48 protein-coding genes and 1 tRNA gene (2 of these 49 running past the window's edge) are annotated in these 57671 nt (G+C 50.2%); 21 read left to right on the plus strand and 28 right to left on the minus strand.

The genetic code is table 11. The features are described 5' to 3' along the window. Nucleotides 1-782: the 5' portion of an alanine transaminase gene (alaC, locus tag GZ59_RS15055; protein WP_039292901.1), read on the minus strand. Its footprint begins 460 nt before the window's first position; only the first 782 of its 1242 coding nucleotides appear in the window; its start codon is at nucleotides 780-782; its stop codon lies off the left edge, out of view. A 365-nt stretch (nucleotides 783-1147) separates the two neighbouring features. Here alaC and dgcA point away from each other — a divergent pair, with 365 nt between their 5' ends. Together dgcA and GZ59_RS15065 are read left to right on the plus strand one after the other, a co-directional pair. Further along, nucleotides 1148-2128, plus strand: a complete 981-nt coding sequence (gene dgcA, locus GZ59_RS15060; protein ID WP_039292904.1) for an N-acetyl-D-Glu racemase DgcA — start codon at nucleotides 1148-1150, stop codon at nucleotides 2126-2128. 42 nt (nucleotides 2129-2170) lie between these two features. Further along, nucleotides 2171-3031: a D-amino-acid transaminase gene (locus GZ59_RS15065; protein WP_039292907.1), complete on the plus strand. Its 861-nt coding sequence runs from the start codon at nucleotides 2171-2173 to the stop codon at nucleotides 3029-3031. Between the two features lie 80 nt (nucleotides 3032-3111). On the opposite strand, the gene GZ59_RS15070 is transcribed toward GZ59_RS15065, so the two are convergent. Then, complete coding sequence (locus tag GZ59_RS15070; RefSeq protein ID WP_011094642.1) at nucleotides 3112-5559, minus strand: DUF3772 domain-containing protein; 2448 nt, start codon at nucleotides 5557-5559, stop codon at nucleotides 3112-3114. A 397-nt stretch (nucleotides 5560-5956) separates the two neighbouring features. Here GZ59_RS15070 and GZ59_RS15075 point away from each other — a divergent pair. Continuing rightward, a tRNA-Arg gene (locus tag GZ59_RS15075) sits at nucleotides 5957-6033 on the plus strand. 198 nt (nucleotides 6034-6231) lie between these two features. Here GZ59_RS15075 and GZ59_RS15080 read toward each other — a convergent pair. The 5 genes from GZ59_RS15080 to GZ59_RS15100 form a co-directional block, all read right to left on the minus strand. Further along, nucleotides 6232-7335: a PDDEXK family nuclease gene (locus GZ59_RS15080; protein WP_011094643.1), complete on the minus strand. Its 1104-nt coding sequence runs from the start codon at nucleotides 7333-7335 to the stop codon at nucleotides 6232-6234. Between the two features lie 10 nt (nucleotides 7336-7345). Beyond that, nucleotides 7346-9001: a restriction endonuclease subunit S gene (locus GZ59_RS15085; RefSeq protein ID WP_011094644.1), complete on the minus strand. Its 1656-nt coding sequence runs from the start codon at nucleotides 8999-9001 to the stop codon at nucleotides 7346-7348. After that, nucleotides 9001-10473, minus strand: coding sequence for a type I restriction-modification system subunit M (locus tag GZ59_RS15090; RefSeq protein WP_011094645.1), 1473 nt, complete (start codon nucleotides 10471-10473; stop codon nucleotides 9001-9003). The genes GZ59_RS15085 and GZ59_RS15090 overlap by 1 nt, the downstream gene beginning before the upstream one ends. A 72-nt stretch (nucleotides 10474-10545) precedes the next feature. Continuing rightward, nucleotides 10546-12972: an EcoAI/FtnUII family type I restriction enzme subunit R gene (gene hsdR / locus GZ59_RS15095; RefSeq protein ID WP_039292912.1), complete on the minus strand. Its 2427-nt coding sequence runs from the start codon at nucleotides 12970-12972 to the stop codon at nucleotides 10546-10548. Between the two features lie 136 nt (nucleotides 12973-13108). Further along, nucleotides 13109-13411, minus strand: a complete 303-nt coding sequence (locus GZ59_RS15100; protein ID WP_011094647.1) for a hypothetical protein — start codon at nucleotides 13409-13411, stop codon at nucleotides 13109-13111. Nucleotides 13412-13992: 581 nt separating this feature from the next. On the opposite strand from GZ59_RS15100, the gene GZ59_RS15105 reads away from it, so the two are divergent. After that, nucleotides 13993-14970, plus strand: coding sequence for a DUF1852 domain-containing protein (locus GZ59_RS15105; protein ID WP_011094649.1), 978 nt, complete (start codon nucleotides 13993-13995; stop codon nucleotides 14968-14970). 27 nt (nucleotides 14971-14997) lie between these two features. Next, nucleotides 14998-16029: a methionine synthase gene (locus GZ59_RS15110; RefSeq protein WP_011094650.1), complete on the plus strand. Its 1032-nt coding sequence runs from the start codon at nucleotides 14998-15000 to the stop codon at nucleotides 16027-16029. A gap of 133 nt (nucleotides 16030-16162) precedes the next feature. On the opposite strand, the gene GZ59_RS15115 is transcribed toward GZ59_RS15110, so the two are convergent. The 4 genes from GZ59_RS15115 to GZ59_RS15130 form a co-directional block, all read right to left on the minus strand. Further along, nucleotides 16163-16384: an acyl carrier protein gene (locus GZ59_RS15115; RefSeq protein ID WP_010300175.1), complete on the minus strand. Its 222-nt coding sequence runs from the start codon at nucleotides 16382-16384 to the stop codon at nucleotides 16163-16165. A 17-nt stretch (nucleotides 16385-16401) separates the two neighbouring features. Beyond that, nucleotides 16402-17835 (minus strand): AMP-binding protein, encoded by a 1434-nt coding sequence (locus GZ59_RS15120; RefSeq protein WP_011094651.1) that lies wholly within the window; start codon nucleotides 17833-17835, stop codon nucleotides 16402-16404. After that, complete coding sequence (locus GZ59_RS15125; protein ID WP_011094652.1) at nucleotides 17832-18950, minus strand: membrane-bound O-acyltransferase family protein; 1119 nt, start codon at nucleotides 18948-18950, stop codon at nucleotides 17832-17834. The genes GZ59_RS15120 and GZ59_RS15125 overlap by 4 nt, the downstream gene beginning before the upstream one ends. 129 nt (nucleotides 18951-19079) lie before the next feature. Beyond that, nucleotides 19080-20216, minus strand: coding sequence for a D-alanyl-lipoteichoic acid biosynthesis protein DltD (locus tag GZ59_RS15130; RefSeq protein ID WP_011094653.1), 1137 nt, complete (start codon nucleotides 20214-20216; stop codon nucleotides 19080-19082). A 935-nt stretch (nucleotides 20217-21151) separates the two neighbouring features. Between GZ59_RS15130 and GZ59_RS15135 the strand changes: the two genes are divergently transcribed. Then, nucleotides 21152-21352 carry a hypothetical protein gene (locus tag GZ59_RS15135; protein WP_011094655.1) on the plus strand — a complete coding sequence of 67 codons (201 nt, stop codon included), beginning with the start codon at nucleotides 21152-21154 and terminating at the stop codon, nucleotides 21350-21352. A gap of 147 nt (nucleotides 21353-21499) precedes the next feature. On the opposite strand, the gene GZ59_RS15140 is transcribed toward GZ59_RS15135, so the two are convergent. Further along, entirely contained in the window at nucleotides 21500-21877 is a 378-nt protein-coding gene (locus GZ59_RS15140; RefSeq protein WP_235213960.1) for a hypothetical protein, read from the minus strand. Between the two features lie 160 nt (nucleotides 21878-22037). Next, nucleotides 22038-22931: a LysR family transcriptional regulator gene (locus tag GZ59_RS15145; RefSeq protein ID WP_011094657.1), complete on the minus strand. Its 894-nt coding sequence runs from the start codon at nucleotides 22929-22931 to the stop codon at nucleotides 22038-22040. Nucleotides 22932-23233: 302 nt separating this feature from the next. Between GZ59_RS15145 and GZ59_RS15150 the strand changes: the two genes are divergently transcribed. Next, nucleotides 23234-23635, plus strand: a complete 402-nt coding sequence (locus tag GZ59_RS15150; protein ID WP_011094658.1) for a (R)-mandelonitrile lyase — start codon at nucleotides 23234-23236, stop codon at nucleotides 23633-23635. Nucleotides 23636-23709: 74 nt separating this feature from the next. Here the strand turns inward: GZ59_RS15150 and GZ59_RS15155 are convergent, their stop codons facing one another. Continuing rightward, nucleotides 23710-24033, minus strand: coding sequence for a PTS sugar transporter subunit IIA (locus GZ59_RS15155; protein ID WP_011094659.1), 324 nt, complete (start codon nucleotides 24031-24033; stop codon nucleotides 23710-23712). A 498-nt stretch (nucleotides 24034-24531) separates the two neighbouring features. Between GZ59_RS15155 and GZ59_RS15160 the strand changes: the two genes are divergently transcribed. From GZ59_RS15160 to GZ59_RS15170, 3 genes are all read left to right on the plus strand, one after another. Then, nucleotides 24532-25548 (plus strand): iron ABC transporter substrate-binding protein, encoded by a 1017-nt coding sequence (locus tag GZ59_RS15160; RefSeq protein WP_011094660.1) that lies wholly within the window; start codon nucleotides 24532-24534, stop codon nucleotides 25546-25548. A 140-nt stretch (nucleotides 25549-25688) separates the two neighbouring features. Beyond that, entirely contained in the window at nucleotides 25689-27266 is a 1578-nt protein-coding gene (locus GZ59_RS15165; protein WP_011094661.1) for an ABC transporter permease, read from the plus strand. Nucleotides 27267-27268: 2 nt separating this feature from the next. Further along, nucleotides 27269-28309: an ABC transporter ATP-binding protein gene (locus GZ59_RS15170; protein WP_011094662.1), complete on the plus strand. Its 1041-nt coding sequence runs from the start codon at nucleotides 27269-27271 to the stop codon at nucleotides 28307-28309. A gap of 29 nt (nucleotides 28310-28338) precedes the next feature. Here the strand turns inward: GZ59_RS15170 and arnF are convergent, their stop codons facing one another. The 8 genes from arnF to GZ59_RS15210 form a co-directional block, all read right to left on the minus strand. After that, the gene (arnF, locus tag GZ59_RS15175; protein WP_011094663.1) at nucleotides 28339-28731 is read right to left on the minus strand and encodes a 4-amino-4-deoxy-L-arabinose-phosphoundecaprenol flippase subunit ArnF; all 393 of its coding nucleotides are present in this window, start codon (nucleotides 28729-28731) and stop codon (nucleotides 28339-28341) included. Beyond that, nucleotides 28731-29072 (minus strand): 4-amino-4-deoxy-L-arabinose-phosphoundecaprenol flippase subunit ArnE, encoded by a 342-nt coding sequence (gene arnE / locus GZ59_RS15180; RefSeq protein WP_011094664.1) that lies wholly within the window; start codon nucleotides 29070-29072, stop codon nucleotides 28731-28733. Before arnE ends, arnF begins: the two co-directional genes overlap by 1 nt. Next, nucleotides 29069-30739 carry a lipid IV(A) 4-amino-4-deoxy-L-arabinosyltransferase gene (arnT, locus tag GZ59_RS15185; RefSeq protein WP_011094665.1) on the minus strand — a complete coding sequence of 557 codons (1671 nt, stop codon included), beginning with the start codon at nucleotides 30737-30739 and terminating at the stop codon, nucleotides 29069-29071. The genes arnE and arnT overlap by 4 nt, the downstream gene beginning before the upstream one ends. 17 nt (nucleotides 30740-30756) lie before the next feature. After that, a complete protein-coding gene (arnD, locus tag GZ59_RS15190; protein WP_011094666.1) occupies nucleotides 30757-31650 on the minus strand; it encodes a 4-deoxy-4-formamido-L-arabinose-phosphoundecaprenol deformylase in 894 nt (297 codons plus the stop codon). Beyond that, the gene (arnA, locus tag GZ59_RS15195) at nucleotides 31647-33668 is read right to left on the minus strand and encodes a bifunctional UDP-4-amino-4-deoxy-L-arabinose formyltransferase/UDP-glucuronic acid oxidase ArnA (protein WP_011094667.1); all 2022 of its coding nucleotides are present in this window, start codon (nucleotides 33666-33668) and stop codon (nucleotides 31647-31649) included. Before arnA ends, arnD begins: the two co-directional genes overlap by 4 nt. Next, entirely contained in the window at nucleotides 33665-34648 is a 984-nt protein-coding gene (arnC, locus tag GZ59_RS15200) for an undecaprenyl-phosphate 4-deoxy-4-formamido-L-arabinose transferase (RefSeq protein WP_011094668.1), read from the minus strand. Before arnC ends, arnA begins: the two co-directional genes overlap by 4 nt. After that, nucleotides 34641-35789 carry a UDP-4-amino-4-deoxy-L-arabinose aminotransferase gene (gene arnB, locus GZ59_RS15205; RefSeq protein WP_039295154.1) on the minus strand — a complete coding sequence of 383 codons (1149 nt, stop codon included), beginning with the start codon at nucleotides 35787-35789 and terminating at the stop codon, nucleotides 34641-34643. Before arnB ends, arnC begins: the two co-directional genes overlap by 8 nt. A gap of 226 nt (nucleotides 35790-36015) precedes the next feature. Further along, nucleotides 36016-37182 carry a nucleotide sugar dehydrogenase gene (locus tag GZ59_RS15210; protein ID WP_039292919.1) on the minus strand — a complete coding sequence of 389 codons (1167 nt, stop codon included), beginning with the start codon at nucleotides 37180-37182 and terminating at the stop codon, nucleotides 36016-36018. Nucleotides 37183-37702: 520 nt separating this feature from the next. On the opposite strand from GZ59_RS15210, the gene GZ59_RS15215 reads away from it, so the two are divergent. The 3 genes from GZ59_RS15215 to ybcJ all read left to right on the plus strand — a co-directional run bounded on the left by GZ59_RS15215 (nucleotide 37703) and on the right by ybcJ (nucleotide 40466). Beyond that, nucleotides 37703-39250: a sensor domain-containing diguanylate cyclase gene (locus GZ59_RS15215; protein ID WP_039292922.1), complete on the plus strand. Its 1548-nt coding sequence runs from the start codon at nucleotides 37703-37705 to the stop codon at nucleotides 39248-39250. Between the two features lie 107 nt (nucleotides 39251-39357). Continuing rightward, nucleotides 39358-40221, plus strand: a complete 864-nt coding sequence (gene folD / locus GZ59_RS15220) for a bifunctional methylenetetrahydrofolate dehydrogenase/methenyltetrahydrofolate cyclohydrolase FolD (protein ID WP_039292925.1) — start codon at nucleotides 39358-39360, stop codon at nucleotides 40219-40221. A 32-nt stretch (nucleotides 40222-40253) separates the two neighbouring features. Then, nucleotides 40254-40466 carry a ribosome-associated protein YbcJ gene (gene ybcJ / locus GZ59_RS15225; RefSeq protein ID WP_039292928.1) on the plus strand — a complete coding sequence of 71 codons (213 nt, stop codon included), beginning with the start codon at nucleotides 40254-40256 and terminating at the stop codon, nucleotides 40464-40466. Nucleotides 40467-40565: 99 nt separating this feature from the next. Here the strand turns inward: ybcJ and cysS are convergent, their stop codons facing one another. Both cysS and GZ59_RS15235 read right to left on the minus strand, forming a co-directional pair. Further along, entirely contained in the window at nucleotides 40566-41951 is a 1386-nt protein-coding gene (cysS, locus tag GZ59_RS15230) for a cysteine--tRNA ligase (protein WP_039292931.1), read from the minus strand. A gap of 300 nt (nucleotides 41952-42251) precedes the next feature. After that, nucleotides 42252-42674 carry a DoxX family protein gene (locus GZ59_RS15235; protein WP_039292936.1) on the minus strand — a complete coding sequence of 141 codons (423 nt, stop codon included), beginning with the start codon at nucleotides 42672-42674 and terminating at the stop codon, nucleotides 42252-42254. 421 nt (nucleotides 42675-43095) lie between these two features. Here GZ59_RS15235 and ppiB point away from each other — a divergent pair, with 421 nt between their 5' ends. The 6 genes from ppiB to GZ59_RS15265 all read left to right on the plus strand — a co-directional run bounded on the left by ppiB (nucleotide 43096) and on the right by GZ59_RS15265 (nucleotide 49410). After that, on the plus strand, nucleotides 43096-43590 hold the full coding sequence (ppiB, locus tag GZ59_RS15240; protein ID WP_011094676.1) for a peptidylprolyl isomerase B: 495 nt from the start codon (nucleotides 43096-43098) through the stop codon (nucleotides 43588-43590). A gap of 10 nt (nucleotides 43591-43600) precedes the next feature. Continuing rightward, nucleotides 43601-44323 carry a UDP-2,3-diacylglucosamine diphosphatase gene (lpxH, locus tag GZ59_RS15245; RefSeq protein ID WP_039292939.1) on the plus strand — a complete coding sequence of 241 codons (723 nt, stop codon included), beginning with the start codon at nucleotides 43601-43603 and terminating at the stop codon, nucleotides 44321-44323. Nucleotides 44324-44511: 188 nt separating this feature from the next. Then, nucleotides 44512-45021 carry a 5-(carboxyamino)imidazole ribonucleotide mutase gene (gene purE, locus GZ59_RS15250; protein ID WP_039292942.1) on the plus strand — a complete coding sequence of 170 codons (510 nt, stop codon included), beginning with the start codon at nucleotides 44512-44514 and terminating at the stop codon, nucleotides 45019-45021. Next, the gene (purK, locus tag GZ59_RS15255; RefSeq protein ID WP_039292944.1) at nucleotides 45018-46088 is read left to right on the plus strand and encodes a 5-(carboxyamino)imidazole ribonucleotide synthase; all 1071 of its coding nucleotides are present in this window, start codon (nucleotides 45018-45020) and stop codon (nucleotides 46086-46088) included. The genes purE and purK overlap by 4 nt, the downstream gene beginning before the upstream one ends. A 470-nt stretch (nucleotides 46089-46558) precedes the next feature. Beyond that, nucleotides 46559-47848, plus strand: coding sequence for an HAAAP family serine/threonine permease (locus GZ59_RS15260; RefSeq protein WP_039292945.1), 1290 nt, complete (start codon nucleotides 46559-46561; stop codon nucleotides 47846-47848). Nucleotides 47849-48042: 194 nt separating this feature from the next. Further along, nucleotides 48043-49410 (plus strand): L-serine ammonia-lyase, encoded by a 1368-nt coding sequence (locus GZ59_RS15265; protein WP_011094681.1) that lies wholly within the window; start codon nucleotides 48043-48045, stop codon nucleotides 49408-49410. A 220-nt stretch (nucleotides 49411-49630) separates the two neighbouring features. Here GZ59_RS15265 and GZ59_RS15270 read toward each other — a convergent pair whose 3' ends face one another. The 4 genes from GZ59_RS15270 to GZ59_RS15285 all read right to left on the minus strand — a co-directional run bounded on the left by GZ59_RS15270 (nucleotide 49631) and on the right by GZ59_RS15285 (nucleotide 54840). After that, nucleotides 49631-50068, minus strand: a complete 438-nt coding sequence (locus GZ59_RS15270) for a helix-turn-helix domain-containing protein (protein ID WP_039292948.1) — start codon at nucleotides 50066-50068, stop codon at nucleotides 49631-49633. A 129-nt stretch (nucleotides 50069-50197) separates the two neighbouring features. Further along, entirely contained in the window at nucleotides 50198-51013 is an 816-nt protein-coding gene (pstB, locus tag GZ59_RS15275) for a phosphate ABC transporter ATP-binding protein PstB (protein ID WP_011094683.1), read from the minus strand. Between the two features lie 15 nt (nucleotides 51014-51028). After that, a complete protein-coding gene (pstA, locus tag GZ59_RS15280; protein WP_039292950.1) occupies nucleotides 51029-52675 on the minus strand; it encodes a phosphate ABC transporter permease PstA in 1647 nt (548 codons plus the stop codon). After that, nucleotides 52672-54840, minus strand: coding sequence for an ABC transporter permease subunit (locus GZ59_RS15285; RefSeq protein ID WP_039292953.1), 2169 nt, complete (start codon nucleotides 54838-54840; stop codon nucleotides 52672-52674). The genes pstA and GZ59_RS15285 overlap by 4 nt, the downstream gene beginning before the upstream one ends. Before the next feature lie 217 nt (nucleotides 54841-55057). Between GZ59_RS15285 and ppk1 the strand changes: the two genes are divergently transcribed. Both ppk1 and ppx read left to right on the plus strand, forming a co-directional pair. Next, nucleotides 55058-57130 carry a polyphosphate kinase 1 gene (gene ppk1 / locus GZ59_RS15290; RefSeq protein WP_011094686.1) on the plus strand — a complete coding sequence of 691 codons (2073 nt, stop codon included), beginning with the start codon at nucleotides 55058-55060 and terminating at the stop codon, nucleotides 57128-57130. Beyond that, a protein-coding gene (gene ppx, locus GZ59_RS15295) for an exopolyphosphatase (RefSeq protein ID WP_011094687.1) crosses the window boundary here: on the plus strand, nucleotides 57130-57671 show its start. The gene runs 994 nt beyond the window's last position; the window shows 542 of its 1536 coding nt (coding positions 1-542); the start codon lies at nucleotides 57130-57132; its stop codon lies beyond the right edge, outside the window. Before ppk1 ends, ppx begins: the two co-directional genes overlap by 1 nt.

Here is a 57671-nt window from a genome sequence, read left to right on the forward strand (position 1 = left end):
TCTGGATTTCCGACCATAAAGCCAATGCGCCAACCCGCCATGTTATAGCTTTTCGACAGCGTGAAGAATTCCACCGCGATGTCCTTTGCGCCGGGAACCTGCATAATCGACGGTGCCTTCCAGCCGTCATACACAATATCGGCATAGGCCAAATCATGGATGACCAACACGCCGTACTGTTTAGCCAACTCAACGACGCGCTCAAAGAAATCCAGTTCGACGCACTGCGCCGTCGGGTTTGACGGGAAACCGAGAATCATCATTTTCGGCTTCGGAATACTCTCGCGGATAGCGCGCTCTAATTCATTGAAGAAGTCGACGCCTTCCACTAGCGGCACGGAACGCACCTGCGCCCCGGCAATCACCGCGCCATAAATGTGAATCGGATAACTGGGGTTCGGCACCAGCACCGTATCACCATGGTCCAACGTCGCCAGCATCAGATGCGCCAGCCCTTCTTTGGAACCAATCGTGACGATCGCTTCACTTTCCGGATCGATATCAACCTCATAGCGATCGGCGTACCAGCGGGAGATCGCACGGCGTAAGCGTGGGATCCCTCGGGAGGTCGAGTAACCATGGGTATCTTCACGCTGTGCAACTGTACAGAGCTTTTCCACGATATGAGGAGGCGTCGGGCCGTCAGGGTTACCCATGCTGAAATCAATAATATCTTCGCCGCGACGACGCGCAGCCATTTTTAATTCAGCAGTGATATTAAATACATACGGGGGAAGACGATCGATGCGCGTAAAACGGCGCGGAGAAGTAGAATCAGCCATAACATCCTCAAATTAACGTGAGCGCCCGGACCGTCCGAGCGACGCAGTGCCTGTAAAAAGCACTCTACTCAACATCATTCAAATCGCAGACAGGCAGTTTCGTTGACCACCAGGGTACATGCGATCTGAAGTATGGTGAGTCGTTCCAAGCTATCTCAGATAATTCGCTCTGTCGATACCCGCTCATAAATTTTCTCAGCCAGGAATTACACCTCATTTATTTCTTACTCACATCGCGAAAAATGAAGAATACGCGCAGGAAGAAGCATTACACTTTAGCATCAGATCGGCCCTGTCAAATGAGGCACTTACGGTGCTGGGGCACAATAGGGTTAATTCGAGATGGTTTATTCAAGAGCAAACTTATGATCGAGATGCGATATTTCACCGAAAGTTGGCCAATAGAGGGAGCATTTACCATTTCACGCGGCAGCAAACGTCAGGCGGATGTCGTTTTCGTTGCGCTCCAGTCCGGTAACGTGACGGGCTATGGCGAATGCGTTCCTTATTCACGTTACGGTGAATCACTCGACAGAGTAATGGAACAGATTGCCTCACTGCACAGCGATATCCGTAACGGTCTGGATCGGGAGGCGCTACAAACCATTTTGCCAGCAGGCGCGGCGCGTAATGCGATCGATTGCGCATTCTGGGATCTGGAGTGCAAGCAGCATCAGCAACGCATTTGGCAGCGTCTGAATCTTCCTTCGCCAACAGCGTTGGAGACGGCCTATACGCTATCGCTCGATACACCAGACCGCATGCACCACGCTGCGATACACAATGCCAATCGCCCTCTTCTCAAATTAAAGCTAGCAGACGCAGACGATCTGGCCAGAGTTGCCGCCGTTCGCAAAGGCGCACCATTGGCCCGCCTGATTGTGGACGCTAATGAAGGATGGGATACCGAGCGCTATCTAACTCTGGTTCCTGAACTCGCCGCGCTTGGCGTAACGATGATCGAGCAACCTTTCCCTGCGGGGAAAGATGATGTGCTGGCAGATCTGCCCCGCCCGATTCCCGTCTGTGCCGATGAGTCCTGTCATGACAGTCAGTCACTGACCGCCCTAGTGGCGCGCTATGACATGATCAACATCAAGCTGGATAAAACGGGTGGACTGACTGAAGCCCTGCGTTTACGACAATACGCGCAAGCGCAAGGTTTAAAAATTATGGTCGGCTGCATGGTGAGCACATCGCTTTCGATGGCACCCGCATTTGTCGTGGCTCAAGGTGCCGACGTCGTCGATTTGGATGGCCCACTGCTCTTGCAGCGCGATCGCACTAACGGACTGCACTATAACGGTAGCGAAATATTACCGCCCGACGCATTATTGTGGGGATAACGCGCGTTAACCTGCATTGAGCAACTATTAAGGAGTGTTGTGATGCAACGTCTTGTTTACGTTGATGGACAGTATTTAGAAGAGAATGAAGCAAAAATTTCTGTATTTGATCGTGGTTTCTTGTTTGCCGACGCCGTCTATGAAGTGACGGCGGTAATCGATGGCAAGCTGGTTGATTTCCCCGATCATATTACTCGCCTGCAACGCTCCTGCCGCGAGTTATCGCTTACGTTGCCCGTCACCGCAGAGGCGCTCAAAGATATCCACAATGAGCTGATCAACAAAAACGATCTGAAAGAAGGCGCGATCTATTTACAGCTTAGCCGTGGTAATGCCGGCGATCGTGATTTCTATTTCCCTTCTGCTGACGTTAAATCCACGCTAGTTTTATTCACTCAGGCGCGTTCGCTGGTCGGTAACCCGAAAGCAACAACAGGGCTACACGTTGTCACCACCGAGGATATCCGCTGGCATCGTCGGGATATTAAAACCGTCAGCCTGCTCGCCGCGAGTCTGGCGAAAGAGTATGCCCATGCGAATAAGGCAGACGACGCCTTCTTTGTCCAAGATGGCTTCATTACCGAAGGCAGTTCCTGCAACTGCTACATCGTCCTGCATGACAATACGGTTGTGACCCGCCCACTCAGCAACGATATTCTGCACGGTATTACCCGTCAGTCGCTGCTCAAGCTGGCAGAAAAGGACGGTATTACGCTGGAAGAGCGCTGTTTTACGCCGGAAGAGGCGTATCACGCCAAAGAGATTTTTGTCAGTTCAGCCACCATGATCGTCCTCCCCGTCGTGATGCTGGATGGAAAAACGATCGGCGACGGCAAGCCCGGCCAGATTACTCAGCGGCTACGTGAAATCTATCTCGATATGATTAACCAGCAGGGAAAATAGCCGCGATTCACACCCTGTGAGCACGGCTTCGATGTCCATCCGTTATCCGTTCAATATCGGATAACGGATGGCTGAGTAAATTATTTATCCTCGCCCGAAATGCTGTCAGGCAGAGCAAGCCCTGAATTTTCCAGCACCATCTTCTGCGGTACGGCCAGTGGAATGTTTGATGCCCGTAGCCGTTTGATGATCTCAAACAACAGGTCGCTCTTCGCTTCCGATACCATTCTCGGGCTGCTGACATAGCCCGTAACGCTCAACACCATGCCAGTCGGGTTCAACTGACTGAATTTCACTGACGGTGCAGGTGACTCCAGAATCGCATCGTGGTTGATGTAAGCATCCAGCAAAAGTGTCCGAACTTCTTCAGGATCGATATCCAGCGGGAACGTTAGTGCCAGCGTGGCAACCCCAAACGGATTCCCCATCGTAATATTGCGCACATTCTGTGAAATGAATTGAGAGTTCGGCACGATTACCGTCGAGCGGTCACCCAGTTGAATTTCCGTCGCACGCACGTTAATCCGACGGATATCTCCTTCGACCCCGCTGATACTGACCGAGTCCCCGACTTTCACCGGGCGTTCCGTCAACAAAATCAGGCCAGAGATAAAGTTCTTCACTATCTCCTGTAAGCCAAAACCGATACCCACCGACAACGCACTGACAATCCACGCCAGCTTGTTCCATTCAATCCCCAATGTCGCCAACGTCAGCAGAATAATCAGGATATAACCGATATTGCTGAATAGCGTCACCAGCGACGCACGGATTCCTCGCTCTAGCGTCGTCTTAGGAAGAAACTCATCTTCCAGCCAGCGTTTTGAGGAGCGTAAGACATAAACCCCTACCACCAGAAAGAGTACGGCATTGACCAGATGGGCAGGCACGATGCTCAAGGTTTCCAGCCCTTTCCCTCCCCAGATTTCAACAGCTTTTTGCACCAACTCCAGAGGAGTAGTAGTGCCAAACGTGCCATTAAGTAAGGCGACGGCTGCCATCAAAATCAAAAAGACTTTACCACCAGCCGACAGAAGCAATGTGGCCTGAGCCAGATGCCGATCGTCCAAATTGAGCGAATTTTTCATTCGCTTGCCGCTGGCATTGTTGGGAGAAAAAAGACTTTCGCAGATATCGGTAATAAATGTTGAGAATAAATACAGGCAGGAGAACACCATGCCAATCCACACCAGCTCGAACGCAAGGAAGCGGCCTAGAGAGATATAACCGATAACCAGCGACACCAGAATAGAGAACGCCGTCGCCAATACCGCAAGATGAATAACGCCAGATAACGTCGAGCGCGCTTCCGGCTGTTCCCCTGAATGCACCATCTGCCGACGAATCTGATCGCTTTTCAGCGTGATCGTCCCCGCTGTAAACGCTAAGAACAGTGCAGATAAGCCATTCACCATAATGGTTGCCGCGACCGATGTCCCCACCGTCGCCGTCACTTGTTCAATAAAACCGAAGATCAGAATAATTCCAGCAGCAACCACAGGAAACGGCTTCATGGCTTTTGCTACAGGATTAGCAATCGCGGGCAAACGCCATGAAGGGCGCTGATTCGAAAGAAATGCTCGCCCCAACCCAGCGATCATTGAACAAAAAATTGCCTGCCTCACTAGCGCATCAAGGAAGGACACTACGCGTTCTGTCGCCTCGCCATGACGCGTGAAAGTAAAGTCGATCAAATTCACTGCAATACCGATCGTTACCACGGTTGAGATAACTGACGCCGTGGCTAAAAAGCTCCGCCGCAGCCGCCCTTCCGGTAGCCAGTGAATTCCCGCCCAGGCCAGATATTTCTCCAGATACCGACGCCCTGCCGAACTCATAGCCATTGCAATCAGAATCAGGAAAGCAGAGCCGTAACGCCAATCTGGCTCCCAGGCTGCCGTAAAGGCATCACTTAATTGATCCTGAAAGGCACTCAGACGACGTACATCCTCGGCCTGCGGTGCTACAACAGGAGCCCAGAAACGCCCGCCCAGAATGCTGCCGGAATTCAAGGCCAGTTGCGTTTTCAGCGCACTACGACGCAGCGTAACAATCTGCGCAGACAGATTAGCCGCACTGGTACGTAAAGCCTGAATCTGCTCAATCTGCGCGTCCATTTTTGCTTTTTGCGCATTCAGGCTGTTGCGCTTGCGCGTCACTTCACTGGTTTCACTAATACTGGAACCGGATTCTGGCGCGGGCCCTAATACATCCAATTGAGCCTGAATTTGAGCACGCTGCGGTGCAACCGCATTAGAAAGCTCGTTGGCGTTATTCGCCAATTCCTGCGTTGTGTCATTCAACGCACCAAATTTGCTGTCGTTATTTGTGCCTGAAACCTGCTGCTTGATGCTATCTAACTGCTTTTGCAGCTTGATCAACTCAGCATCAACATTAATTTTTACTGGCGCATCGGTCTGCGCGGGCTGTGGATCAGAATCCGCACTCGCCGCCGATGCATATCCAACAGGCAGCATCAACATCGCCAGCAGACAAACGCGCAAGAATGCGGATGAAAGAATGTTCATAAATCAAAAGGTTCCAAAGTTCGACAAAATAGCGGATTCACAAATAGCCGAGCAACAAGCCTCGCGAGTGAAAGCAGCCCACACTCATCCAAAGCCCAACGAATGCGGGCATAGTGTACCAATAGCGCAGGGTGCAGAATATGCCTGTTCATAACTTGAAAAGAATTACTGAACGCGTCCAGCAGATAAGACTGAAACTATCATTACAATGTCTAATTCATGTGGACGACGCTCGCAATTGTGCAAAAAAACCACACCAGAAAAAGCAACATCCACCAAAGTTGTACAGGGATTCACCGTATAGCGTAAATCCAGCGCCAACCCGTTGACTCACTGGGACGTGTGGGTATAATCCAGCCCACTGTTGCGACAAGCAGCAGCCACTTCTTTGCGCAATGCGCCCTTAGCTCAGTTGGATAGAGCAACGGCCTTCTAAGCCGTAGGTCACAGGTTCGAGCCCTGTAGGGCGTACCATTTCGAAGTAAATAGACGTCAACCGACGTCTTTTTTTATTCCTTAAATTCAGTGAGTTAGCTATAAATTCGCTATTTTCAGTCAACCAGACTCTACCGACATATACGTGTAAGTATCCCAATAAACCGAACCATTCGCTTTTAGACGTCTTCTGAGATACTCATTTCTTGTCTGTTGGGAAAAATCATCACCTGAGCATTACAATTCCGCGTTCCAATTTCCGAAATAACGCTTTAATTTCTCGACAGTGTGTCGCCATTTCTGGGTTGTAGGCTTGCAGACCGTATTTTGATTACCGAAGAACCCCACTTCGTTAACCGCCTCTTGTTCACTGCGGGTTTCCAGCCATTTTACGGAAACAAAATACTCAGACTTTTCGGGATCATCCGCGTTCAAGCGATAGAGATCGCTGTGCTTCAGCACATCCATTGCCAGCTTTTCCCCCTCTTCGGTGTTGATAGTGAAGCTGCTGGCAGGTTCAACGGCGCTCTGCACAATACCAACGCCAACGTAGCCTTTCGCCGGGATTTTTACCCACACACGGTTGCCCGGTTGTAGCTGTTTTAACGTCTGGCTGTACCAGCTTCCGCCGCCCGCACTGATAAAGTTGTAGTGTTGCGCCTCTTCCCAGACACGGCTTTGCGGATCGCCAAACGAGACATAAAACTCCCCGTTCCACGGTTCCTTCGCGTTTGCGTTTGCTACGGCGGTGGCCTGTGCGGCATTGGTTTGTGTCTCGCTCGGGTCGATAAGCCAGGTGCGGCTTAAGAACTGCTCGTCGCCGTGCTGGAATACCTTAAAGAACAGCACATTAATTGAGATACCGTTTTTGCTCAGATAGTCCACGATACGTTCGGTAGACGGATCCAGCTCCGCTGCCACAATGATGATTTGGTGCGACTGGTTGAGTGACTCTTCTTCCAGTTCAGTATTGAAGCGTTGCTTGAACGCGTCTCCCAGATTACCGCCACCGGAGAATTTTTCATAAATCTGCGACAGACGATCGGCGGTTAAATCATCCACCCAGGAGGCGTAATCCAGCGCCTGAGCAACGACTTCACGCGGCGTACGGTCTCGTTTAAGTTCAATCAGGATCAGCGATGCATCCGGCGCAATAGCCAACAGGTCGATACGCCCTTTATCGAGCGTCGGTTCCTGATGCCCGATAATCATCCACTGGTCAGAGAGGATGGTGGGATCGTTTAGAATCATCTTCTCCAGCAGTTGTTCGCTGCCGAGTTTGCTGATGGTCAGCGGCTGAGGGTTTTCCCCTACTCGCCAGATAGCATGATGAACCGGCATCGTCTGTTCCTTAGTTTAATGCTGCGTCGGTGAGGGCATCCGCCAGATGGAGCTGGGTTTTCTGGACGGATTGTAGGCGGGATGTCAGAGAGCCACAAAGCAAGAAGAGCTCTTTGATTTTAATCACCAGTTGATTCTGAACAGCGAAAGGAGGGACAGCTATAGGTATTTCCTCAACTACTTTCTTGCTTATTTTAGGCATTGTTCCTGACGTTCCAGTCATTTTTGACCACATGAAATCCCTGGCAAAAGGAGAGGATAACCACAACACGGCATATTCAGGTAATAACTCATCTTTTGTTCTAATTTTCATCATTAAATCTGGATAGATTAAATCATCAAAATCCTCTTCAATTAACAAGCTACAACCTACAAAATTAGATGAATTACCCCGCTGAATTAAAATATCATTTTTCTTAAGGAATAAATATGATTTATCTTTTACATCAATATCAACATACTTAGTTTCTTGCAGCTTCAAATAACCATACGAGGTCGCACCTAACTTTAAGACTTTTACATCAGTTTCATATTTTACTTCACTAGGAGATAGACCATTTTTAGGTCCAAACGACAGATATTTCTTTAAATGACTTCTCTGGCTAAACTCAGCACTTTCGATCAACAATCCCATCACCGCCAGTTGCAGAATGGTTTGCTTAATCGCATCGATACTCGCTTCGGTGGTAAATAGCGTGTCGAAATGCTGGCTGATTCGCGCCCAGTTTTCGGCGAGTTCTTCGGCATGTTGACTATCGACCAGCGTTGCCAGCAGGGTTTCCACCAGCTGCTGATGTGCATCCAGACTGGTTAGAGATTGCTGTTCCAGTTGGTCGCAGAGGGACATAAGCTCTGCTGCTTTGTCGTTTATCCTTTCCTGTTCCCTTTGCGGAGGGAATGGAACTAAGAAAGAATTAACAACAGAAGAATTTAATTCCGCCTGATTTGTTGTACCAGATAATAATGTATTCGAATGTTTTGGATCAAAACGCTGCTGTATCCCATAAGTAGATATATAGTTACTAATAAACTTTCCGTTATCTCTAACGGTTCGAATTAACGTAACATGGCTATCGACAACAAGTTTTTCTTTAACTACAGGAAGATAAATAACCCTACCAGCAGTGCCACCAGCACCAGTTGAGTTCCAAAGGACATCCCCATCTTTCAAAAATCGATCTTTAGTATATGAATGAATAGATTCATCCGTTATCCAACGAGATTGTTCTAATTTAAAACCGCTCCATTGCACACATTTCTGAGACACAACTTTTACAGAACCATGTTCAGCGTACTTCGGGCCTTTTCCTCGTTGTATGTACTCACTGATATCACTCAACCTTACCCATTCCCATACCTCCGGCAGCTCAAACGGCTTCTCATCCTCACTAATTTCCGGCAGCAGCTTCTGTTTTTTAATTTTTCCCTGCTTGACCAGCTCGGCTTTCTCGGCAGCAATACGTTTTAGCAGCTCAGACGCGGGTTTATCATTCGGGTCCTGCGGCACCAGTTTGCCGCGCACCGCCAGCTCCAGAATCAGCTCACGCAGTTTCTTAATGCCATAGAGGTCGATTTTGCCATTACTACCACGCCCCGCAGTAGAACGGGTTTGCAGCGCAGAAGACCAGATAGCGATATGATCGGTGATCGGCTTCTCAACGGTCATTAGTTCGCCCCCTTGTTGCCCGCTAGCGCAGCGCCGAGGATGTCGCGTAACTGGTTACGCAGTTCGCTGATTTCCGCCTGCTGCGTCTGGTACTGCGCCAGCAATTCATCCGGGTCATGGCTGATGGTTTCACCTTGATACGGGTTCTTGATATCAAGATTGAAGTTGCGGGCGATGATGTCGTCGATGCTGACTTTCCACGCCTGCTTGTTTTCTTCACGACTGGCAAAACCGTCAGCTTCGTTGCCCCACCAGTCGATCTCGGTCTGGAATTCTTCAAACTTCATCGGTTTGGTTTTGCTGTAGTTCTTCACGCCGTCTGGGTACGGATGTTCGTAGAACCACACCTGTTTAGTCGGCTGACCTTTGGTGAAGAACAGAATATTGGTTTTGATACTGGTATAGGGATTAAAGACGCCCTTTGGCAGACGCACGATGGTGTGCAGATTGCACTCTTCGGTGAGCAGTTTTTTGATTTTGGTTTTCACACCTTCGCCAAACAGCGTGCCATCCGGTAATACCACCGCAGCCCGGCCTTTATCGGCAAGCACTTCGATAATCAGTTGCAGGAACAGATCGGCGGTTTCACGGGTCTGCATTTCTGCCGGGAAGTTTTTCTCGATGCCGTCCTCTTCGGTGCCGCCAAACGGTGGGTTGGTCACAATCACATCAACCTGTTCATCCCACGAAGAGAGCGGCTTGTTAAGCGTGTTGTCGTGGCGGATCTGCACCGGCACTTCAATGCCGTGCAGCAGCATATTGGTAGTACACAGCAAGTGTGGAAGCTGCTTTTTCTCTACGCCATAGATCTGCTTTTGCAGCGTTTTGTGGTCTTCGGTGGTAATAACGTAATTGTCTTTCACATGGTCGAACGCGCAGGCGAGGAAGCCGCCAGTACCACACGCCGGGTCCATAATTGACTCACCCAGTTTTGGGTCAATGCGGTTGACCATAAAACGCGTTACCGCACGTGGAGTATAAAATTCACCTGCATTGCCCGCGCTTTGCAGGTCGCGCAGGATCTGCTCGTAGATATCGCCAAACAGATGGCGTTCCTGACTGCTGCTAAAGTCGATTTCGTTTAGCTTGTTGATCACCTGACGCAGCAGCGTACCGTTTTTCATGTAGTTGTAGGCATCGCTGAATGCTTGTTTGACCACAAAGCCACGCGGGTTCTTATCAATCGGCGCAGTGAGGTTTTTCAGGATCGGGAACAGATCATCATTCACAAATTCCAGCAACGCATCACCCGTGATGCCCTCGCTGTTCGCCGCCCAACTACGCCATAAATAGCGCTGTGGGATCGGAAACTGGTAGTCATCCTGCTCCAGTTCCAACTCTTCTTCCTGAGTATCAAAAATCTTCAGAAACAGCAGCCATGAAAGCTGCCCCAAACGCTGGGCATCGCCGTCCACCCCGGCGTCTTTACGCATAGTGTCCTGAAGGGATTTAATGACTGAGCTAATCGACATGTTTTCTTTCCATACTTAAAAAAGGATGCCACCGGTCGCAGACGCGGCCAGTGGCAATGTATTTATAGGTTATCAGGCTGAGCGCGGCGGTAACTGGTAGATTTCGTTTTCCAGTTCGTTGACGGCTTTCTCATAAGCCTTCTTGTCACCAAAGCGGGTTTTAATGATCTCTATCGGACGACCCAGCGCATCAAACGGTTTCAGCTTGAGTACCTGGACATCCTCGATTTCCTGCACGCCTTCATCGGCGTATTTATCCAGCAGCGTGTTGAGCACCTGCTGCGCCGGTTCTGCATATTTCGTAAAATAGTTACGCTTACGCACATTCGCCGCACGCTCCTGACGCGTTAACGGCGGCTGACCGTACACCACATGACAGAGTAAATCAAACGGGTCAAGATCTTTACCCACCTCTTCCGCCAGCACATCCCACAGAATCCCCAATTGCTCCAGTTCTTCTATAATGACCTGTTTGCGTGGTGCATCCTGCCATTTGCGTATAAAGCTATCCAGTGAAGCGTACTCACCATCTTTGAGCATCGTTTTACGGGTGTAATCCTGAAAGGATTCTGTCACCAGTTTGCCATCAGAATCGTAATACTGAACGCGCTTAGCCAACACTTTTACATCTACACCGTTCACATAGAATTTGCGGACTTCGTCATCGTCATGGAATTCACCGTTTCCCCAATGCTTATCATGATTAATCTGATAGTCAGCGGCGTCTTCTTGCGCTTCATTGGCGATATTATCGCCGTCATCTTCCTCATCCAGCTTTTCATTGAAATCAGAATCTTGATCAGAAATGTCGCAGGGTTTTACCACCAGCACTTTTTCTGGCAAACCATCAAAGCGTGGATCGGCAAACAGCTCTGTCGCTTTTTTGAAGTCGAGAATGGTAAACCACAGCTTGCCGTACTTTTCGTTGATTCGCGTGCCGCGCCCGATGATCTGTTTAAATTTGGTCATGGACTGGATGTTTTGATCCAGCACGACCAGCTTGCAAGTCTGCGCATCGACGCCGGTGGTCATCAACTCTGAGGTTGTCGCAATAACGGGGTAGGCTTTTTTAGGATTAATAAAGTTATCCAGTTGCGCCTTGCCGATATCATCGTCGCCAGTGATTTTCATCACGTATTTTTCGTTCTTAAGCACCTGTTCAGGGTTAAGTACCACCAGCGCATGACGCATTCGATCGGCGTGATCGATGTCGTTACAGAAAACGATGGTTTTATCCATCGGGTTAGTACGTTTCAGGTAATCGGTGATGGTCTGCGCCACCAGCATCGTGCGTTCATCAATGACTAGCGTGCGGTCAAAATCTTTCAGGTTGTAGATGCGGTCTTCAATTTCTTTACCGTATTTATCCAGTTGACCTTTTATTGGCCGCCAACCCTGCACATCCACGTCGATATCAACGCGTACCACTTTGTAAGGCGCGAGGAAACCGTCCTCAATGCCCTCTTTCAGCGAATAGGTGTAAACCGGTTCACCGAAGTAATCGATATTGGAGACCTCTTCGGTTTCCTTTGGCGTGGCTGTCAGACCAACCTGCGTGGCATTGCCGAAATACTCCAGAATCTCCCGCCAGGCTGAATCTTCAGACGCGCTGCCACGGTGGCATTCGTCAATCACAATCAGATCAAAGAAATCCGGTGCCACCTGCTTATAGGCTTTTTGATGTTCTTCCGGCCCAGTAATCGCCTGATACAGTGCCAAATGCACTTCATAGGCCGGATCAATGGTGCGTCCGGTGACTTTGGCCATGGCTGGGCCAAAAGGCTGGAAATCGTTGTTTTTAGTCTGATCAACCAGAATATTGCGGTCCGCGAGGAACAGGATTCGTTTTTTGTTTTTGGCTTTCCACAGCCGCCAGATTATCTGGAACGCCGTATAGGTTTTGCCCGTGCCAGTCGCCATGACCAGCAGAATACGGTTCTTACCTGCCGATACGGAATCCACCGTTCGATTAATCGCCTGCACCTGATAATAACGGGGAGATTTCCCGCTGCCGTCGTCGTAATAGTCTTGACTGATAACGGGCAACTGCTCCTGAGTGAACCCTTTCCAGATACAGTATTTTTGCCAGAGCTGTTCAGGCGTTGGGAAATCACTGAGAGCAATTTCAGATTCGAGCTGCTGCGGATTGGTTTTATCGTGGAAGATAAATCCGTCACCGTTGGAGGCAAATACAAAGGGAACGTCGAGCAGGTTAGCGTAGTCTAACCCCTGCTGCATCCCTTTGCTGATGGCGTGCTTGTTAGCTTTGGCTTCGATAACTGCCAGCGGCAAGTTATGTTTATGATACAACACGATATCGGCAGATTTAACTTTGATACGTGAGGCCAGTTTTCCACGAACCACAATCTTGCCATCACGCAGTTTCACTTCCTGACGAATCTGAACCAAATCATCCCAGCCTGCATTCTTAACCGCAGGAAGGATAAATTTGCTGATGATGTCCGTTTCGGTCAGATGAGTTTTGTTTACGCCAGCCATAGCAGAACGCTCAATGGAATAGGATTAGCTCTGATTTTACACAGATTAGTACGTCAGGTAATGACCCGGTGTGATAACTCTCCCTCTCCACGTAGAGATTCCATACGGTGTGGCCTTTTTTTCCTTCTTACCTCGATTATTCAAACCACAATGAAGAAAGCCCTATAACCATCACAATGCCCATAATCACCTGAATCAAGACGATAAAAAATGCAAGGACGCCAAGCACTGTGATTTTTCTACGAAGGATAAACGTAATGCCGGAAAGTACAGCGCTGAACAGAATTGTTTTAAGCAGGTAAGCTAGCGGCACCATTGCTGCGTGGCCTGTCTGCACACCTGCCATCCCAATGAGACCAAGAAAAAAACCGCCGCAAAAACCCCATCCCCAGAACGTCATCGGCAAACTTAGTTGCCCTGTTACCAGCTTTTTCAGCACGGTTGCATCCCTTTTATAATGTTAGTGCATTAACAATCATTATCCGCCAAGTATCTTGGTCTGCCGCACACTTTAATTCCAGCTAAATGCAACTATCACGAGAGTAAATACTTGATGTCAGGGATACTTCCTGCCGTCATTACGGACAGTTTGCTATCAGTTCTATCACGCTAATGGGACTGATCTATGATGCTGAGAAATCGGTGAACTCAGAAAAGAATCTCACCGTGCTTGAGGGTTTTCTGCTCGTCTGGACGTGCAAGCTTATGGTGTTGACGCTGCGGTGCATACGAGGAAAATTCGTGCGGAACTGGCAAGACAAGGAACACTCATCGGCTCGTATGATGCCATGCAAGCGGGTCATGAGCGGTTCCCAGGTTTCCTGACCACACACCTGATCATGAATATAATTCATCTTTGATGAAATTAACTCTCTTTCACTCATCCAATGACTCTGGCATAAAATATGCAATATTAACGTATTGACAACATGAAGACTGCTGAGTGATAAACAAACAAGATCATTAAAATCAACAAATTAATTCAGTTTTCATATCAAAATTTAGGATGCAAAGACCGCGATGAATAAAGATTTTACATTTACGATTAAGAGCAGCTGCTTCGATGAGAATTATAACCCCTCCGAAAACACGCGTATCACGACCAACTTTGCTAATTTAGCCAGAGGGAAGAGTCGCCAGGAGAACTTACGCAACACGTTAGTGATGATGGATAATCGCTTCAATACATTGGCGTATTGGGATAACCCTAAAGCTAACCGTTACTCTGTCGAACTTGAGATCATTTCCGTTGAGATTGATATTGAAGGCAATGGCGATACCTTCCCTGCAATTGAAATATTGAAAACGAATATTGTTGATAAAAAAACCAATGAACGCATTGAAGGCATCGTAGGGAATAACTTTTCCTCTTACGTCCGAGATTATGATTTTAGCGTATTACTGCCAGAGCATAATAAGAGTCATCCCGGATTTAGCACGCCAGATAATTTTGGCGATTTGCATGGAAAATTATTTAAATGTTTTACGAATTCAAAATTTTACAAAGATAACTTTAATAAACAACCGGTTATATGCCTAAGTGTTTCAAGTAAAAACACCTATCATCGGACGGGGAATCAGCATCCTGTATTAGGCATCGAATATCAGCAAAATGAACCTTCCTTGACCGATCATTACTTCGAAAGGATGGGGTTACAGGCTCGCTACTTTATGCCTGCAAATAGTGTTGCACCTTTGGCTTTTTATTTTTCTGGTGATTTGCTGAACGATTACACGAATCTTGAGCTTATTAGTACTATCAGCACGATGGAGACTTTCCAAAAGATTTATCGACCTGAGATTTACAATGCTAACTCGGCAGCAGGGCAATACTATCAACCCAACCTGAATAACCAGGATCATTCATTAACAAAAATTGTTTATGATCGGGTAGAACGCAGTCAGTTGGCTATTGAGCAAGGAAAGTTTACTGAAGAGCACTTCATCAAACCCTACAAGAATATTCTTGAACAATGGTCTGCTCACTACGCGCGTTGATTCACCAAAAATATAAGGTCACCTGTTATGAAAACATTGCTACCTACTTCAACTGCTGGCAGTTTGCCCAAACCGTCCTGGCTCGCAGAGCCTGAGAAACTGTGGTCCCCCTGGAAATTACAAAACGAAGAGTTAATTGACGGGAAAAAAGATGCCCTGAGTTTGTCGCTGTTTGATCAACTGCGTGCAGGTATTGATATTGTTAGCGATGGCGAACAAACGCGCCAACACTTTGTCACGACGTTTATTGAGCACCTTAGCGGCGTGGATTTTGAGAAACGTGAAGTCGTTAAAATTCGTAATCGCTATGACGCAAGCGTACCAACCGTTGTCGGTGCGGTGACGCGTCAAAAACCGGTTTTTGTTGAAGATGCCAAATTCTTACGTCAACTCACGAAGAAACCGATTAAATGGGCTCTGCCAGGGCCGATGACGATGATCGATACACTCTATGATAACCACTATAAAAGCCGCGAAAAACTGGCCTGGGAATTCGCAAAAATTCTCAACCAAGAAGCCAGAGAACTCGAGGCTGCTGGTGTGGATATTATTCAGTTTGATGAACCCGCATTTAATGTCTTTTTTGATGAAGTGAATGATTGGGGTATCGCCGCGTTAGAAAGAGCGATTGAAGGGCTGAAATGTGAAACAGCGGTACATATCTGCTACGGATATGGCATCAAAGCCAATACAGATTGGAAAAAGACGCTGGGATCAGAGTGGCGCCAATATGAAGAAGCGTTTCCAAGACTGCAAACATCCAATATCGATATCATCTCACTGGAATGCCATAATTCGCATGTTCCCATGGACCTGCTTGAACTAATTCGCGGTAAAAAAGTGATGGTCGGGGCCATTGACGTGGCAACCAATGCCATTGAGACACCAGAGGAAGTAGCCGATACTCTGCGAAAAGCGCTTCAGTTTGTCGATGCAGACAAGCTCTATCCTTCAACCAACTGTGGCATGGCTCCTTTACCTCGTCGGGTAGCCACAGGCAAGCTCAATGCGCTAAGTGCTGGCGCAGAAATCGTCCGAAGAGAACTCTTGGCTAAATAACACTATTGTAGTGGCATCGTGAATTTGGACACTGACCCAGCGCTAGTGTAAACATCTCAGCATCCACAAAAAAAGACCCTGAATAAACCTATCCAGGGTCTTTAAATAGTGTAAAACCGTCGCTGTTTAGGGATTAGCCACGGTTCTCTTCAATGTAACGAGCCAGATCCGCAGGGGTCTTCAGAACGGTAGCGACTTCGGTTGGTGGGATCACGCAGCCGTAAACGTCCTGCACCTCCAGCACCAGATCGACCGCCAGAATCGAGTCGAGAATATCGGACTCAATCAGCTCATCGTTAAAGCCCACTTTACGGGATAAGATCTTTTCAAACAGCGCGAGTATTTCTTGTTCCATAATTTTTCCTGGGATAATTAAATCGTGCGGGCATGGGTATCCAGCAGTTTACGATCAATTTTGCCGTTAGGATTCAGCGGCAACGCATCTTTGATAATGATTTGGGAAGGCACCATGTAAGGCGGAATCACCTTAGAGAGCGAGGTTTTAATCACTTCGGGTGCTAAGCTCGTCACGCAGAATGCCGCAATACGCAGCACGCCACCGCCCGATTTCATCAGCGGCAGGACAACCGCTTCGCTGATGTCGGATATCGCCAGCAGGCGATTTTCAATCTCGTTGATTTCAATGCGGTAGCCATTGAGTTTGATCTGGCTGTCATTGCGGCCCTGACAGTAAAGGAGCCCGTTCTCATAGCCCAGGTCGCCGGTTCTGTAGCCTCGGAACGCTTCACTTTCCCGATGCAACAATTTCTCAGCGTTCTCCTGCGCGAGCCCAAGGTAGCCGCGCATCACATTTTTGCCCCAAATAATCAGCTCACCCTCAGCGGTAATTTCCATTCTGGAATCCGGCATCATCGCGCCAACCGGCAGCAGATCGTTTTCGCTATGCAGGATGTCATCGGTGATTTCGATGACGGTGGTGGCGATAGTCGCTTCCGTTGGGCCATAGGAGTTGAGAATTTTGGCGTGCGGGAAGCGGCGGCGTAACTGTTTGACCAGCGCTTTGTTTAGCACTTCACCGATGAACACGAAGACGTTGAGTTCAGGTAAATATTCACTGTTGAACTGAGGAGAGAGCAGTTTCTGATAGGCAAAAGATGGCGTTGAAACCCAGACAGAAACGCCATTGTCTTTTAGGCGATCGAGCCAGTTTTCTGCCGCAATATCCTCTTTCGCATTCAGAACGATGTGCCCCCCAGTGGCAAGATTCGCCAGCAGCGGGATCAGGGAGAGATCGAAACTGAACACCGCATGGTTCATCAGCACTGGCGCGTCTGGCAGCGAGAAATCCTCACGCACCCACTTCATGAAATGCCACAGGCTTTCACGCCCGATCTGCACACCCTTGGGTTTTCCGGTGCTGCCGGAGGTGAACATGATATAGGCGAGATTCTGCTCGACCAGTGCCTGACCAGCCTCACCGGTAGCAATGAACTGCCGGGTCGCGACATCGTAGTAGTAAGGGGCGTTCGCCAGGTGGCAAATCTCCTTAAGCCGCTCCTGCGGATAGATGCAGTCCACCGGGATATACGGAATGTTATGCAGCAGGCAGCTATAGATCGCCACGGCAAACTCCGCCTGCTGATGCCCATATAATACGACGGGTGAACCTGCGGGCCGCTGGCATTGCTGATAGCGATGCGACCAGTCTGTAACGGCAACGGATAGCTGTTGCCAGGTCATCGCGTCATCGCTACCGCTAATCGCCAACTGATTTGGGTTAGCGGGTTGAAGTAATGCCGCACGAAGGAAATCTTGCAGTTCCTGAAGCTCTGAATGAAGGTTCATAGAGGAGACATTCCGCTAAAGATGTAGAGGGAGGCTGCGGCGCTTGCCAGCGTCAGAATTCGACCGATGAACGCAATAACCGGATGATGTAGACAATTGTTCAAAGCCGGACTGCGTTTAGCAGACCACTGCAACATGTTGTGAGCAACGGAAATGGCGCCGAACAGCGCGCCGCTGATGACATAGTGTCGTTCGAGTCCGTTCCATGCCCCCATACAAAACAGGGTGCAGAAGATGCCAATATTTTGCGCCAGCGTTTTGTTCTGTCGGAAAAAATCGAGCTTCATCAGATTCATATAAATCGGCATAAAGACCACGTCTCTCAGCCATTCAGACAGGCTGATGTGGAAACGCCGCCAGAAATCTTGCGGGTTTTTAGCCAAAATGGGCATATTGAAGTTCGCCGGGATATTCAGGCCAAATAAGCGCCCCGCGCCAATAGCCATATTGCTGTAACCGGCAAAATCAAAATACAGATAGGCGCTGTAGGCCAGCGACATCACCACACCAACGCTTAGCGTAAACGGACGATGGCTCCACGACTCAATGACCAGATTATTGATCAACATGGCGAATAAGAACTTCTGAATAATACCGGTAAGAATTTGCTCTATGGCCACTAAAAACTGCTCACGGGTCATCGTGAAAACCGGTTTATTAATGTCAACAAGCCATGTCCGCCAGCGATACATCGGGCCAGCCAGAATAATAAAAGGCATAAAAAGGTAGCAGAAGTAATGCAGGAAATTCTGACCATCTTTTTTGCTGCGATAAAGTAGAACGTCAATCGCGCGGAAGGTCATAAAAGACAGACCGATCATGCCCCAATGGTTATTGAGGTGTAATTTCACCAAAAACAGCGGAAGCAACGTCAGGCTGACCGCCTGCCAGGTTTTTAACCAGCCTTTCTCTTTTAAGGTGACGATAATATAAAAACTCAGGAAAACCGCCACAGGAACAACGTAATCCCCCTGGAAAATATATCCCCAGCCCAATACCGCCAATACGGAAAAGGCGGATAAATACGTCAGCCGATAACTGAATACGCGATTAATCAGCGCAAACAATAATGCTGATGAAAACAGAAGGAAAAAAAACATTCCGGAGCTGTACATCATTCATCCTTCAGAATTTTTGATATTCAAAATGCACTTTTAAACTCATGCTTTCATCAACAGAGGTCCATGCAACGATGGTTACCGCCAGAAAGAGATAAAGGAAAAAAAGACGAATGGCAGTTTTCATCATTTAAAACTCTCAGCAATAAATTTATCCATCGCGACCCATGCTGGCTCGGTTGGGTGCAGGCGATCCCAATTCCAACCGTTCTGATAAGGCTGCGCATACATATCAAAATAAGGAACTTTATTTTCCTCCAGCATCGACCTGATCTGGCCATCGACTGGCTGGAATTTCTGGGAGTTATTAATCGCCCACGGATTAATCGGATCGACAATGACGACAAACTGGGCGTTGCGCGCTTTAAGCAATTTAATCGTCGCCCGTAATGCCTCCATTTGCGCAGGAACAATCGGCGCATTGTCCCACTCTTCCGGTGTTTGATCGTCGGCAAAAACAGTCTTATCCATCCACAACGTGGCGACGCTTTGCTGACGCGACTTATTCAACTCATGAGCCTGAGTCAGTTCGCGATCCCAGTCAGGCGCAACATTGGTCGTTGACGTGTGAGGCCACGGTTGCGTGGGTTGCGGGACAATACGTAGCATCGCCAGCCAGTAGTTTTTTATCAGCTCACAGAAATTAGCAAATTGATAACTCACTTCCTGCCAAATAATTTGTGGGTGCCAGCCATAGACTTTCATTTGGCCGAAAGTTAAATGGCTGATATCTTCTTTATCGATATGTTGTAAGTAATTGACCATAAAAGGACGCGTTTGGTCATCCTTCATCAGCGGATTAAAAATAGATGCTGGGAAATTGTTGGCAAAAATTGACGGCGGAATGCCGTCTGAATAAAAGCTATCGGGTGCCAGAAGCAAAACAACTTTACTGTTAGCGTTAAGCTCGTTTTTAAAACGCGAGAGCAGTAAAAAATGCGTGACGCTATCGACATAACTATCGCCATAGGCCACTACCGGACGATGTAACTGGTTATTAAAGTAATTATATACTGCGTAATGTTCGTCTTCAGATGTCGACACTTCAGAAGCACCGAGAAAGAAAATCGCATTTCCCTGTAAGGCATGGGAAATGGTGGCTATTTTTTCCCTTTGTTCTTTTGGCGTTCCTTCCATGGTGTTAATCAGTGGCTGGAATGTTAGCGCCGGATCAAAGCTCGTCACCAGCGGGGGAACGCTAAGAAACAGGATGGCGAGGGTAGCCATCAGGATATGTAGGCAGAGAGTATTTTTGATTTTCATTATAAAGTAAGACTACATGATATTTATTGTTTGAAATTTGTGAATTTTTATCTTCACGGTAAATCGATCCCTGTATTTTTGGATTATATACCAGGGTTATCTTCGATGATGAGCGTTGCTGTGTAACGGTATGTACAGTGTTTATGTCCGTCACAATAATCAGGTTAGAGACTACGTCAGGAGACGATTTCCTGTATCTTTTCTCGCTTACTCAGTCTGAACATGAGGGAGAAAGGTTCGATGGCAGGAGCCTCGAAAGTCACAGTTTACTGGTAATGCGGGGATGATTGGACTCAAGGAAACTTCGGCTATGAATAAGTGCGGGATAGCGCAATCCTTGCTTCCCTTTTAGTTAACCTGACAAATCGCTATCTTAGTGTTAATTTAATAAATTCGCAGTTTTACCGCACTCGGTATACCACCACATGTTTTGTGAGGCTACTGTTGCGCGATTGAATTTAAGATCAGGCTTATGTGTAATTGCAAAGAACTTCCCACTAGTGTGGCTGAGATCGAACATTGGGGGCACGGCTTCCATTTTCCGAATGCATTAACTCATAATCGGCATTTTGAAACTCTGGATAGTGAGTATTTCGAACCGCAGCTTGATTACTCAGAATTCATGTATCGCTGTACGGAATGCGGGCAAGCATGGTACATCGAGTGCACGCCAGAAGCATCCCCCTCCTCCCTATTCGCCTTAAAGGTTCGGGATACCGAATCATTACCTTCAGATAAAGAGGTAAAGTCAGCCAAAGAACACCTTTGTATTCTTGCGCACGGCGGATTCGATTCAGAAAAGTGCAGGATGGCAGGGTGCCAAAACGACAAGCTATTGGGCCGTGAACTATGCTATTTGCATCTATCTTTTCCATAACGTATGGAATTGAACAGCGCTGAGCGGTAATGTATACAAAAAGCTAACAGGAGAATGTATGAAATACCGTCAGGCTACTATCCATCGGCTATTGATCGCCTTGATAACCCTGTTTGTTACCGCCTGTTCCTCCAATGCGAAAAAATCCCCCACGGATGAAACGCCGGAGTGTATGAAGTATCGCTTGATGATGACGGCCCCCTTGCCACCAGCGGAAATGATGAAGTTAAAAAATCAGTGTGAGCAGTCAAGGCATTAACGCGACAGTTTTTTTATCAGAGTTCAGCTAAGCTCAAACTTATTTTTATTGGACAGGGGATTACGCAAGAATAAACCTACTCCCCTAAGCAATAACGCTGGAAAATAGCAAACTTCATCACAAAAGGCGGCTATTCGCGTCAATTCATCACCTGTTCCAATTCACCATAGAATAAATAAGGGCGCTCATTCTCAATCCACTTTGCTTTTTTATAACACAAATATCTTCTTCTATATAAACATCTAAACATCCAATTTCCACTGAGAATTCATTGTGTTTATATTTTGGGCCGAAGTTATGATAGGTTATCGCGCCTTTGCCAAAATATCCCCCAATCTCTTCTCGCCATAATAACGTTATTTCTGCCTCAAACGGGCCGCTCCTCATTTTCCCTTTCAGGCTGGCAATAATTTTTTCTTTCTCAACAAAACTCCACCGCACGGCGTCAAGGCTCCAGGTATTATCGTTCACGCTAAATTCGCCGGAAAAAACGTCTACAAATGTTTTATTGTTATCAGAATACATTTCATCTCCTTGAATATTCAAAATGAGTAACCCCGCAACCTTCCCCATCAGAAGCGCTTTTTCTTTCCCTAACGTACCACATCACACACCGCGATTCATGAATGAGGTCGATAACAACATTCTGCCAGCGCCTCTTAACCAACGGGTTATCTCCGCGTTGCTAACGCGGATAGCGCAGCGCCTCCACAAACAGTGAAAAGGCGGTGGTATGCTGTTTGCGGCTGGGATAATACAGATAGTACCCTGGGAATGGTGGGCACCATTCCGTCAGTACCTGAATCAGGCGACCGCTGGCAATGTCATCTCGCACTGAATCTTCCGGCACATAGGCCAGACCCAGTCCGATTTGTGCGGCATCGATCCGCTGGCGCAGGCTATTCATCGTCAGTTGGCCCTCAACTCGCACCTTGATTTCCCGACCACTTTTTTCAAACTCCCACGCATAGATGCCACCCATCGTCGGCAGACGCATGTTAATACAGCGGTGATGCTGCAAATCCTGCGGTGTTATAGGGACAGGGTTGCGTGCGAAATAGTTAGGGGAACCGACCACCACCATACTCATTTCAGGTGCGATACGAACAGCGATCATGTCTTTTGCCACCTGTTCACCCAAGCGAATGCCCGCATCAAAACGGCCGACAACGATATCTGTCAAAGCGTTATCCATCGTAATTTCGATGTTAATATCGGGATAATTCGCTAAAAATGGCTTTAACATCGGCCATAATATCGAATCAACCGCGTGCTCCCCCGCAGTGATGCGAATATTCCCCGCGGGTCTATCCCGCATGTCGCCCAGCGCAATCAGTTCGCTTTCAATATCCGCGAAACGCGGGCCGAGGCTATGCGCCAATTTCTCCCCCGCTTCCGTCGGTGCGACGCTGCGCGTGGTTCGGGTCAGCAATCGCACACCAAGACGCTCTTCAAGGCCACGAATAGAATGGCTTAACGCCGACTGAGAAAGCCCGAGCTTCGCCGCTGCCTTGGTAAAACTGCGTTCTCTTGCCACCACGAGGAACGAAATAAGGTCATTAAAATTTTCTTTTAACATCAGAGTGTCCAAATAGTGGTACATCAACTTTTATCTATTATACAAACTCATGAATGATATCCATGTGAAACCGCCAATAATCGGCGGTTTCACACTAAAAATAAGCAATGATGAATAATATGCGCTACATTCCTCCGCGTAATTAATGAATATAATTCATAGCCTCTTTCTGATTTTACCCTCTGGTACTTCCCCATAAATCGCAGTAACGTTTTCATAGTCGCTGTCTTTCATCAACACTGAATTTTTCAATCACAGCGAATCTTTCAATAACAACTACGCTTTCCAGCAAGGAGGAAAAATTGAAAATTACCCGCAGTGGTTCACACCCGTCCCAGCCTGGCCCAGACAGCTATTTTTCCGGCAACGTACGCATTGATGCGCCCTTCCAGAGCACCTCCCCCGCTCGGGTTGGCGGCGCAACAGTAACTTTTGAACTCGGTGCCCGCACGGCATGGCATACCCATCCACTCGGCCAGACGCTGATCGTCACGCAGGGTCGAGGCTGGCTTCAGGAATGGGATGGCGAGATTCAGGAGATCAATCAGGGTGATATCGTCTGGATACCCGAAGGCGTAAAACACTGGCACGGTGCGACGGCACAAACCGCCATGACCCACATTGCTATTGCCGAATCGCTTAACGGCAGCCCGGTCGAATGGCTGGAAAAAGTCAGCGACGAGCAGTACGGGAAGTCGCGATAAAGAAGAGTTGCACATCTTAGGGGTAAGCCACTCAGCGAGAAGCTGAATGGCTTTTCATTTGCTCAGTAATACGGTTAGCGCATGTGCATATTGACGCCAGATACATCTTTCCTGAGTTCAATAATCTCTTCAGCCAGTTCACGGCACAGCATCGCATTCATCAGATGATCCTGTGCATGCACCACAATAAGTTCGAGATTGGTTTTTTCCTTACTCTGATAGCCAATAAATCCGGTCTGGATCAATTGCGCCCGATTCAGCGCCACCGCAGCCATTTTTAATAGTTCATCGACGTGATCCCACTCGCCCCGGCGAGCTGCTCTAAGTGCTTCCATTGCGCAGGAACGTGTTTCGCCAGATTTAACGATAAGCTCAATCATCCGCGTTTCTACATCCATTTTTCCATCCCCCGAATATCAGTTGCTGTGTCACCTTTTTGTCGGCCAATTAACCCCAAATTGCAGACAAGCGCACGTGACACCGAAGAAATACGGTGCATTTGTTGTATCGCTACTCACAGCCTGCACAGTAAATATAGATGATTAATCATAATTTGTTGCTGTAAATCATGACGTTATGTCTCATTTCCGATGAAATAAATTTCGCAAACATATCGACCTATTTTTTAATCGATGAATTTATACAATTTCACACCGTGACACGCGCTGAAATAAAGTCATAACCGAAACGTCACATTCACCGGAACCTTAATTTAACCTTAAGAAAGCGAAATAATAATAACTATCATTATTATTATCGATATGTAGAATTCTTTTCCGACTGCCACTACATCTCGGCCTGTGTCGCTAAATAGCCTGGCTATTATGAGCAACGCGGGGGCACCCATGTAGGTCAGCAATACGCAAACACGACAGGTATTGATAAGGGTAAATAATATGAAGCTTGGTTTTGGATTACTGAGTTCTGCCGTTTTATTAGCTTCCGGCCTGACTCTCAGCGCATCGGCAAATGCAGCAGAAAACGATGAAGGGATTGTGATTTACAATGCCCAACATGAAAACCTGGTGAAATCCTGGGTTGACGGTTTTACCAAAGAAACGGGCATCAAGGTGACGTTACGCAGCGGCAGCGACACCGAATTGGGCAACCAACTTGTGCAGGAAGGAAAATCGTCCCCTGCCGATGTGTTTCTGACCGAAAACTCACCGTCGATGGTGCTTGTCGATAATGCCGACCTCTTTGCTCCGTTGGACAAAGCCACTCTCGCTCAGGTAGCACCTGATTATCGTCCGTCCCACGGGCGCTGGGTAGGGATTGCCGCGCGCTCTACCGTATTTGTCTACAACCCGACCAAATTTACCGATGCACAACTACCGAAATCCTTAGCCGATCTGGCGAAGCCTGAATGGAAAGGCCGCTGGGCCGCATCTCCGTCCGGTGCGGATTTTCAGGCCATCGTCAGCGCCTATCTAGAGCAGAAAGGTGAGAAAGCCACGCAGGAATGGCTGAAAGGCATGAAAGAGAACTTCACTGCCTACAAAGGTAACAGCACGGTAATGAAAGCGGTGAACGCGGGCCAGATTGATAGCGGCGTGATCTTCCACTATTACCGTTTTGTCGATCAGGCTAAAACCGGCGAAAACAGTAACAACACCCAGCTGTACTACTTCAAGCACAAGGATCCGGGCGCGTTTGTCAGCATTTCCGGTGGCGGCGTGCTGGCATCCAGTAAACATGCGAAAGACGCTCAGGCCTTTATCAAATGGATCACGGGCAAACCCGGTCAGGAAATCTTGCGCACCAACGATGCGTTTGAATATGCGGTTGGCGTCAATGCGCTCTCAAACGACAAATTGGTTCCGCTGAAAGATCTGGACGCACCAAAAGTTGATGCCGCCAAGCTCAACAGCAAAAAAGTCGTAGATCTGATGACGCAGGCTGGCTTGTTGTAACGGATAGATTGTAGCGAATAGATTGTAATGATAGCGCCTTCGTCAGGGCATTTTCGCCCTGACGAATTATCATAAGAATGGCCGCTCAACGCGGCTTCACCGTCTAAGAATATCGTCCTGACGAGGCAACTGCAGGCAGCATGACAAACGTTAGCTACAGCGAAACCACGACCTCCACCGCCTCCTCTCCGCCATTACGCAAGCCTGTCGCGTTGCTTGCGATCGTCGCTCTGGTATTATCCCTGCTGGGCTTTGTCCCGCTGGGCTTTGTGATTGGCGTAAGTATTGATACCGGCTGGGAAACGGCTCGTGCCTTGTTATTCCGCCCACGCGTTGGCGAGCTTCTGACAAATACGGTGCTGCTGGTTGTCCTGACGCTGCCGATTTGTACGATTCTGGGCGTGCTGTTAGCCTGGCTGACGGAACGAACCACCCTGCCCGCTCGACGCCTGTGGTCCCTGTTGCTCACCGCGCCACTGGCGATTCCCGCATTTGTACAAAGCTATGCTTGGATCAGTACCGCCCCCGGTCTGCATGGCTTACCGGCTGGCGTATTTTTATCCGTCGTCGCCTATTTACCGTTTCTTTATTTACCCTGCGCGGCGACGCTTCGGCGTCTTAACCCCGCGCTGGAAGATGTCGCGGCTACGCTGGGCGTGCCACCTATTACCGTATTTTTCCGCGTGGTGTTGCCGCAGTTAAAACTGGCCATCGGCGGCGGGTTGCTGCTGATCGCTCTGCATCTGTTGGCGGAGTATGGCCTGTTCGCCATGATCCGCTTCGATACCTTTACCACCGCAATCTTCGATCAGTTTCAGTCAACGTTTAATGGCCCAGCAGCCAACATGCTGGCCGGTGTACTGGCGTTGCTGTGCCTGTTTCTGCTGTGTGCGGATGCCCGCGTGCGTGGCGTCACGCGCTATGCTCACGTGGGTTCCGGCGCGCCGCAGGTTGTCACACCGATTTGCTTGTCACCACTTTCTCTCTCGCTGGCGCTGCTGTTACTGACAACGCTGGTGCTGCTGACGCTCGGCGTGCCTTTTATTACGCTGTTTCGCTGGCTAGGTTTTGGCGGCTGGGAAGTGTGGCAACGGCGTGAGTTGCTTGATGCGTTTCGCCAGACCATGACGCTGGCGCTGAGCGGTGCTGTGCTGACGACGCTGGCAGCGATCCCGATGGCCTGGCTGACCATCCGCCACCCTAATCGCCTGTATCGGTTTTTGGAAGGGTGCAATTACATCACCAGTTCTCTGCCGGGTATCGTCGTCGCGCTGGCGCTGGTAACTACCACGATTCACGCCATCAGACCGCTCTACCAGACTGAGTTCACCGTGCTGCTGGCTTATCTGTTGATGTTCATGCCACGGGCGCTGGTTAACCTGCGCGCAGGAATAGCACAGGCACCGGTGGAGTTGGAACAGGTCGCGGCCAGTCTGGGACGTTCACCCTTACAGACGCTAATGACCGTGACCATCCGGCTGGCGGCGCCCGGCGTCGCCACGGGGGCAACGCTTGTTTTTTTGGCGATCATCAACGAGCTAACCGCCACGCTGCTGCTGGCACCCAACGGCACGCGCACGCTGGCGACCGGGTTTTGGGCGCTAACCAGTGAGATCGATTATCCTGCGGCGGCACCCTACGCGCTTATTCTGGTCTTACTGTCGCTGCCGTGGACCTGGTTTCTCTACACGCAATCACAAAAAATAGCGGGGCGATAATCATGTTGGAACTTCATCGCGTCAGTAAAAGCTTTAACGGACGCACCGTGCTGTCTGACATTCATTTAACGTTAGAAAACAGCCGTCGCACGGCGATTGTCGGCCCATCCGGTTCAGGGAAAACCACCCTGCTGCGCCTGATTGCCGGGTTCGAAACACCGGATACCGGCGTCATTACGCTAAACGGCCAAACGCTCTGCGATAACGGGTTCTCCGTCCCTGCCCATCAGCGCAGAATTGGCTATGTCCCGCAGGACGGCGCGCTGTTTCCGCATCTCTGCATCGCGGACAACATCGCCTTTGGGCTCAAAGGCTCGAAAGCGGAAAAACAAAAACGCGTAGATGAATTGATGGCGCTGGTTTCGCTTCCCACGCATTTACAGAAACACTCACCGCATGAAATTTCCGGTGGTCAACAGCAGCGTGTCGCACTGGCCCGCGCGCTGGCGCAGCGCCCTGCGTTGATGCTGCTGGATGAACCGTTTTCCGCGCTGGACACCGGACTGCGTGCCGCCACCCGTAAGGCGGTAATGGACGTATTGCAGCAGGCTAACGTGGCTTCGATTCTGGTGACACACGATCAGGGGGAAGCGCTGTCTTTTGCCGATAGGGTGGTCGTCATGCGTGAGGGTCAACTGTCGCAATCGGGTTCCCCCTGGGCGCTCTACCACCAGCCCAACAGTGAAGACATCGCCACTTTCCTCGGTGAAACGCTGATTCTCAATGCACAGATTGACGGTGGTAAGGCTGACTGCCTGCTTGGGCGCATCGCAGTAGATCGCCCAACGGCAAACGGTCGAGTAAGAATCATGCTCAGGCCGGAGCAGATAACGATTCAGGATACCGAGATAACGAGCACGGCACATATGCGTGCCACTATCCGCAACGTCGAGTTTTCCGGCTTCGTCTCTACACTGACGCTACGCATCCACAACGCAGAAGCCGATGTCATTGAACTTAAAACCGTCAGTCACGCCGCTTTCATCGTCGGCCAACAGGTTAGCCTAAGCGTGAACGGTGCCGCACACGTTTTCAGTCAATAATATCCCTCGCAGGCACAAGCACAGGCGGTTTACTTCGTCGCCTGTGCGTCGCGGCTAACCAGCCAAACCCCGAGAAGAATAATCAGAACGCCGAGGTTTTTACGCAGGCTCATCGGTTCATTCAGCCACGGCAGAAAAACCGCAGCAAGGTAGACCACCGCATAGCTCAGACTAATCAGCGGGTAGGCACGGCTTAGCGGTAAATAGCGTAGCACCATGAACCAGCACACCATCGACAGGCCGTAGCAGATAATCCCGACCAGCACCGCGACAACAGGCCAGCCCGCCATCAGCGTGCTGAGCGATGGCCAGTGCGTCATGGAAATGCTCGGCAGCGCCAGCATCCCGCTTTTCATTAATACCTGGGCGGCACTAGCCAACACGAGGCTGGCAACGACCCAAAAATATCCCTTGTTCGTCATCACTCCCCCTGCATCAGATAGATACCGATGACAATCAGCGCAATGCCCCACCAGTGATGCCTATCCACGCGTTCGCCAAACCCATAGTGCGCCAGCAGCGTAACCAGAACAAAATTGATGCTCAGCAACGGGTACGCCACGCCGAGCGGGAGATGTTGCAAAACCAAAAGCCACAGCAGCAGCCCAATACCCAGCAGCAATGCCGCCAACATCAGCCATCCGAACGTCACCCGTTGACGCTGAGCCACGGGCAAACGCCGCCAGCATTCTGCCGCCTGTTTCTGGCACAGTTGCCCTAAGCTGGTCAACAGACAGACGATGGCAACCAATAAATAACTCATGGCACGACCTGCTTATAAAACAGCAGCACATAGCGGTGCGATTTTCTCAACTGATTAGGGGCGGGCAGATTACGATATTCGTCATCACTGTCTCTGTCGGTCTTCAGCACCAGCGCGACATTTCCGCTACGTCGTTTATCGGCAAGCCAAGCGGGGAAAGCGCCCTCATCCACAAAGCGATCGGCAGCATCAGCATAGTCCAGCCCATAGTTCAGTTCGCCACGCGCCTTAAATAAGGTGATATCACTGCGCTTCAGTTCCCACGCCAGTCCGGCAGCCAGCCCCACTTCGTCGCTAAGCACATAGCGGCTGTCTTCAAGCAACGGCTGGTGGCTACGAATAAAGGTTTGGGGATTCTTGGAATCAACCACACTCGCCGGAATACTCCCGCCAACGAGCAGCGCCAGAAAGAGCGGACAGCCCGCCACCAGATAGCCCCACGTCTGCTGTTTCCTCAAGCTAACAGCAGCAAAGGCTATCCAACCGATAAAGCAGACGATTCCCGATATGATGGTAAGGCCTTCTCCCGGTTGATAGAAATGCGGCACGATGATGCCAAGGCCAAGCGCGGCAACCGCAAGCCCCAACACGCCGCCAAAAACAATATTGAGCCAGCTATTGATGCGCAATAGACGCTCGCGCACTACGGGGGCCAGTCCGGAAATCCACGCCGCCATCAGCAGCGCCAGTGGTGCAAAGCACGGCAGAATGTAGGTCAACAACTTACCTTTGGCGATGCTGAAAAACAGCAGCGGCATCACCATCCAACACAGCAAGAAGAACCGCTCTGGGTTCACTTTCCGTTCAGTCCAACCGCTGCGTAACGCGCCCGGCAACAGCGCCAGCCAGGGGAATGTCCCCACAATCAGAAACGGCAGGTAATACCAGAACGGTGCCTTATGCTGCGCATCGTCTTCAGCAAAACGCTGGATATGTTCAATCCAAAAAAAGTAATGCCAGTAATCAGCTTCTCGTGCGTGCACCGCCAGCGCCCACGGCGCACTCAGCAGCACCGCGACAACAATCGCCAACGGCCCGAACAGCAGCAGTTCCTTGATACGCTTTTGCGCCAGCGCCACGGGCAGCACGCTGATCACCGGCAACGCCAGCGCCAGAAAGCCTTTGGTCATGAACCCCATACCGCAGGCTAACCCCATCAACCCCCAGGCCAACAGCCGTTCACGCGTCAGTTTTGCCCGTAGAATCATCGCATGGCTGAACAGCGCCGCTGTCATCCAGAGCGTCACCATCGGATCGAGCACACTGTAAGTACCAATGCCATAAACAAGGAGTGACGTCAGATAGATCGTCGCCGCCAGCAGCGCCGTGCGCTGGTTTTTCCACAGCATCATCGCTAGCCAAAATACCAGCAGCGCACTCAGCGCAGTAGAAAACACCGAGGCAAAGCGCACGGAAAAATTGGTATGACCTAGTAACCACTGGCTCATGTTATTCAGCCAGTAGCCCGCGACAGGTTTCTCAAAATAGCGAATATCCAGCAAATGCGGCACAATCCAATCGCCGCGCTGAAGCATCTCACGGCTGATTTCGGCATAGCGAGTTTCATCCGGCGACCACAGCCAGCGACCGTTAAGCGGCAGCAGGTAGAGCAAAGCAAACAACACCACTATCACAGTACTTTTCAGCTTGATCATGCTTTTTTCCATGCTGTCTCCTGCTTTATTTATTCTTCCGTTTGCACGCCAAGCCACCCTTCCCGTCCGGGAAACGGCGCGCGTTCAATCCGCCCGACGGGCAACGTAGTCGAATCATCAGGCAGTAACGAGGAAAGTGGACAAAATTCGATGTGCCGCTGACGGGCAAGAAGCAGTAACTGACGGAACAGCGCCAATTTCGCGCCTCCTTCAACCTCTGCGTGAATGGTATACACCGGCACGCCCCGATCCTGCTCGATTGCGTCGAGAATAAAGTCGTTGAATTCGCCGTCACTCACGCGCTCACCAATAACCTCATCATAGGTCGGCAGCGTTACGGGGATCTGCGTCGTGCCAAGCCCCCCATTTTTCAGTCGTGGCCGAAAAGGCTGGGTGCCGCGACAGTCACTGTTATAGTCCAGATTCCAGCGCTGCTTCATTTCAACGACGCGTGCATCAGCTCGCCAGCCCGCTACGGCGGAGCAGCGCACTGGCGATGGCAGAATCTGCGTTAACGCATCCATGCCTTCATGGAACTGCGCTGCCAGCTGCGCATCCGACCAGCGGGCGACATTCGCCTGCCAGCCGTGATGATCCCAGGAATGTAGCCCCACTTCATGCCCGGCGTCGTGCGTCTGGCGGATTAACGAGCCAAACCGTGCGCCGATATGACGCCCCGGCCACGCCGTGCCAGCCAGCAAGATATCCCAGCCGTAGAGCGAGGCCGCGTTGGAGCGCAGCATCTTCCATAAGAAACGTGGGCGCAGCAGACGCCACAGGTGACGCCCCATGTTGTCCGGCCCGACGCTAAAAAAGAAACTCGCCTGGATATCAAACTCCGCCAGCACCTTCAGCAGCGCGGGTACGCCGTCCCGCGTACCGCGCCAGGTATCGACATCAATTCGCAGGCCAACGCGCGTCATCCCTGCGTATCCGTGGCATCAGCGGTGTGCGGGACGTCAACGGTACGCAGAAAATAGTCCAACGTTTCCGCGACGGTTTGCTCCATCTTCACCGTCGGTTCCCATTCCAGCAGGCGTTTGGCGTTGCGAATGCTCGGCGTGCGGTGCGCCACATCCTGATAGCCTTTGCCGTAATAGCTGCTGCTTTCCACGTCAATAAATCCGGCAAACGGCGGGAAACGGTCACGTAACGGGTGAGCATTAAAGCTGGTGAGCAGCATTTCGCCCAGTTCGCGGATGCTGGCTTCATTATGCGGATTGCCGATATTGATAATCTGCCCGTCACACTGACCGTTGCGATTTTCGATAACGCGAAATAGCGCTTCAATGCCGTCGTGAATATCGGTAAAGCAGCGTTTCTGCGCCCCGCCGTCCACCAGCTTGATCGGCGATCCTTCCACCAGATTGAGGATCAGTTGAGTAATGGCACGCGAGCTGCCGATCCGCGCGGCGTCCAGCGTGTCCAGACGTGGCCCCATCCAGTTAAACGGACGGAACAGCGTGAAGCGCAGGCCGTTTTTGGCGCCGTACGCCCAGATCACCCGATCCAGCAGTTGCTTGGATACGGAGTAGATCCAGCGCTGCTTGTTGATCGGCCCGACAATCAAGCGTGAGGTGTCTTCATCAAACTCTTTGTCGTCACACATGCCGTACACTTCTGAGGTAGACGGGAAAACGATGCGTTTGTTGTAGCGTACGCAGTCGCGCACAATTTTCAGATTCTCTTCGAAATCCAGCTCGAATACGCGCAGCGGGTTACGGGTGTATTCGATAGGCGTTGCAATCGCTACCAGCGGCAGAATGACATCGCATTTCTTGATGTGGTATTCGATCCATTCGTTATGAATGCTGATATCACCTTCCACAAAATGGAAACGCGGATCGCCAAGAAAACGCGCGATGGCATCAGAGCTGATGTCCAGCCCGTAGATCTCATAGCGATCGTCGCGCAGCAGGCGCTCGGTCAGGTGGTTACCGATAAAACCGTTCACACCGAGGATCAGCACACGCGTGCGGCGTCGTTGCACACGGCTGGCGAGGTTACCCAGCCGCGCCTGTGGCACCATGCCCATTTCCGCCGCCAGTCGGCTACCCGACATATACAGCCCGGCTTCACTCTGTCCGCTGACGATCTCAAGCGCGTCTTCACCACAGGACACCACCAGCGGCGAAGTCGAAATAATCGATCCCGCATCACCGCCATGTGGATGATTAACGTTCACACGGTTGTTTTTAACCACACGGGCGCGCCAGATAATCACCTTGCGCTCACCGAGAAACGTAAACGCCCCCGGATAGGGTTCCGTCACCGCGCGAATCAGGTTGTTGATCTCATGGGCGCTTTTTTGCCAGTCGATCAGACCATCTGCGGCCGTGCGACGACCGAAATAGCTGGCCTGGCTGTCATCCTGTGGCGTCAGCGCAATCTCACGCGAGCGAATCAGCGGTAACTGCTGCGCCAGCAAAGTGGCTGCGGCGGTACGACATTTTCCATGCAAAGTCAGCGCGGTATCTTCATCGTCAATCGCCACCACAGACTGCGCGACGATATCACCCGCATCAGCACGGGAAACCATCTTGTGCAGCGTAACGCCCGTTTGCGTTTCTCCGTTCACCAACACCCAGTTAACGGGAGCTCGCCCACGGTAGCGCGGCAGCAGTGAGCCGTGCAGATTAAATGCGCCAAACGACGGTAACTGAAGAATGTCATCGCTTAATATCGTGCGGTAATAGAAAGAAAAAATAACATCGGGTGCCAGTTCCCGAATACGATTCACCCAGAGCGGATGGTTAATATCTTCTGGTGCAAATACCGGAACATCCATCCCGGCAGCCGTTTTCGCCACCGAGGCGTAGAAGTGGTTCTCGCCCGGAGCATCGCTGTGCGTGAACACCGCCTGAATCTCATAGCCCGCTAACGCTAACGCTTCAAGACCCACACAGCCGATATCATGGTAGGCAAATACTATCGCTTTCATTCTTCTTCATCCCGTAAACTGGTGGTCAGTGGCGTTGCCGCACTCACTGTCTTTTGCACAAAATAGCGTGGACGGGCACGCACATCGGTATAGATACGACCAATGTATTCGCCCAATAGCCCCATCCCAACGAACTGCGCGCCGATAAACATGAACAGCACAGCAAACAGCGTGAACACGCCCTCTGCCGCCCACTCCGCGCCGAAAAACAGACGCAAGCCAATCAACAGCAGTGCCAGCAGGAAACCCGACAGCGCGACGACGCTACCAATCAGGCTGAGAATACGCAGCGGCGTCGTCGTCAGGCAGGTCAGCAGGTCGTACATCAGATTAATCAGCTTCAGAAAGCTGTATTTGGACGTGCCAAACTCCCGCTCGGCGTGCAACACGTCGATCTCGATGGTTTTTCGTGCGAACGTGTTGGCAAGGATAGGAATAAAGGTGCTGCGTTCGTGGCAGCGCAGCATCGCGCTGACAATGTGGCGGCGATAAGCACGCAACATGCAGCCGTAATCCGCCATGGATTTCCCCGTTGAGCGGCGAATCATCATATTGATGGTTTTCGAGGCCAGTTTGCGAAACAGCGAATCCTGTCGATTTGCCCGCACGGTGCCAACCACGTCATACCCTTGCGACGCATACTCCACCAGCCGCGGGATTTCCTCCGGCGGGTTCTGCAAATCAGCATCCAGCGTAATCACCACATCGCCTACTGCCTGCTGGAATCCGGCCATGATGGCCGAATGCTGGCCATAGTTGCGATTCAGCAACACGGCGATAATGTGCTTTTCCGGGTCGCTCGCCGCCTCGGTTAACAGTTCCGCTGAACGATCGTTGCTGCCGTCATCAACCAGAATAATTTCCCAGGGTTTACCGATCTTCCGACAAGCCGCCAGCGTGCGTTCAATCAGCACCGGTAGGCTCTCTTCTTCGTTATAAACGGGAATCACAACAGAAACATTTTTGATGTCATCAATCACGAACAGACTCCAGAATCGAGGTTAACGCCGCGACGACGCGATCGACATCGCTGTCTTGCATATCGGGGAACAGCGGCAGCGTCATGAGCGACGCCGAATTCCACTCCGTTTCCTGCAGGTGCAAATGCGGGTAGCGCTCACGGTAATATTTCTGCGTATGCACCGCTCTGAAATGCAGCCCGGTGCCAATGCCATGTGTTTGCAGCGCCGCCATCAGATCATCGCGTGAAATACCGCACTGCGTTTCGTCCACGCGCACCATAAACAGGTGCCAGGCGTGCAAATGGGGATAGTCAGGGACAGCCAGCGGCTGAAGCGGCAGCGAGTGCAACTGAGTGAGATAACGCGCGGCAAGCTGCTGACGGCGGGCGTTGATCGCAGGGAGTTTATCCAGTTGGACCAGCGCAATAGCCGCATTGATATCCGCCAGATTGTATTTAAACCCCGGCGTCACCACTTCGGCCTGCGGCTTGCGCCCCTGTAACTGCCTGTCAAACGCATCCACACCCAGCCCGTGAAATTTCAGACTGCGTATACGCTCGGCGAGTGCTTCGTCATCCGTCACCACCATGCCACCTTCCGCACAGGTGATATTTTTAATCGCGTGAAACGAGAAAATGGCGGTTCCACGCGCACCAATCCACTCACCACGGTATTGCGTACCGACGGCATGCGCCGCATCCTCAATGAGCGGAATGCCATAGCGTTCACTGAGTGCGCGCAGCGCATCCAGATCGGTAGGCGCACCGGCGTAATGCACGGGAATAATCGCTTTGGTCCTCGACGTAATGGCAGCTTCAATATCCTGCGATCGCACCATCAACGTATGCCGATCCACATCCACCATCACCGGTTCCGCACCCAATAGCGTGATGATATTGACGGTTGAAACCCAGGTCTGAGACGGCGTAATAACCTCATCACCGGGGCCAATGCCGAGCGCCATCAGCGTAACGTGCATTCCGCCCGTCGCGGAGCTAACCGCAATCGCCTGTCGGCACCCAAACTGCTGGCAAAAAGCCTGCTCTAACTGCTGACATTTCGGCCCCGTGGTTATCCAGCCAGAACGTAATACTTCTGCCACGGCAGCAATTTCCTCGTCGCCCATGGTCGGGCGGGAAAAAGGCAAAAAATCCGTCATAAGGTATTCCCAAAATAAATAATGGCGATAAATCATTATTCAGTAGTCTAAATAATGAAGCCTTAAGCCAACCTTAATTTATTGCGATAATCATAAAATCATAGATAAGCCACACGAAATGGCGAAGCCACAAAAAAGACATAGTTAATTACAATGCAAAAGTGAACTTTTTACGAATAGTCCAATATCGAATAAAAATATCGATTTATTGATTTACGACAAGAAATCAATCCTCGCCGAATAAGTCTCGCGTATAGACTTTCCCTATCACATCTTTTAATTCATCGGCATAACGATTGGTAATAATAATGTCACACTGTTGTTTGAAACTGTCGAGTTGATGCACGATCGGGAAATCTAAAAAGTTATCATCATCAATCCCAGGTTCATAAATCACCACATTGATTCCTTTCGCTTTTATCCTTTTCATAATGCCCTGAATGGAGGAAAAGCGAAAATTATCCGACCCCGCTTTCATGATGAGGCGATGGACACCGACAGTTTTAGGGTGGCGGCGGATAATCGTATCGGCAATGAAATCTTTCCGCGTATGGTTAGCATCCACGATAGCCTTGATCAGGTTATTCGGCACGGTACGATAATTGGCCAAAAGCTGTCGAGTATCTTTCGGTAAGCAGTAGCCGCCGTAGCCGAAAGACGGATTGTTGTAGTAATCGCCAATACGAGGATCGAGACACACGCCTTCAATAATCTGCCGGGTATTCAACCCCAGCGATTCGGCGTAGCTATCCAACTCATTAAAGTAGGCCACGCGCATCGCCAGAAAGGTATTCGCAAACAACTTTATCGCTTCCGCCTCTGTCGGATCGGTAAAAAGAACGCGAATATCTTTCTTTAACGCACAATATATCAATAAGTTAGCGAAGAATCTCGCTCTTTCAGACCGCTCACCCACCACAATCCGCGACGGATAAAGATTGTCGTGCAGCGCCTTTCCTTCACGTAAAAACTCGGGCGAAAAAATGATGTTATCCGTATCGAACTGCTGGCTGATTTTCTCGGTGAAGCCAACAGGCACCGTCGATTTAATCACCATAATCGCCTGCGGATTAATCGCCAGCACGTCACGAATGACCGCCTCTACCGATGAGGTATTGAAATAGTTGGTTTGCGGATCGTAATCCGTCGGCGTAGCAATAATCACAAACTGCGCATCAGCATACGCCTCATGCTTGTCCAGCGTAGCCGAGAAATTCAGCGTTTCATGCTGTAAAAAGCGTTCAATCTCAGCGTCATTAAACGGCGATTTTCGTTGATTTAGCAACGCTACTTTTTCTGCCACAATATCCAACGCCACAACCTGATGCTGTTGTGCTAATAATAATCCATTCGATAAACCGACATATCCCGTTCCGCTAATCGCTATTTTCATGAAGGGCTCTTTATTTCATAACTGGCTGCAATTCTATTTCGCCGCAGTATCTTTTTTATTTTTCCATCTGAATAGAGGTGTTACATTTCAATTTATTTCCTGCTAAGCCATCGAGATTAATGATCTCATCATTCACGAAGGCACCTCTTACTCATCAGTCGAAATGTCAGAAACACCATACCATTATCATTAGCAACTCCGATTAAACGCCAATTAAACATAGCGTATTTAATGATAAATAAAATTTTTTTTACACCCTGTCACGCTTTCAAATAATTAGCCTGAAAACAAACCACATACAAGGCTTTGCATGAAGCAACGCTTTGTCATTTACTTTTACAGTTGGATAAAACCGATCCCGTATTTAACATCGTCGTTGATAACAAAAAAGACTATTCAATCGCAGCACGAAAATGAGATACAGAAAAAAACATAAGCCAACCTCATCAATAGCGGCGCAAATGGCAAGAGCGTCTACACTTATCATCAGTCATTTCTTTGGCTAAGGATGAGAAGGACGATGAAGGCCAGCATGAGCGAAAAAGCCAGCCAGTATCAAATGCCACTGCAAAAATTGATGATTATATTTATGCTATTCATCATCACGGCGGTAGTGGCACTGAACGGATGGGCAGTATTCAATTCTCACCAACAGCTTATCGATTCCACAGAGCGAAACGCCAAAAATCTGTCGCTGTCGCTGGCACGCCATGCCGAAGATACTTTTTTACAAGTCGACATATTGCTGCAAGATTTACAAGAGCGTATCGAGCAGGATGGTCAATCGTCCGTACAATTGAACCGATTAGGCGATATTTTAAGGAGCCGTAAGGCAACGCTGCCACAGTTGCATGGCATCTTCATTTATGACGACAAAGGCGAATGGTTGGTGAACTCTGGGATAGCAAAACCGGCAAATGCGAATAACGCCGACAGAGAATATTTCAAGTATCACCAGAATAACGTCAGTCAGGCCATGCACATCGGCAGCGTGATTCAGAGCCGATCTACCGGCGATCTGATCATTCCGGTCTCGATGCGTATCAATAAGCCAGACGGGAGCTTTAGCGGAGTGCTGCTCGCCACCCTCTCGCTGAACTATTTCAAACAGTATTATGGCTACTACTCCATGGGGAATATGGACGTGCTTGCCATTCTGCTTTCCGACGGCCGGATTCTGTACGGCCGTCCTTACGACGACTCTTATATCAACCGAAATGTGTCGAGCGGCCCGCTATTTTCAGAACACCTGAAACAGTCGGAAAGCGGAACAGCAACGTTTGTCTCCACGCTCGACCATGTCGAACGCATTTATGGCTACACAAAATTAAAGCGTTACCCCATCGTCATCGCCGCAGGTTTCGATCTTGGATTGGTTCTTAGTAAATGGAAATCGGACAGTCTGGTTTACGGTGCCATTACCTTAACTCTGCTATTCACTATTATCCTGCTCGGTTTGATCGTGCTGAGACAGATTCGTATGAATTTGAAAAATCAGATCGATTTAACCATCGTACGTGATGAGCTCACATCGGTTAACCACACCTTACAAACGCTAGCGCTGTTTGATGGCCTGACAGGCTTAGCTAACCGCCGCCAGTTTGATATTTTCCTGCAACAAACCCTATTGCGGGTTGCGGAAACGCGGCAGTGTATGGCGCTGATCATGATCGACGTCGACGCCTTCAAAAAATATAACGACCATTATGGGCACGTGGCCGGCGATGAGTGCCTACGCAAGATTGGTAACGCCCTGAGCAAAATGCCGAAGCGAAAAGAAGATTTAGTCGCCCGCTATGGCGGTGAGGAGTTCGCCATCATCATTACCGATACGGATAAACAAGGGGCCACCACGCTCGCTCAGCGCGTGCTGAATTCAGTGCGAGAGGAAAAAATCGCGCATGAAATGACGCTGTTCCCAGAGAAAATCGTCACCATTAGCGCCGGTGTCTATGTGTTCTGCGTCGATAACCCACCACCAACAGCAGCATCCGTTATTGATATTGCCGATGCCGCGCTGTATCGCGCCAAAAATAGTGGTAAAAACCGGTTCGAGGTCAGCGAATAGCGAGAACAATTGGAATTAATGTTGACGCAATGCCTGACAGCACGCGTAGCTTCTGACAAAATAGCGGCCATCTCCCCCTGTATTCCAATTGATGGGTCTCATCTCAGATGGCAGCAAAGATTATTGATGGTAAAACGATTGCGCAGCAGGTTAAAGACGAAGTTGCCGCACGAGTAACGCAGCGTTTGGCTGAAGGAAAACGCGCACCGGGTCTGGCTGTTGTGCTGGTTGGCGAGAACCCAGCGTCACAGATTTATGTCACCAGTAAGCGCAAGGTATGTGAAGAAGTCGGCTTTATCTCCCGCTCTTATGATTTACCCATCACCACAACGGAATCAGAGCTGTTAGCGCTTATCGACCAGCTCAACGCCGACCAGACGATTGACGGTATTCTGGTTCAGCTCCCGCTGCCGGAAGGCATTGATAACACCAAAGTGATCGAACGTATCGCCCCAGATAAAGATGTTGATGGCTTCCACCCTTACAACGTGGGCCGTCTGTGCCAGCGTGCGCCGCTGCTGCGTGCCTGTACACCACGCGGTATCATCACGCTGTTGGAGCGTTATAATATCGATACTTTTGGGCTGAATGCCGTTGTCGTCGGCGCATCCAATATTGTTGGCCGTCCGATGAGTCTGGAACTGTTGCTGGCGGGCTGTACTACTACCGTCACGCACCGCTTCACCAAAAACCTGCGCCACCATATTGAAAACGCCGACCTGCTGGTTGTCGCGGTGGGTAAACCGGGCTTTATCCCTGGCGAATGGATTAAACCAGGCGCAATCGTGCTGGACGTGGGTATCAACCGTCTGGAAAGCGGTAAAGTCGTCGGCGATATAGAATTTGAAACAGCGCAGGAAAGAGCGTCTTATATCAGCCCTGTACCGGGCGGCGTCGGCCCTATGACTGTTGCCACACTGATTCAAAACACGCTACAGGCGTGCGAAGAGTACCATGACCACGCCGAATAATTGGCGAGTCAAACACGAATAAGCAGGAATTTATGGCAACCTTTAATCTTGAAAAACATCCGTACGTTGAACTGTGCGATCTCTTGAAATTGCTGGGCTGGAGCGAAAGCGGAGCGACGGCTAAACTGGCTATCGCCGCAGGCGACGTAACTGTTGACGGCCAGACGGAAACACGCAAGCGCTGCAAAATCGTCGCTGGGCAAACCGTTCAGTTCAACGGCGAGACCGTAACTGTCGCCGAGTAGCCCTTACAACGTCAATGATGCCGAAAAAAAAGCCCGCAGAAGAATAATCGCGGGCTTTTTATTAGCTGAAAATGTGTTTATTGAGAGAAACGGTATTTACTACTTACGGCGCCAGATCGTTCCCTGCGGGCCGTCTTCCAGCACGATCCCCATCTCATTCAACCGATCGCGCGCCTGATCCGCCAGCGCCCAGTCTTTGGTCGCGCGTGCATCTTTACGCTGTTGGATTAATGCTTCGATTTCTTTCACTTCGTCATCATTCACCTGCGCACCGTTTTGCAGGAACTGCTCAGGATCCTGTTCCAGCAGGCCGAGCACGCCAGACAGTTTACGCAGTGTAGATGCCAGTTGATTCGCCGCCTGCACATCTTCCGCTTTCAGGCGGTTAACTTCGCGCGCCATATCAAATAGCACCGAGTAAGCTTCAGGCGTGTTGAAATCATCATCCATCGCGTCGTGGAAACGCGCTTCAAACTCGTCACCGCCGTGCGCTTCAACGCTGGGATCCGTTCCGCGCAGTGCGATATACAGGCGTTCTAACGCCGCACGCGCCTGTTTCAGGTTATCTTCACTGTAGTTCAACTGGCTACGATAGTGGCCTGACATCAGGAAGTAACGCACAGTTTCAGGGTCGTAATACGCCAGCACGTCACGCACGGTGAAGAAATTGTTGAGCGACTTTGACATCTTTTCGCGGTCAACCATCACCATACCGGAATGCATCCAGTAATTCACATACGGGCCATCGTGTGCACAGCAGGATTGTGCAATCTCATTTTCGTGGTGCGGGAACATCAAATCTGAACCGCCGCCGTGAATATCAAAGTGCTCACCCAGCTGTTTGCAGTTCATGGCTGAACATTCGATGTGCCAGCCGGGGCGCCCTTCTCCCCACGGAGAAGACCAGTGAGGCTCACCCGGTTTGGACATTTTCCACAGCACAAAGTCCATCGGGTTACGTTTCACTTCTGTAATTTCAACACGCGCGCCAGCCCGTAACTGATCGAGATCCTGACGAGACAGCACACCGTAGCCCGACGCAGTATCAACGGAGAACATCACATCGCCATTGCTCGCCACATAGGCGTGGCGACGGGTAATCAACGTTTCCACCATTTCGATGATATCGGTAATATGGTGCGTCGCACGCGGTTCAGCATCAGGACGCAGGATATTCAAGGCATCAAAATCAGCATGCATCTCTGCAATCATGCGGGTTGTCAGTTGGTCACTGGTTTCCCCATTTTCGATTGCACGTTTAATAATTTTGTCGTCAATATCGGTGATATTACGCACATATTTCAGTGAATACCCCAGATACCGCAAATACCGCGCCACCACATCAAACGCCACGAAAGTACGTCCATGACCGATATGACACAGGTCATAAACGGTGATGCCACACACATACATTCCCACCTGATCGGCGTGGATGGGTTTAAATTCCTCTTTTTGGCGACTCAGCGTATTAAAAATCTTTAGCATCAGGGCGTTCCAGTGTTTTTATAAAAAATGGTTTTCACAAAAAAATGGTTTCACAAGAGTGGTGTTCACAAAAACATCGTGTTCACACGATAGGTCAATCACAGTGGCAGTTAGCGTCAGCAATATCAATACATTCAGGGTTTATACCCCAACGGCGTATTGAAACCTGAACCCTACTGTATTGCAAGGTTAAGAAGAGGGAATAAGCGAGAAAGGATAAAAATGAAATGGCCCGGATTTCCCGGGCCATTTCACACAATCGGCGTTACTGACGAAAAAATAACCTGCTGACAAAAACAATCAGCGCCAACGTGGATTCGACATCACTGAGTATTTTCCGCTACCGAGCAAGGCAATAGCGATACCCGCAAAGAAGAAGACAGCCGCGCCTTCAACTGCCCACGCACCCGTTTTTTCCAGAGACAGGAAATCACCAGAATGCACCAGCAATGACGCGACAAACATAGTGAAAGAGAAGATCAGTGCGGCAGGACGTGTAAAAATGCCGAGAATCATCATGATTGGTATGATGATCTCACCGACATAAACACCGTAGCCCACAAAGGCTGGGAGTCCGGCATTAGTCAACATCCCCTCAATAAAACCAATCCCGCCGTGCAGCTTGTGCCACCCGTGGAACAACATCAAAACGCTGAAAGATACGCGCAAGAACAATTTGCCGAAATCGGGCTTATCTAATACTCGATTAATACTATCCAGCATGATCCACCTATCCATTTAGAGGTATTTATGGGTAATAAGAATGACTCTCAGATTAATCTGAGCTGAAAAAAAAGAATACGTTGATTACGCAAAACATTGATCTAGGGCAACAAAATTTTCATTCAAATTAATTAACCATTAACTGTGCATTTAATCAATTTATTTGTTTTCAAAAGCCTGCTTTGCGTGATTAAGCCATCATCGATGCATACTTGACCACAGTACATTTTCCCCGACGATTGCCTAAATATGAGTAGTAAACATTTTTATACGGCTTTTTCATCACACCAACCGCCAGCAAACGCGCAGAAAGACCGAAATACTGACTCAATCGACCAGTTATGCTATAACAGCGCTCTTGTTGTTCACCGTATTTTGTGAACTGCACTCTTATCACTAAGGCTATCTAGGGTTCATTATTATGATTACGCTTCATACCAACCACGGCGATATCGTTATTAACACGTTTGCAGACAAGGCGCCGGTTACTGTAGAAAACTTCCTGAACTACTGCCGCAGCGGTTTTTATGACAACACGATTTTTCACCGCGTGATTAATGGTTTTATGATTCAGGGCGGTGGCTTCGCTGCTGGCATGGATCAAAAAGAAACCAATGCGACAATCAAAAATGAAGCCAACAATGGCCTGAAAAATACCCGTGGCACGCTGGCGATGGCTCGTACCAACGATCCACATTCTGCTACTGCCCAGTTCTTTATCAACCTCATTGATAACGATTTCCTGAACTTCCGTTCAGAGCGTGCCGATGGTTGGGGCTACTGCGTATTCGCCGAAGTGACTGAAGGTATGGACGTTGTTGATAAAATCAAAGGCGTTGCAACCGGCCGCAGCGGCATGCACCAAGACGTACCGAAAGAAGACGTGGTGATCACCCACGTAACGGTCAGCGAATAATCCGGCCTGCATGGCAACGCTGTTTATTGCCGATCTGCATTTAAGTCTTCATGAACCGGCGATTACCGCCGGTTTTCTGCGTTTTTTACGCCATGAGGCGATTCATGCCGATGCGCTTTACATTCTTGGTGACCTCTTCGACGCCTGGATTGGTGATGACGATCCGCAACCACTGCATGCGACCATCGCTGCTGAATTGTATGCATTACATCAGCTCGGCATTCCCTGTTACTTCGTGCACGGTAACCGTGATTTTCTGATCGGCAAGCGTTTCGCCAGACAAAGTGGAATGACGCTGCTACCGACAGAAAATATCGTTGACCTCTACGGTCAAAAAATCCTCATTCTGCATGGTGATACCCTGTGTACTGACGATCCGGCCTATCAAAAATTTCGCCGCCGCGTACACAACCCGTTCATTCAGCAACTGTTCCTGCTGTTACCTTTATCGCTGCGTCTGAAGATAGCCGCTAAAATGCGTGCCAGCAGCCAACAGGCCAATCAGCAAAAGTCTCAGCAGATTATGGATGTGAATCCTGAGCAAGTGCTTGAACGCTTGCGGCACTATCAGGTGAAGACGATGATCCACGGCCACACACACCGTCCAGCCATCCATCAGGTTGATCTCGGCAAATCTTATGGCCGACGTGCCGTTCTCGGTGCCTGGCATGAGGAAGGTTCGATGATTAAGGTCACGCCACAAAATATCGAACTGATTTCCTTCCCATTTTAATGCGTTTTCTGCCATTGACTTAACAATCTCTCACCTAATCTCCCCAGTATTTCCGCATACGCAACCGTTTTCCTCGCCATAATGGCGTGATATGCTCTACGCCCTCAACGCCAGACCCTCTCGTCTGGCCGACGCAATATTGGTATACCCGCGTCACGAACACGTACAATCACAGGAGCGTCACAGGCATGTCATCCAACGTTGCCCCGGCTAAAATTGCCATCGTCATGGGTTCAAAGAGTGACTGGGCCACTATGCAGTTTGCTGCGGAAATCCTCACCACGCTGAACATTCCTTTTCATACCGAAGTCGTTTCCGCACACCGGACGCCGGATAAACTGTTCAGCTTCGCTGAGCAGGCGGCACAAAATGGTTTTGATGTGATTATCGCTGGCGCAGGCGGCGCAGCACACCTACCGGGTATGCTGGCAGCGAAAACGCTGGTTCCTGTGCTAGGCGTGCCAGTACAAAGCTCAACGCTGAGCGGTGTAGACAGCCTGTATTCCATCGTTCAAATGCCGCGTGGTATCCCGGTCGGCACGTTGGCAATCGGCAAGGCAGGCGCAGCGAATGCGGCTCTGCTGGCCGCACAAATTCTCGCCCTACATGATAATGGTATCGCCGCTCGTCTGGCAGACTGGCGTCAGGCGCAAACGGATGATGTGCTGTCTCATCCCGATCCGCGGGAGGAGGCATGAAACCGGTCTGCGTATTAGGCAATGGTCAGTTGGGCAGAATGCTCCGTCAAGCAGGCGAACCGTTAGGGATTGCCGTCTATCCCGTTGGGCTGGATGCGGAGCCGGAATCGGTTCCGTTTCATAACAGTGTGATTACCGCTGAGATCGAACGCTGGCCAGAAACCGCCCTCACCCGCGAACTGGCTGAACACACGGCGTTTGCGAACCGTGATATTTTCCCACGTCTGGCCGATCGCCTGACGCAAAAACAGCTGCTGGACTCGCTGAATCTGGCAACCGCGCCCTGGCAATTGCTGGCCAGCGCCGATGAATGGCAACACGTCTTTGCTTCATTAGGTGAGCTCGCTATCGTTAAACGCCGCGTCGGCGGTTATGACGGCCGTGGGCAGTGGCGCTTGCGTAACGGCGAGCAGCAGACGTTGCCCGCAGACTGCTACGGTGAATGTATTGTTGAGCAAGGGATTAATTTTTCTGGTGAAGTCTCACTGGTTGGCGCCCGCAATACGCACGGTAAATGCGTGTTCTACCCGCTAACCCATAACCTGCATCAGGATGGCATTCTGCGTACCAGCGTGGCTTTCCCTCAGCCTGATCCGCAATTGCAACAGCAGGCTGAGCAGATGCTGTCCGCGATTATGAATGCGCTAGGCTATGTTGGCGTGATGGCGATGGAATGCTTTATTGTCGGCGACCATCTGCTCATTAATGAGTTGGCTCCACGGGTACATAATAGTGGACACTGGACGCAAAATGGCGCGTCGATCAGCCAGTTTGAACTCCATCTGCGCGCCATTCTGGATCTGCCGCTGCCGGTACCGGTCGTCGAAACGCCGTCGGTGATGGTCAACCTGATCGGCACTGACGTGAATATCGACTGGCTGGCGCTGCCGCTGGTACATCTGCACTGGTATGAGAAAGAGGTTCGTCCTGGCCGCAAAGTTGGACACCTCAATCTACCGTCGTCGGACACCGCACAATTGCAACACACCCTGCAATCGCTGGCACCTCTATTACCAGAGGAATACCACAGCGGTCTGGCGTGGGCAGAAGAAAAACTCACCGCCTGACAGATCGGTGGCAGTTACCCGGCAGGTTATGATCTGCCGGGTAACTATCATTACCGATACGTCCCCTAACAGAGAAAAACCATCATTACGCGTGACATCAGCAAAATTGCGTTTATTATTTCAGCTACCTTTTATTTTATTTACTGTTCATTATTTATCACTCGGAAATTAAATAAAGTATCAATAACGAGCCGTTAGAAATACTTAAAATAAAGTATCAATATTGATATTTTAATTTGCACGAAAATTTATTAAAATATTCCCCGTCAATTCATTTCTGTGATCGCCTCGATATTATTCGCTGACCACCACGATATAGAATGCCGCCACAAAACAGTATTGACCTGTTGACATAATTAGCAGTATGTCTTTTTCGTTTTTTAAACTCTGTAACGGCAAGTTGCCGATACTGTAATTTTTATACCCCAGTATGATGGGTATTAATGTGTTCACCGAGGAGAAACCAGTAAATGAGCACAATTCAAGATAGCAGCCACGTGTTAGAACAGGCTTCAGGATGGCGTAAAAGCGACACCGTCTGGATGCTCGGCCTCTATGGCACGGCCATCGGTGCGGGCGTGTTATTCTTACCCATCAATGCTGGCATTGGTGGTTTAATTCCGTTAATTATCATGGCACTGATTGCCTTTCCGATGACGTATTATTCTCACCGTGCATTATGCCGCTTTGTATTATCCGGCAAGAAAGGTGGCGAAGATATTACCGAAGTCGTTGAAGAACATTTCGGCGTTGGTGCGGGTAAATTAATCACTTTGCTTTATTTTTTCGCTATTTATCCGATCCTATTAGTTTATAGCGTCGCTATCACCAATACGGTAGATAGCTTTATTACTCACCAATTGCATTTACCTTCTCCGCCGCGTGCTGCGCTGTCATTAATATTGATCCTCGGGTTGATGTTTATTGTCCGCTTCGGTGAAGCGATGATCGTTAAAGCAATGAGTGTTCTGGTTTACCCTTTTGTTGCCGTACTGATGTTGCTGGCGCTTTATTTAATTCCGAACTGGAATACCTCTGTTTTTGAAAACATTTCTCTGAGTTCCAGCGTAACGGGTAACGGTCTGTTGGCGACATTATGGCTGGCTATTCCGGTGATGGTTTTCTCCTTCAACCACTCGTCAATCATCTCCTCTTTCGCCGTTGCCAAACGCAAAGAATATGGTGATGATGCAGAGAAGAAATGCTCACGCATTCTGTCTTACAGCCACATTATGATGGTGTTGACGGTGATGTTCTTCGTTTTCAGCTGCGTACTGAGCCTTTCTCCAACCGAGCTGATGGAAGCAAAAACACAAAACATTTCTATTCTGTCCTATCTGGCGAACCATTTTAATAGCCCGGTAATCGGCTATCTGGCCCCAGTAATTGCGACCATCGCGATCTCTAAATCCTTTCTGGGCCACTATCTGGGTGCGGGTGAAGGCTTTAACGGCATGATCGTGAAATCCCTGCGCAGCAGAGGAAAAACCATCTCCAGCACCAAACTGAACCGTATCACTTCACTGTTCATGCTGATCACCACCTGGATTGTCGCGACGCTGAACCCAAGCATTCTGGGTATGATCGAAACTTTGGGCGGCCCAATTATCGCGTGCCTGCTGTTCCTGATGCCGATGTACGCCATCCAGAAAGTCCCAGCGATGAAAAAATACAGCGGCCACATTAGCGACGTCTTTGTCACCCTCATGGGACTGATCGCTATTTCCGCCATTGTTTACAGCCTGCGCGATCTGCTGTAACCCCCCCACCCTAATTTAACGCCGGAACGTTGTTCTCTAGCTATACCCTAGATAATTCGAGTTGCAGGCAGGCGGCAACGACACGAATCCCCAGGAGCTTACTCAAGTAAGTGACTGGGGTGAGTGAAGGAAGCCAACGCACATGCGGCTTGAAGTATGACGGGTATCCGGCGTTTTTTTTCAAGGAAATCGCTATGGTCAGCGTATTTGATATCTTCAAAATCGGTATCGGCCCGTCCAGTTCCCATACCGTCGGCCCGATGAAAGCGGGTAAAATGTTCACTGACGATCTGGTGAACCTCTCCTTTATCTCATCGGTGACGCGTATCGTCGTTGATATTTACGGTTCGCTCTCTCTAACGGGAAAAGGGCACCACACCGATATCGCCATCATTATGGGGCTCGCGGGTAACCTGCCAGATAGCGTAAACATCGATAGTATTCCGGCCTTTATTCAACAGGTGAAAGACACCCAACGGTTACCGATACTCAACGGCCAGTATGAGGTCAGCTTCCCGCTGGAATCTTCCCTGCGTTTCCAACCGGAAAACCTGCCGCTGCATGAAAACGGCATGACTATTCGCGCCTACAACCAACAAGAGCTGGTCTATAGCAAAACGTATTACTCCATCGGGGGCGGATTCGTCGTCGATCAGGAAAATTTCGGCAAACCCAATTTGGCAGACGAAAGCGCGCCCTACCCATTCTTTTCTGCCCAGAAGTTGCTGCAACATTGTCACGATCACTGCTTGTCTTTATCCGCCATCGTCCTGAAAAACGAGATCGCGATGCATGGACGAGAAGCGCTTGAGCTCTATTTTGCCGACGTGTGGAAGACCATGCAGGACTGCATGCATCGCGGCATGAATACTGAAGGGGTGTTGCCCGGCCCATTACGTGTTCCGCGCCGTGCGTCAGCGCTGCATCGCTTGCTGTTCATCAACGATCGTTTTTCTAATGACCCGATGGATGCCATGGACTGGATTAACATGTTCGCGATGGCCGTATCGGAAGAAAATGCAGCGGGCGGGCGTGTCGTCACAGCGCCGACTAACGGCGCGTGCGGCATTATTCCCGCCGTATTGGCCTATTACGATCGCTACGTTCAACCCGTTACCCCAGAAGCGTATCTGCGCTACTTTCTGGCATCCGGTGCTGTCGGCATACTTTACAAAATGAACGCCTCTATTTCCGGTGCCGAAGTTGGCTGCCAGGGGGAAGTCGGCGTTGCCTGTTCGATGGCCGCTGCTGGTCTAGCTGAGTTACTGGGTGCCAACCCTGAACAAGTGTGCATCGCCGCAGAAATTGGCATGGAGCATAATCTCGGGCTGACGTGCGATCCGGTAGCGGGTCAGGTTCAGGTGCCGTGTATTGAACGTAACGCTATCGCCTCCGTGAAGGCGATCAACGCAGCAAGAATGGCAATGCGCCGTACCAGCGAGCCACGCGTATCGCTGGATAAGGTCATTGAAACCATGTATGAAACCGGCAAAGACATGAATGCCAAGTACCGAGAAACGTCTCGCGGGGGGTTGGCCATCAAAGTGGTTCTGTGCGAATAATATCCCCGTCATACTTCAAGCTGCTTGTGCGTTGGCTGCCCTTACTCACCCCAGTCACTTACTTGTGTAAGCTCCTGGGGATTCGCGCGGTTGCCGCCTTCACGCAACTCGAATTATTTAGGGGATCAATGGCGGATGAAAAACTGATTCTGTCGCGTTAAATGTCTGGCTGATTAACGCGACAATCGGGGGTTAATGCGAGTGATTTAGCATTAGCCCTTTATTTTTTATCGCTTTCAGGCAGCGACCAGACAATATTGTTTTCAGCCGCCGCGATGTACCAGTCAACGGTACTGTTAGCCGGCTTCTTGATATTTTCATGTTTGGTGAGCGCTTGGGCAGGAAACGTTGCGGCTTTCTTTCTGATACGCAGCGGCGTCTGTTTTTTCTCACCGCTGATCTGCGCATGGAAGGACTCTACTTCAGCGTCGAAGAGCACACCCTCAATCTGATGCAGACGGTTCAACCCACGCAAAATAGAGAGCAGGCTACTGAGCGTAATGGATTCGCCCATTTCAGCACGCTTGATCGTCGCAATCCCCAGTCCCGCCAGTTCGGCAAGATCGACCTGCGATAAACGTTGCTGAATTCTGGAGTCTTTTATTCTCCGGCACAGCTCGGTAATAATGTCGCCTTCGTTCATGGTACTGAATTTCATCTTACCCGCCACTTGCCAGAGTCAAAAACTTGCGCGCATTTTATCATCAATTTTTCAAATGGTACGGATAATTGATGAACGGTATCCATAATTTTTTTAGGTCATTTAATACGATGGATTGATGAAAACTCACCCAAATCGCCCAGTGATATAGTCCTCTGTACGCCGCTGAGTCGGAGAGGTAAACAGATCGTCCGTGCGGTTGTACTCAATTAATTTACCTTGATTGATAAACGCGGTGTAATCCGACACACGAGCCGCCTGCTGCATATTGTGCGTCACCAACACCAGCGTAAAGTGCTGCTTTAGCGTTCCCATCAGTTCCTCAACAATCAGCGTCGAAATCGGATCGAGCGCAGAGGTCGGTTCGTCCAACAGTAGCACTTCTGGCTCAATGGCGATCGCCCGAGCGATCACCAAACGCTGCTGCTGTCCGCTAGATAGCGTGAGCGCATTGTCACTCAGCCGATCTTTTACCTCATGCCACAGCGCCGCCGCCCGCAGCGCACGCTCAACGGCATCATCCAGTAAGCGACGATCGCGCAGCCCCTGCAATCTCAGGCCATAAATCACATTTTCATAAATCGACTTGGGAAATGGATTCGGGCGTTGAAAAACCATACCAATCCGACGACGTAACACAGCAACATCCAACTGCGGGTCGTTAATGGGCATACCGTTCAGTCTGATATCGCCTTCAGTACGGCAGTCATCCACCAGATCGTTCATGCGGTTAAAGCAGCGTAACAGGGTGGATTTTCCACAGCCCGATGGGCCGATCAGCGCCGTGACCTGATTCTTCGGAATACGAATCGAAATATCGTTCAATGCCTGTTTATTACCATAGTACAGATTCAGATGTTCCACGGTTAACGTCGTCTGTTCATCACTCAGTTGATGAACATCAGGCAGCGGTGCCATCTCCTTTTGTGTCATAAATCCCATAACTTCATCCTACTTTCAGAGTGATAACGAACGATATTTCTCACGCAGAACATGGCGGATCCCAATCGCCGCAAGGTTTAACCCGACCACAATCAACACCAGTAGCAGCGCGGTGATGTACACCAACGGCCTTGCGGCTTCCACATCCGGGCTTTGGAACGCCAGATCGTAGATTTGGAATCCCAGATGCATAAATTTTCGCTCAAGATGCAGATAAGGAAAAATGTCATCAACCGGTAAGACTGGCACCGACTTCACCACACCGACCAACATTAGCGGCGCAGTTTCCCCTGCGGCACGCGCAACGGCGAGGATCAGGCCCGTCATCATCGCGGGAATTGCCATTGGTAACACGACATGCCACAGCGTTTCGGCTTTGGTGGCTCCCAGCGCCAGTGAACCCTGACGAACGGACATCGGGATGCGTGACAACCCTTCTTCCGTCGCCACAATCACCACCGGCAGCGTCAGCAATGCCAGCGTCAGTGACGCCCACAGCAGCCCCGGCGTACCAAACGTCGGGTTCGGCAACGCTTCAGAATAGAACAACTGATCCAGCGTGCCACCGATGAGATAAACAAAAAAGCCTAACCCAAACACGCCGTAAACAATCGATGGTACCCCAGCCAGGTTGACTACAGCAATTCGCACCCAACGCGTTAAACTGTTTTTCCCCGCGTATTCATGCAGATAAACCGCAGCGATCACTCCCAGCGGCATCACTACGATGGACATCAGCACCACCATCAGTACTGTGCCAAAAATGGCAGGAAAAAGATGACCCGCACTGTTGCTGTCCGGCGAATAGTGCACCAGCATGTATTTCGCCTGCTCGCCCCAGTGGCTGACTTTATCCCACAGGTTCATCGCATTCGGATACCAGGCCTGTTCAATGTCCCTGAGCGGGATAAGATGGACACTGCCGTTCGCATCCCGTAGCTGCACGGTATCGCGATTAATGTCCAGATTGAGTGCAGTTAACTGACGTAACAGCTCATCGAAACGGCGTTGCAGTTCAGTACGCTCAGCCTGAAGACGCGCCAGCGCCTGATTATCAAGCGTTTTGGTTTGCTGCCGCTTTTTTTCTTCCAACCGCAGCGTCTCAAACTGCTGGTTGATCTTCGCCATCTCACCCATGCGGATGGCCTGCGTCTTCGCCAGCAATCCCTGCACCTGCTCGACGCGGTGCTGTAAGGTTGCAGGTAGATCCGTCGCTACCAGCGGCTGCTCACCTTCCAGCATTCCAGCCAAATAGCCATAGGCCGTACCATTGTTCGTCCGCTTCAACACCAGAATGTCGGCGGGCTGATCAAAACGGGCTATATCGCGCGACAGCAGGGAGCGAAAGCTCTGCCCGTAGATTTCACGTTGGCCAATTTTGATCAAATAGCGTGTTTCAGACTCCCTAGACGGCGAGGTTAAACCGGCCTGTTCCAGTTGCTGAGGCGAAAGCGTCTGCTCTGCATAAATTTCTCCCACCAGTGCACGTTGCATACCCGGTTCAGTCTGTAGCGTCAGCAGCCAGACGGGCTGCGGCCAGAGATAGCGCATTCCCTGCCCAGCCAGCAGCACGATAATTGTCAGCATTGCCAGCAGGCTAATAGAAATTGACGATGCCGTCAGCCACACCCAGGGCCTTCCCGAACGGAACCAGCGCTTCACGCATTTTCTCCTTCATCACGGTAGCGTTGGCGTAAGCGCTGCCGGATAGTTTCAGCCAGCGTATTCACGATGAATGTGAAAACAAACAGCGTTAACGCCGTTAAAAACAGCACCCGATAGTGGCCGCTGTTCGTTACCGCTTCCGGCATTTCAATGGCGATATTCGCCGCCAGCGAACGCAAGCCCTGAAGCAGACCCTCATCCATAATCGGCGTATTACCCGTCGCCATGAGCACAATCATGGTTTCCCCCACGGCGCGGCCGAAACTCAGCATCAGCGCGGCGAAAATCCCGGCGCTAGCAGACGGCAGTACGACACGCCACAAGGTTTGCCACGCCGTCGCCCCCAGCGCCAGCGATCCCTGACTTAAGCGAGTTGGCACACTGAACAGAGCATCTTCCGCCAGCGAAAAAATCAGCGGAATCAGCGCAAAACCGAGAGCGACACCCGCCACCAGCGTATTGCGTTGCACGAAATCATCGCCCAACCACTGGTACAGCGGCTGGCCCAACACCGCTATTTCGATAAGCGGGGCAATCCAACAACCCGCCACGAATGTCAGCAAAATAGCAGGAATAAGGAATAGCGCATCCCAACCGACAGGGAAACGGACGCACCAGCGCGTCGGCAGGCATTCAATCAGCCAGCCGCAGCCGATCACAGCCAGCATCCATAAAATCGGCATGACCAGAATAGCGGATAGATACGTCGCAAAATGCGGTGCCAGCCAGATGGCCGCAATCAGGCCGACAACGACAGTCGGCAGCGCGCCCATGATCTCCAACGTAGGTTTAATCCAGCGTCGCAGCGTCGGCGACATAAAGCAGGCGGTATAAATCGCGGCAGACAGCGCCAGCGGCGTGGCAAACAACATGGCGTAAATCGCGGCTTTCATCGTGCCCAGCATCAGCGGCATCATGCTGAATTTGGCCTGATAGCTGTCATCCGCCGACGTAGATTGCCAGATATAAGCAGGCTCTGGGTAGTTCTCATACCACAGCTTTTGCCACAACCCGCGCCAACCAATGTCGGGATAGGGGTTATCAACCTGATAACGATGCAAACCTTGCGCGGTTTCAACCAGCATGGCAGAACCACGCGGTGAAAATGCCAGCCCCAGCGCATGAGCGGGTAATGTTTGCGTCAGCAGCGCATGCGACTGCTTGCTAGCAAACAGCGACAGTTCACCCTGTGCGTTCAACGTGGCGAACACCCGCCGCTGCGCCTCCGTTGCCAGCAATACAGATTCCCCCGCGACGTGCGGAAACTGACGCGTTTCCGTCAGCCTGGCACCCTTTTCGCTCGGGACCTCAAACCATTGGCTAATACGCCCGTCAGCGGCCTGCACCAACAACGATCGCCCACCGGACAACAACGCCAGATGCAGAGGTTCTGCCAGTTGCAATTGCCGCTCTTCCCGCAGCGTCAAGGCGCTTGCGCCCACCTGCCACAACATTAAGGTATTGCCGCTGAGCAAATACACTTGCTGCCCGTCTGGGGTCAGCAGCAGTTGGTTAATCGTACCCGTCGGAAGCGTAATCACAGCCCGTTGCCGCACGCCGCTTTCATCAACATCGGCAACAATCAAAGCATTTTCTTGCCCAATCGCAGCCACAACGATACGTTTTTCGCTCACGGATGCTATCGCTAAATGGCGCAACGGCTGCGCAGGTAGCCCAAGCGAATACGCCTGCTCACCCAGCGGATAATCCCAGACAGGAGGACGGTTTTCCGTACGCGACAGCTTAGGCTGAACGAAAAGCAGGCGGCCGTCAGGCTGGCTCAAGGCATAAACCTGCCGCTCACCCTGACTTTGTGCCAGTAAACTCAGCGCGGGAACCAGTTGAATACGCGACATGGGCTGATTTTCCACAAACGGAATAAACTCACCATAGCCTTGGGCATCGATGCGAAACCCGATTTGCCCATTGTCGCTGAGGCCCAGCGCCAGCGACGGTTCTGCACTGTGGCGCTGAACCGTTTTTTGCCCGTTAACGGTAGGAGAAAGGAACAGTGGCGTCACGACATACAGCAGATAAAAGAAAATTAACAACAGCATAGCGAGTACCAGCAGCCCGCTGCCCGCAACAATGCGGTGAGTCAATCGATCGACCCACGCTCGTCGACGATCTCGATACTGTGATGTGTTGACTGTTTTTACCATTGTTCTCGCCGTTAAAGTGAAGCCGCCAGAGTCGTGTTGTTAACGTATTGCGGGTAGCATATGTTGCCTTTACGCCCATAATATGACAATGGTAAGTCTGTCTATGAATTAGATTTTATCGTCATCAACACGCCATAATGTTGTTGTACCCTATCTCAACAACGGAAGGGTATGAATATTGGATGAACCTTCAGTACATGAGTTGAGCGGAGTGACAATGGGTCAGGACAAACTCTACATAGAGAAAGAATTAAGTTGGTTATCCTTTAATGAACGAGTACTTCAGGAAGCAGCAGATAAAAGCAATCCGTTAATCGAACGCATGCGCTTTCTTGGGATTTACTCCAGCAACCTTGATGAATTTTATAAAGTCCGTTTTGCCGATTTGAAGAGACGCATTCTGATTAACGAAGAACAAGGTCTCGACGGCAATCTGCGACATCTTTTAGGCAGAATTCAGGCTCGCGTACTAAAAACCGATCAACTCTTTGACAGCTTGTACAACGAACTGCTGCTGGAGATGGCGCGTAACCAGATTTTTTTGGTCAATGAGCGTCAGGTTTCCCCTAATCAGCAAGAGTGGCTGAGGGAATACTTCCGGCAATATCTGCGCCCGCACATTACGCCAATACTCATCTTTAACGAGACCAATTTGGTGGAGTTCCTTAAGGATAACTACACCTATCTTGCCGTCGAAATTATTCGTGGCAATGAGATCAGTTACGCCTTGTTGGAAATTCCTTCGGATAAAATACCACGCTTCGTCAACTTGCCGGCAGAAGCGCCACGCCGTCGTAAGACCATGATCCTCATCGATAACATCCTGCGTTACTGTCTGGATGATATCTTCAAGGGCTTCTTTGATTATGATGCACTGAACGCGTATTCCATGAAGATGACACGCGATGCGGAATACGATCTGGTCACGGAAATGGAATCTAGCCTGTTGGAGCTGATGTCCTCTAGCCTTAAGCAGCGCCTAACCGCCGAGCCGGTAAGGTTCGTGTATCAGCGCGATATGCCAGACGCCATGGTCAAGATGCTACAAGAAAAACTGGGGATCTCTTCCTTTGACTCCGTCATCCCCGGCGGGCGTTACCATAATTTCAAAGACTTTATTTCTTTCCCGAACGTCGGACGCGCCAATCTGGTCAACAAATCCTTGCCCCGTCTGCGGCACACTGGGTTCAACCGGTTTCGCAATGGGTTTGATGCGATTCGTGAGCGCGACGTTCTACTCTATTACCCGTATCACACCTTCGAGCATGTATTGGAGTTGCTGCGACAAGCGTCTTTTGACCCCAATGTACTGTCCATCAAAATCAATATTTACCGCGTCGCCAAGGATTCCCGCATCATTACCTCAATGATTCATGCGGCGCACAATGGCAAGAAAGTCACGGTAGTCGTAGAGTTACAGGCGCGCTTTGACGAAGAAGCGAATATTCACTGGGCCAAGCGTCTAACCGAGGCTGGCGTGCACGTAATTTTCTCGGTGCCCGGATTGAAAATTCACGCCAAGCTGTTCCTAATCTCCCGCCGTGAGGGAGAAAACATCGTGCGTTACGCGCACATCGGCACCGGTAACTTCAACGAAAAAACGGCCCGTCTGTATACCGACTATTCGCTGCTGACCGCCGACGAACGCATTACCAACGAAGTCCGTCGCGTCTTCAACTTCATTGAAAACCCCTACCGTCCGGTCAGTTTCGAGCACCTGCTGGTGTCTCCGCAAAACTCCCGCGACAAGCTTTACCAACTGATCGATACCGAGATCGAAAACGCGCTGGCTAATCGTGATGCAGGCATTACGCTTAAGGTAAATAATCTGGTGGATAAAGGGCTGGCGGAAAAGCTGTATCAGGCTTCCTCGGCAGGCGTGAAAATTAATCTGCTGGTACGCGGTATGTGTTCACTGATCCCCAATCTGCCGGGGATCAGTGAAAATATTCAGGTCATCAGTATTCTTGACCGCTATCTGGAACACGATCGGGTGTATGTCTTCAACAACGGCGGGGACAAAAAAGTCTACCTCTCCTCCGCAGACTGGATGACACGTAACATTGATTATCGCATTGAAGTCGCAGTGGAAATCCTTGATCCCATTTTGAAAAACCGCGTACTGGAAACGCTGGATATTCTGTTCAGCGATACGGTGAAAGCCCGTGTCATTGATAAAGAGTCGAGCAACCGCTATGTATCACGCGGTAACAAGCGTAAAGTACGCGCGCAAAATGCCATTTACGACTACATCAAGGCGTTGGAGCAACCTGGAGATAAGCCTGAATAATGCCGTTAACGAACAATGAAGAAATCGAGATGAAACCGCAAGAATTCGCGGCTATCGACCTGGGCTCCAATAGTTTTCACATGGTGATCGCACGCGTGGTAAACGGTGCGCTTCAAGTGTTGGGGCGTTTAAAACAGCGAGTACATCTGGCCGACGGACTAGACAACAAAAGTATGCTTAGTGAAGAAGCCATTCAACGTGGCCTAAGCTGTCTGGCACTGTTTGCTGAACGTCTGCAGGGTTTCCCGGCAATGAACGTCTCCATCGTCGGAACACACGCGTTGCGTCAGGCTGCGAACGCGCAGGAATTTTTGCGTCGCGCGGCGGACATCATTCCCTATCCGATAGAGATCATTTCCGGCCATGAAGAAGCCCGCCTGATTTTTATGGGTGTGGAGCATACGCAGCCGGAAAAAGGCCGCAAGCTGGTCATCGATATCGGCGGTGGTTCTACGGAGCTGGTTATCGGTGAAGATTTCGAGCCGATGCTGGTAGAAAGCCGTCGTATGGGGTGCGTCAGCTTCGCACAACAGTTTTTCCC

The sequence above is a fragment of the Pectobacterium atrosepticum genome (assembly GCF_000740965.1).
Classification (GTDB): domain Bacteria; phylum Pseudomonadota; class Gammaproteobacteria; order Enterobacterales; family Enterobacteriaceae; genus Pectobacterium; species Pectobacterium atrosepticum.

What these genes read in the sequence shown, in the direction of transcription:
- GZ59_RS15065 (WP_039292907.1), top strand. Translation starts at nt 2,171, where the DNA reads ATGCAACGTCTTGTTTACGTTGATGGACAGTATTTAGAAGAGAATGAA.
- GZ59_RS15140 (WP_235213960.1), bottom strand. Translation starts at nt 21,877, where the DNA reads ATGTATTCTGATAACAATAAAACATTTGTAGACGTTTTTTCCGGCGAA.
- GZ59_RS15090 (WP_011094645.1), bottom strand. Translation starts at nt 10,473, where the DNA reads ATGTCGATTAGCTCAGTCATTAAATCCCTTCAGGACACTATGCGTAAA.
- GZ59_RS15210 (WP_039292919.1), bottom strand. Translation starts at nt 37,182, where the DNA reads ATGAAAATAGCGATTAGCGGAACGGGATATGTCGGTTTATCGAATGGA.
- GZ59_RS15165 (WP_011094661.1), top strand. Translation starts at nt 25,689, where the DNA reads ATGACAAACGTTAGCTACAGCGAAACCACGACCTCCACCGCCTCCTCT.
- arnB (WP_039295154.1), bottom strand. Translation starts at nt 35,789, where the DNA reads ATGACGGATTTTTTGCCTTTTTCCCGCCCGACCATGGGCGACGAGGAA.
- GZ59_RS15110 (WP_011094650.1), top strand. Translation starts at nt 14,998, where the DNA reads ATGAAAACATTGCTACCTACTTCAACTGCTGGCAGTTTGCCCAAACCG.
- GZ59_RS15170 (WP_011094662.1), top strand. Translation starts at nt 27,269, where the DNA reads ATGTTGGAACTTCATCGCGTCAGTAAAAGCTTTAACGGACGCACCGTG.
- GZ59_RS15125 (WP_011094652.1), bottom strand. Translation starts at nt 18,950, where the DNA reads ATGTACAGCTCCGGAATGTTTTTTTTCCTTCTGTTTTCATCAGCATTA.
- GZ59_RS15070 (WP_011094642.1), bottom strand. Translation starts at nt 5,559, where the DNA reads ATGAACATTCTTTCATCCGCATTCTTGCGCGTTTGTCTGCTGGCGATG.
- GZ59_RS15080 (WP_011094643.1), bottom strand. Translation starts at nt 7,335, where the DNA reads ATGCCGGTTCATCATGCTATCTGGCGAGTAGGGGAAAACCCTCAGCCG.
- cysS (WP_039292931.1), bottom strand. Translation starts at nt 41,951, where the DNA reads ATGCTAAAGATTTTTAATACGCTGAGTCGCCAAAAAGAGGAATTTAAA.
- lpxH (WP_039292939.1), top strand. Translation starts at nt 43,601, where the DNA reads ATGGCAACGCTGTTTATTGCCGATCTGCATTTAAGTCTTCATGAACCG.
- purK (WP_039292944.1), top strand. Translation starts at nt 45,018, where the DNA reads ATGAAACCGGTCTGCGTATTAGGCAATGGTCAGTTGGGCAGAATGCTC.
- GZ59_RS15115 (WP_010300175.1), bottom strand. Translation starts at nt 16,384, where the DNA reads ATGGAACAAGAAATACTCGCGCTGTTTGAAAAGATCTTATCCCGTAAA.
- GZ59_RS15270 (WP_039292948.1), bottom strand. Translation starts at nt 50,068, where the DNA reads ATGAAATTCAGTACCATGAACGAAGGCGACATTATTACCGAGCTGTGC.
- arnA (WP_011094667.1), bottom strand. Translation starts at nt 33,668, where the DNA reads ATGAAAGCGATAGTATTTGCCTACCATGATATCGGCTGTGTGGGTCTT.
- GZ59_RS15285 (WP_039292953.1), bottom strand. Translation starts at nt 54,840, where the DNA reads ATGGTAAAAACAGTCAACACATCACAGTATCGAGATCGTCGACGAGCG.
- arnF (WP_011094663.1), bottom strand. Translation starts at nt 28,731, where the DNA reads ATGACGAACAAGGGATATTTTTGGGTCGTTGCCAGCCTCGTGTTGGCT.
- arnE (WP_011094664.1), bottom strand. Translation starts at nt 29,072, where the DNA reads ATGAGTTATTTATTGGTTGCCATCGTCTGTCTGTTGACCAGCTTAGGG.
- GZ59_RS15085 (WP_011094644.1), bottom strand. Translation starts at nt 9,001, where the DNA reads ATGACCGTTGAGAAGCCGATCACCGATCATATCGCTATCTGGTCTTCT.
- dgcA (WP_039292904.1), top strand. Translation starts at nt 1,148, where the DNA reads ATGATCGAGATGCGATATTTCACCGAAAGTTGGCCAATAGAGGGAGCA.
- GZ59_RS15265 (WP_011094681.1), top strand. Translation starts at nt 48,043, where the DNA reads ATGGTCAGCGTATTTGATATCTTCAAAATCGGTATCGGCCCGTCCAGT.
- GZ59_RS15215 (WP_039292922.1), top strand. Translation starts at nt 37,703, where the DNA reads ATGAAGGCCAGCATGAGCGAAAAAGCCAGCCAGTATCAAATGCCACTG.
- ppiB (WP_011094676.1), top strand. Translation starts at nt 43,096, where the DNA reads ATGATTACGCTTCATACCAACCACGGCGATATCGTTATTAACACGTTT.
- hsdR (WP_039292912.1), bottom strand. Translation starts at nt 12,972, where the DNA reads ATGGCTGGCGTAAACAAAACTCATCTGACCGAAACGGACATCATCAGC.
- folD (WP_039292925.1), top strand. Translation starts at nt 39,358, where the DNA reads ATGGCAGCAAAGATTATTGATGGTAAAACGATTGCGCAGCAGGTTAAA.
- arnD (WP_011094666.1), bottom strand. Translation starts at nt 31,650, where the DNA reads ATGACGCGCGTTGGCCTGCGAATTGATGTCGATACCTGGCGCGGTACG.
- GZ59_RS15235 (WP_039292936.1), bottom strand. Translation starts at nt 42,674, where the DNA reads ATGCTGGATAGTATTAATCGAGTATTAGATAAGCCCGATTTCGGCAAA.
- GZ59_RS15160 (WP_011094660.1), top strand. Translation starts at nt 24,532, where the DNA reads ATGAAGCTTGGTTTTGGATTACTGAGTTCTGCCGTTTTATTAGCTTCC.
- GZ59_RS15155 (WP_011094659.1), bottom strand. Translation starts at nt 24,033, where the DNA reads ATGGATGTAGAAACGCGGATGATTGAGCTTATCGTTAAATCTGGCGAA.
- ybcJ (WP_039292928.1), top strand. Translation starts at nt 40,254, where the DNA reads ATGGCAACCTTTAATCTTGAAAAACATCCGTACGTTGAACTGTGCGAT.
- GZ59_RS15145 (WP_011094657.1), bottom strand. Translation starts at nt 22,931, where the DNA reads ATGTTAAAAGAAAATTTTAATGACCTTATTTCGTTCCTCGTGGTGGCA.
- ppk1 (WP_011094686.1), top strand. Translation starts at nt 55,058, where the DNA reads ATGGGTCAGGACAAACTCTACATAGAGAAAGAATTAAGTTGGTTATCC.
- GZ59_RS15105 (WP_011094649.1), top strand. Translation starts at nt 13,993, where the DNA reads ATGAATAAAGATTTTACATTTACGATTAAGAGCAGCTGCTTCGATGAG.
- pstB (WP_011094683.1), bottom strand. Translation starts at nt 51,013, where the DNA reads ATGGGATTTATGACACAAAAGGAGATGGCACCGCTGCCTGATGTTCAT.
- GZ59_RS15135 (WP_011094655.1), top strand. Translation starts at nt 21,152, where the DNA reads ATGAAATACCGTCAGGCTACTATCCATCGGCTATTGATCGCCTTGATA.
- arnT (WP_011094665.1), bottom strand. Translation starts at nt 30,739, where the DNA reads ATGGAAAAAAGCATGATCAAGCTGAAAAGTACTGTGATAGTGGTGTTG.
- GZ59_RS15130 (WP_011094653.1), bottom strand. Translation starts at nt 20,216, where the DNA reads ATGAAAATCAAAAATACTCTCTGCCTACATATCCTGATGGCTACCCTC.
- GZ59_RS15260 (WP_039292945.1), top strand. Translation starts at nt 46,559, where the DNA reads ATGAGCACAATTCAAGATAGCAGCCACGTGTTAGAACAGGCTTCAGGA.
- GZ59_RS15120 (WP_011094651.1), bottom strand. Translation starts at nt 17,835, where the DNA reads ATGAACCTTCATTCAGAGCTTCAGGAACTGCAAGATTTCCTTCGTGCG.
- purE (WP_039292942.1), top strand. Translation starts at nt 44,512, where the DNA reads ATGTCATCCAACGTTGCCCCGGCTAAAATTGCCATCGTCATGGGTTCA.